General features: G+C 63.3%; 44 protein-coding genes, 1 tRNA gene and 2 pseudogenes (1 of these 47 running past the window's edge). 21 read left to right on the forward strand and 26 right to left on the reverse strand.

The window, feature by feature from the left end; all coding sequences use genetic code 11:
* Positions 1-154: 154 nt before the first annotated feature.
* Positions 155-1,054, reverse strand: coding sequence for a LysR family transcriptional regulator (locus ACSH0F_RS12225; RefSeq protein ID WP_435203199.1), 900 nt, complete (start codon positions 1,052-1,054; stop codon positions 155-157).
* Positions 1,055-1,146: 92 nt separating this feature from the next.
* Here ACSH0F_RS12225 and ACSH0F_RS12230 point away from each other — a divergent pair.
* Both ACSH0F_RS12230 and ACSH0F_RS12235 read left to right on the forward strand, forming a co-directional pair.
* Positions 1,147-1,242: pseudogene (locus tag ACSH0F_RS12230) on the forward strand (VOC family protein); the annotation flags it as partial.
* A gap of 131 nt (positions 1,243-1,373) precedes the next feature.
* Complete coding sequence (locus ACSH0F_RS12235; protein ID WP_435203733.1) at positions 1,374-1,643, forward strand: VOC family protein; 270 nt, start codon at positions 1,374-1,376, stop codon at positions 1,641-1,643.
* Positions 1,644-1,763: 120 nt separating this feature from the next.
* Here ACSH0F_RS12235 and ACSH0F_RS12240 read toward each other — a convergent pair whose 3' ends face one another.
* Entirely contained in the window at positions 1,764-2,444 is a 681-nt protein-coding gene (locus tag ACSH0F_RS12240; RefSeq protein WP_435203201.1) for a type 1 glutamine amidotransferase domain-containing protein, read from the reverse strand.
* A 250-nt stretch (positions 2,445-2,694) separates the two neighbouring features.
* Between ACSH0F_RS12240 and ACSH0F_RS12245 the strand changes: the two genes are divergently transcribed.
* The 4 genes from ACSH0F_RS12245 to ACSH0F_RS12260 are packed head-to-tail and all read left to right on the forward strand — an operon-like array spanning position 2,695 to position 7,488.
* Positions 2,695-3,324, forward strand: a complete 630-nt coding sequence (locus ACSH0F_RS12245; protein ID WP_435203203.1) for a TetR/AcrR family transcriptional regulator — start codon at positions 2,695-2,697, stop codon at positions 3,322-3,324.
* Positions 3,321-5,006 carry an MFS transporter gene (locus tag ACSH0F_RS12250; protein WP_435203205.1) on the forward strand — a complete coding sequence of 562 codons (1,686 nt, stop codon included), beginning with the start codon at positions 3,321-3,323 and terminating at the stop codon, positions 5,004-5,006. The genes ACSH0F_RS12245 and ACSH0F_RS12250 overlap by 4 nt, the downstream gene beginning before the upstream one ends.
* Entirely contained in the window at positions 5,003-6,118 is a 1,116-nt protein-coding gene (locus tag ACSH0F_RS12255) for an HlyD family secretion protein (RefSeq protein WP_435203207.1), read from the forward strand. The genes ACSH0F_RS12250 and ACSH0F_RS12255 overlap by 4 nt, the downstream gene beginning before the upstream one ends.
* Before the next feature lie 5 nt (positions 6,119-6,123).
* Entirely contained in the window at positions 6,124-7,488 is a 1,365-nt protein-coding gene (locus ACSH0F_RS12260; RefSeq protein WP_435203734.1) for an efflux transporter outer membrane subunit, read from the forward strand.
* Positions 7,489-7,733: 245 nt separating this feature from the next.
* Here the strand turns inward: ACSH0F_RS12260 and ACSH0F_RS12265 are convergent, their stop codons facing one another.
* Positions 7,734-8,570 carry a LytTR family DNA-binding domain-containing protein gene (locus tag ACSH0F_RS12265; protein WP_435203209.1) on the reverse strand — a complete coding sequence of 279 codons (837 nt, stop codon included), beginning with the start codon at positions 8,568-8,570 and terminating at the stop codon, positions 7,734-7,736.
* Positions 8,571-8,685: 115 nt separating this feature from the next.
* Between ACSH0F_RS12265 and ACSH0F_RS12270 the strand changes: the two genes are divergently transcribed.
* Entirely contained in the window at positions 8,686-9,876 is a 1,191-nt protein-coding gene (locus ACSH0F_RS12270) for an acyltransferase family protein (protein WP_435203211.1), read from the forward strand.
* 250 nt (positions 9,877-10,126) lie between these two features.
* On the opposite strand, the gene tcmP is transcribed toward ACSH0F_RS12270, so the two are convergent.
* From tcmP to ACSH0F_RS12285, 3 genes and pseudogenes are all read right to left on the reverse strand, one after another.
* Positions 10,127-11,281 (reverse strand): three-Cys-motif partner protein TcmP, encoded by a 1,155-nt coding sequence (gene tcmP / locus ACSH0F_RS12275; RefSeq protein ID WP_435203213.1) that lies wholly within the window; start codon positions 11,279-11,281, stop codon positions 10,127-10,129.
* Positions 11,282-11,355: 74 nt separating this feature from the next.
* A pseudogene (locus tag ACSH0F_RS12280) lies at positions 11,356-12,116 on the reverse strand (DUF5131 family protein).
* Positions 12,117-12,323: 207 nt separating this feature from the next.
* Positions 12,324-12,400: transfer RNA gene (locus ACSH0F_RS12285), tRNA-Arg, on the reverse strand.
* 61 nt (positions 12,401-12,461) lie between these two features.
* On the opposite strand from ACSH0F_RS12285, the gene ACSH0F_RS12290 reads away from it, so the two are divergent.
* Complete coding sequence (locus ACSH0F_RS12290) at positions 12,462-13,199, forward strand: queuosine precursor transporter (RefSeq protein WP_435203215.1); 738 nt, start codon at positions 12,462-12,464, stop codon at positions 13,197-13,199.
* Positions 13,200-13,270: 71 nt separating this feature from the next.
* On the opposite strand, the gene ACSH0F_RS12295 is transcribed toward ACSH0F_RS12290, so the two are convergent.
* The 10 genes from ACSH0F_RS12295 to ACSH0F_RS12340 form a co-directional block, all read right to left on the reverse strand.
* Entirely contained in the window at positions 13,271-16,198 is a 2,928-nt protein-coding gene (locus ACSH0F_RS12295) for a TonB-dependent receptor (RefSeq protein WP_435203217.1), read from the reverse strand.
* 188 nt (positions 16,199-16,386) lie between these two features.
* On the reverse strand, positions 16,387-17,412 hold the full coding sequence (gene virB11, locus ACSH0F_RS12300) for a P-type DNA transfer ATPase VirB11 (RefSeq protein ID WP_435203219.1): 1,026 nt from the start codon (positions 17,410-17,412) through the stop codon (positions 16,387-16,389).
* A gap of 13 nt (positions 17,413-17,425) precedes the next feature.
* Positions 17,426-18,556: a TrbI/VirB10 family protein gene (locus ACSH0F_RS12305; RefSeq protein WP_435203221.1), complete on the reverse strand. Its 1,131-nt coding sequence runs from the start codon at positions 18,554-18,556 to the stop codon at positions 17,426-17,428.
* Positions 18,556-19,329: a TrbG/VirB9 family P-type conjugative transfer protein gene (locus tag ACSH0F_RS12310; RefSeq protein WP_435203223.1), complete on the reverse strand. Its 774-nt coding sequence runs from the start codon at positions 19,327-19,329 to the stop codon at positions 18,556-18,558. Before ACSH0F_RS12310 ends, ACSH0F_RS12305 begins: the two co-directional genes overlap by 1 nt.
* Positions 19,329-20,498, reverse strand: a complete 1,170-nt coding sequence (locus ACSH0F_RS12315; RefSeq protein WP_435203225.1) for a type IV secretion system protein — start codon at positions 20,496-20,498, stop codon at positions 19,329-19,331. The genes ACSH0F_RS12310 and ACSH0F_RS12315 overlap by 1 nt, the downstream gene beginning before the upstream one ends.
* Positions 20,495-22,933 carry a VirB4 family type IV secretion/conjugal transfer ATPase gene (locus ACSH0F_RS12320; RefSeq protein ID WP_435203227.1) on the reverse strand — a complete coding sequence of 813 codons (2,439 nt, stop codon included), beginning with the start codon at positions 22,931-22,933 and terminating at the stop codon, positions 20,495-20,497. Before ACSH0F_RS12320 ends, ACSH0F_RS12315 begins: the two co-directional genes overlap by 4 nt.
* On the reverse strand, positions 22,923-23,207 hold the full coding sequence (locus tag ACSH0F_RS12325) for a type IV secretion system protein VirB3 (RefSeq protein WP_278328005.1): 285 nt from the start codon (positions 23,205-23,207) through the stop codon (positions 22,923-22,925). The genes ACSH0F_RS12320 and ACSH0F_RS12325 overlap by 11 nt, the downstream gene beginning before the upstream one ends.
* 2 nt (positions 23,208-23,209) lie before the next feature.
* A complete protein-coding gene (locus ACSH0F_RS12330; RefSeq protein WP_278328004.1) occupies positions 23,210-23,509 on the reverse strand; it encodes a TrbC/VirB2 family protein in 300 nt (99 codons plus the stop codon).
* Positions 23,510-23,515: 6 nt separating this feature from the next.
* Positions 23,516-24,145: a lytic transglycosylase domain-containing protein gene (locus tag ACSH0F_RS12335; RefSeq protein ID WP_435203230.1), complete on the reverse strand. Its 630-nt coding sequence runs from the start codon at positions 24,143-24,145 to the stop codon at positions 23,516-23,518.
* A gap of 164 nt (positions 24,146-24,309) precedes the next feature.
* Complete coding sequence (locus tag ACSH0F_RS12340; protein ID WP_435203232.1) at positions 24,310-24,693, reverse strand: hypothetical protein; 384 nt, start codon at positions 24,691-24,693, stop codon at positions 24,310-24,312.
* Between the two features lie 243 nt (positions 24,694-24,936).
* On the opposite strand from ACSH0F_RS12340, the gene ACSH0F_RS12345 reads away from it, so the two are divergent.
* Together ACSH0F_RS12345 and ACSH0F_RS12350 are read left to right on the forward strand one after the other, a co-directional pair.
* The gene (locus ACSH0F_RS12345; protein ID WP_435203234.1) at positions 24,937-26,508 is read left to right on the forward strand and encodes a hypothetical protein; all 1,572 of its coding nucleotides are present in this window, start codon (positions 24,937-24,939) and stop codon (positions 26,506-26,508) included.
* A 115-nt stretch (positions 26,509-26,623) separates the two neighbouring features.
* Positions 26,624-29,362, forward strand: a complete 2,739-nt coding sequence (locus ACSH0F_RS12350) for a TonB-dependent receptor domain-containing protein (RefSeq protein WP_435203236.1) — start codon at positions 26,624-26,626, stop codon at positions 29,360-29,362.
* Between the two features lie 217 nt (positions 29,363-29,579).
* Here the strand turns inward: ACSH0F_RS12350 and ACSH0F_RS12355 are convergent, their stop codons facing one another.
* The 8 genes from ACSH0F_RS12355 to ACSH0F_RS12390 all read right to left on the reverse strand — a co-directional run bounded on the left by ACSH0F_RS12355 (position 29,580) and on the right by ACSH0F_RS12390 (position 37,100).
* Entirely contained in the window at positions 29,580-29,864 is a 285-nt protein-coding gene (locus ACSH0F_RS12355; protein WP_435203238.1) for a GIY-YIG nuclease family protein, read from the reverse strand.
* A gap of 139 nt (positions 29,865-30,003) precedes the next feature.
* The gene (locus ACSH0F_RS12360; protein ID WP_435203240.1) at positions 30,004-30,678 is read right to left on the reverse strand and encodes a response regulator transcription factor; all 675 of its coding nucleotides are present in this window, start codon (positions 30,676-30,678) and stop codon (positions 30,004-30,006) included.
* Positions 30,679-30,782: 104 nt separating this feature from the next.
* On the reverse strand, positions 30,783-31,805 hold the full coding sequence (locus tag ACSH0F_RS12365) for an aldo/keto reductase (protein ID WP_435203242.1): 1,023 nt from the start codon (positions 31,803-31,805) through the stop codon (positions 30,783-30,785).
* 226 nt (positions 31,806-32,031) lie between these two features.
* A complete protein-coding gene (locus ACSH0F_RS12370; RefSeq protein ID WP_435203244.1) occupies positions 32,032-32,769 on the reverse strand; it encodes an SDR family NAD(P)-dependent oxidoreductase in 738 nt (245 codons plus the stop codon).
* A gap of 10 nt (positions 32,770-32,779) precedes the next feature.
* On the reverse strand, positions 32,780-33,922 hold the full coding sequence (locus ACSH0F_RS12375; RefSeq protein WP_435203246.1) for an acyl-CoA dehydrogenase family protein: 1,143 nt from the start codon (positions 33,920-33,922) through the stop codon (positions 32,780-32,782).
* A 3-nt stretch (positions 33,923-33,925) separates the two neighbouring features.
* Positions 33,926-34,903, reverse strand: coding sequence for an NAD(P)H-dependent flavin oxidoreductase (locus tag ACSH0F_RS12380; protein WP_435203248.1), 978 nt, complete (start codon positions 34,901-34,903; stop codon positions 33,926-33,928).
* 58 nt (positions 34,904-34,961) lie between these two features.
* Positions 34,962-35,552, reverse strand: a complete 591-nt coding sequence (locus ACSH0F_RS12385) for a flavin reductase family protein (RefSeq protein WP_435203250.1) — start codon at positions 35,550-35,552, stop codon at positions 34,962-34,964.
* 39 nt (positions 35,553-35,591) lie between these two features.
* Positions 35,592-37,100, reverse strand: a complete 1,509-nt coding sequence (locus tag ACSH0F_RS12390) for a tryptophan halogenase family protein (RefSeq protein WP_435203252.1) — start codon at positions 37,098-37,100, stop codon at positions 35,592-35,594.
* 155 nt (positions 37,101-37,255) lie between these two features.
* On the opposite strand from ACSH0F_RS12390, the gene ACSH0F_RS12395 reads away from it, so the two are divergent.
* From ACSH0F_RS12395 to ACSH0F_RS12430, 8 genes are all read left to right on the forward strand, one after another.
* On the forward strand, positions 37,256-40,462 hold the full coding sequence (locus tag ACSH0F_RS12395; protein WP_435203254.1) for a TonB-dependent receptor: 3,207 nt from the start codon (positions 37,256-37,258) through the stop codon (positions 40,460-40,462).
* A gap of 146 nt (positions 40,463-40,608) precedes the next feature.
* Positions 40,609-41,670 carry a LacI family DNA-binding transcriptional regulator gene (locus ACSH0F_RS12400; RefSeq protein WP_435203256.1) on the forward strand — a complete coding sequence of 354 codons (1,062 nt, stop codon included), beginning with the start codon at positions 40,609-40,611 and terminating at the stop codon, positions 41,668-41,670.
* On the forward strand, positions 41,657-42,853 hold the full coding sequence (locus ACSH0F_RS12405; protein ID WP_435203258.1) for an MFS transporter: 1,197 nt from the start codon (positions 41,657-41,659) through the stop codon (positions 42,851-42,853). The genes ACSH0F_RS12400 and ACSH0F_RS12405 overlap by 14 nt, the downstream gene beginning before the upstream one ends.
* Before the next feature lie 81 nt (positions 42,854-42,934).
* The gene (locus tag ACSH0F_RS12410; RefSeq protein ID WP_435203260.1) at positions 42,935-45,304 is read left to right on the forward strand and encodes a glycoside hydrolase family 3 N-terminal domain-containing protein; all 2,370 of its coding nucleotides are present in this window, start codon (positions 42,935-42,937) and stop codon (positions 45,302-45,304) included.
* A 124-nt stretch (positions 45,305-45,428) separates the two neighbouring features.
* A complete protein-coding gene (locus tag ACSH0F_RS12415; protein WP_435203262.1) occupies positions 45,429-46,721 on the forward strand; it encodes a sugar MFS transporter in 1,293 nt (430 codons plus the stop codon).
* Between the two features lie 88 nt (positions 46,722-46,809).
* The gene (locus ACSH0F_RS12420) at positions 46,810-47,544 is read left to right on the forward strand and encodes a 3'(2'),5'-bisphosphate nucleotidase CysQ (protein ID WP_435203264.1); all 735 of its coding nucleotides are present in this window, start codon (positions 46,810-46,812) and stop codon (positions 47,542-47,544) included.
* A gap of 91 nt (positions 47,545-47,635) precedes the next feature.
* Entirely contained in the window at positions 47,636-48,847 is a 1,212-nt protein-coding gene (locus ACSH0F_RS12425) for an acyl-CoA dehydrogenase family protein (protein ID WP_435203266.1), read from the forward strand.
* Between the two features lie 19 nt (positions 48,848-48,866).
* Positions 48,867-49,937 carry an acyl-CoA dehydrogenase family protein gene (locus ACSH0F_RS12430; RefSeq protein ID WP_435203268.1) on the forward strand — a complete coding sequence of 357 codons (1,071 nt, stop codon included), beginning with the start codon at positions 48,867-48,869 and terminating at the stop codon, positions 49,935-49,937.
* Positions 49,938-49,956: 19 nt separating this feature from the next.
* On the opposite strand, the gene ACSH0F_RS12435 is transcribed toward ACSH0F_RS12430, so the two are convergent.
* Both ACSH0F_RS12435 and ACSH0F_RS12440 read right to left on the reverse strand, forming a co-directional pair.
* Positions 49,957-51,183 (reverse strand): TetR/AcrR family transcriptional regulator, encoded by a 1,227-nt coding sequence (locus ACSH0F_RS12435; protein WP_435203271.1) that lies wholly within the window; start codon positions 51,181-51,183, stop codon positions 49,957-49,959.
* The gene (locus ACSH0F_RS12440; protein WP_435203273.1) at positions 51,180-52,916 is read right to left on the reverse strand and encodes a class I adenylate-forming enzyme family protein; all 1,737 of its coding nucleotides are present in this window, start codon (positions 52,914-52,916) and stop codon (positions 51,180-51,182) included. Before ACSH0F_RS12440 ends, ACSH0F_RS12435 begins: the two co-directional genes overlap by 4 nt.
* Positions 52,917-53,093: 177 nt before the next feature.
* On the opposite strand from ACSH0F_RS12440, the gene ACSH0F_RS12445 reads away from it, so the two are divergent.
* The 3 genes from ACSH0F_RS12445 to ACSH0F_RS12455 form a co-directional block, all read left to right on the forward strand.
* Entirely contained in the window at positions 53,094-54,329 is a 1,236-nt protein-coding gene (locus tag ACSH0F_RS12445) for a serine hydrolase domain-containing protein (protein WP_435203275.1), read from the forward strand.
* Between the two features lie 10 nt (positions 54,330-54,339).
* Complete coding sequence (locus tag ACSH0F_RS12450) at positions 54,340-56,376, forward strand: 3-hydroxyacyl-CoA dehydrogenase NAD-binding domain-containing protein (protein WP_435203277.1); 2,037 nt, start codon at positions 54,340-54,342, stop codon at positions 56,374-56,376.
* Between the two features lie 160 nt (positions 56,377-56,536).
* A protein-coding gene (locus tag ACSH0F_RS12455) for a TonB-dependent receptor (RefSeq protein WP_435203279.1) crosses the window boundary here: on the forward strand, positions 56,537-57,671 show its 5' end (the start). 1,622 nt of this gene lie beyond the right edge of the window; the window shows 1,135 of its 2,757 coding nt (coding positions 1-1,135); the start codon lies at positions 56,537-56,539; its stop codon lies beyond the right edge, outside the window.

Below are 57,671 nucleotides of genomic sequence, written 5' to 3' on the forward strand. Positions count from 1 at the left end.
CGGGTGCTTCAAGTCGATTACGCCGCTGAAGAGCTTCCCTTTGGCCTTGAATGGCTTGGCGTGTAGCGTCCGTTTCCGCCCATCTGACGACGCTTTCACCGAGCTATCGCTGCGCCAAGAGCGGACTGTCAGTCAACGACCCGATAGCAGTCGTTCAGAAAGTTAGTTTGCCGACCTCTTCTCTGATCAAACGAGCTAGCTTTTCAACCCGCGGTGAGCGGGTCTTCCGCTTCAGCATAATGAGGTGAAGTTGGAGGACGCTGGATTGCGGGAGTGACGCGACCCACATTTTTTCGCGCTGCGGGGAAGCCAGGACTCCGCTGCGCGGCAGGATCGAATAGGCCAACCCTTGCGCAACCGGCGCAGGAATCTGGCCGATCTGGTTGACGAAGCTGCGGACGCGCAGGCTTTCTGTGCCGCGGTATTCGCTGGCGAAATTAGCTCCGAGAACCGCATCGGCATAAAGTGCTCCATCAGGATGCTGGACCAGGCCCAGCGCTTGCAAGTCCTCGAACTCGAGCGGGCGTCCTTCCCATTCAAGCGGCAAAATCAGGTCTAGCGGCTCAGGACCCAAATGCTCGCTCGCCAGACGCGGGTGGCGCGGCACATCCCCTACAATCCCGACATCATAGGTCCCTGCGAGGACACCGGACACGATGCTTTCTTCGGGCGCCGCGATGAGGCGCGCGGAGATTTCCGGGGCCTCGCCCATCCAGGCAATCAAGCTGGGATAGAGCAGCATCGCGAAACTGCCCGAAGAGGCAGTGCTGACCACACCGCGATCCTCAACCTCGTCCTCCAGGCTATCGAGAAACTCCCGCTCCTCGCGCCAACGGGCACGCGCCATCGAAAGGGTTTTCTCGCCGGCATCGGTTAGGACAAAACCCGGCGTATCCCGCTCTATCAGCGATTTGCCAAGCTGCTGTTCCAACTTGGCGATGTGCTGGGACATCCCGGGCTGAGTCATGTTGAGCCGCTCGGCTGCGCGCGTGAAGTTGCCCTCCTCACAAAGGGTGGTGAAGGATCTTAGCCAACGCGGATTGAGCTCTGCCATAACAAAGTGTTATCCTAGTCATGTCAGATGATAATTTCAAATTTTTGCCGGAAGGTCGACATCGCAGGCTTCAGGCAGCGAAAGGATGAACCATGAACGTATCGCCCAAGACATTCTCGCATATCGGTCTCTCGGTCCCCGACCTCGAGGCCGCAGTCAAATTCTACACCGAAGTCCTCGGCCTTTACACCATCATGGAACCAACCGAGGTGTTCGAAGACGAAAGCCCGATCGGCATCATGTGCACCGACGTATTCGGTCCGAACTGGGAGTCGCTTAAGATCGCCCACCTCGCACCGCTGACCGCGTTGGCATCGAGATTTTCGAATTTCCCGAGAACTACGCCCCTGAGGATAATCACGACCACAAGCGTCATGGGACCTTTCACTTCTGCGTGCAGGACCCTGACGTCGAAGGGCTGGTCGAGAAGATCGTGGCGGCTGGTGGCAAGCAGCGCATGCCGATCCGCGAATACTACCCCGCCGAAAAACCCTATCGCATGTGCTACTTCGAAGACCCGTTCGGCATCGTCTTCGGGGTCTACATCCACAGCTACGAGCTGACCTACTCAGAAGGCGCCTACTCGTAATCTCGGGCCTTGAGCGGGAGGTGTCGTACCTCTCGCTCAAGCTGCCATTCCGTTTAAGGGTGTTCCGTAGTGCGACAGAAGTAGACAGGCACGTCACGCACGCACCTGCACAATTCACTCCTAAGCGGCGAGCGTTTCGAGCAGCTTTTCGGCAGCCGGCTCGCTCGACGGCGGGTTCTGGCCGGTGATCAGCAGGCCATCCTGCACGACATAGGGTTCAAATACGCCATCCTTGGAAAAATCGCCGCCCTGCTCCTTCAGCACGTCTTCAAGCAAGAAGGGTACGACGTCGGTCAGGCCGACCGCTTCTTCTTCCTCATTGGTGAAGCCGGTAACCTTACGGCCCTTCACGATCGGATGTCCTTCAGGAGACGTCACGTTCTTGAGCACGGCCGGGGCATGGCAAACGAGCGCCACGGGCTTGCCCGCCGAGAGTGCGCCTTCGATGGTCGCCTTGGAATCCGCGCTTTCAGCCAGGTCCCACAGGGGCCCGTGGCCGCCGGGATAGAACACTCCGTCGAACTGCGAAACGTCGAGTTCGGCAAGCTTGCTGGTGGAGGCGAGGCGAGCCTGCGCTTCCTCGTCGTCCTTGAACCGCTTGGTCGCATCTGTCTGCGCATCGGGCTCGTCGGACTTGGGATCTAGCGGGGGCTGCCCACCGGCCGGGCTCGCCAGCGTGATATCGTGGCCGGCATCCTTGAGCACGTAATAGGGCGCCGCAAACTCCTCGAGCCAGAAGCCGGTCTTCTTGCCGGTGTCGCCCAGTTCGCCGTGGCTGGTGAGAACCATGAGGATTTTCATGTGCGCAGTCCTTTTATGGAGAGAGAATTGCCCGTCGCAGCAACGCAGGGCTTCGTTATGGGAACACGCCAGCAGCAGTTCGGTTTCGGATTGCAATTTTTCCGCTCCGAAGGAACCGTTCGCGGGGCGGGGTTTATCCGTCGATGACGGGTCGCTCCGTGCGGTTGGCGGCTAGCCCAAGTCACTTTATTCAACAGCCATTGGATAACCAATCGCAGGGCCTTATGTTGCAGTGCACAAGGAGCGGTGAGTGGCTGAGCGACGCGGGCGAGGACGCCCGAAAGATACCGATACCGACACCAGTGCGGCGATTTCGCGCGCCGCGCTGCAGCGCTTTGCCGCGCAGGGTTTCGAGGCCACTTCGCTGCGCGAGATCGCCGGCGATGCCGGGGTCGACGTCGCGCTGATTTCCTATCGCTTCGGCGGCAAGCTGGGCTTGTGGAAGGATATCGTCTCGCAGGCCGGTGCAGACCTGCGCGAGGCGCTCGAACGGGCTCCCGGCGATAGCGAAGAGGCAAGCGCGCAGCACCGGCTCGACCATTCGGCCCGCGCCTTCCTCGCCTACCTGCTCGATCGCCCCGAGGTTCCCCGCCTGCTGCTGCGCGATATCGCCATCGATAGCGACCGCTCGCAATGGCTGCTCGAAACGCTCTCGCTGCCGCTGCACCGGCATTTCATCGATCTGGCGCAAGCGGCTGCGAAGGAGCGCGGTGACGCCCCGGCTCACCTCGAGTTCCGGACGGCGAATTTCATCTATTCCGCCGCCAGCACCGTCGCCCGGCGCGAACGCCTCGGGAAGCTCGTCGGCGGCATGGAAGACGATGCGCAATTTGCAGCCGCGCTCGAAGAAGTACTCGTCGAAGGAGCGATGATGCCGTGACCGACCACAATATCCTCATCGACACGGTCGACGGCTACCGGTTCAAGCCGCACGAGATGCCGATCCTCCCCGGCTCTCCGGCTAATCCCGACCACCCTCCGGCGCGCCGCGCGGCCTATCTCGCCATAGGTATCTTCATGGCGCTGGTGGGTGGCGCGCAAAACGGATTCCTGCTCGCCAATGCCCCGGCCCTCCAGGCCGAATTCGCGCTGACGCCGGTCGAGACAGGCTGGCTGACGGTGGCCTTCTATTCGACCTACGCCACCATGAGCATGCTGTTGTTCCGCGTGCGGCAGGAATTCGGCATCCAGCCCTTCGTGCGCTGGGCCATGGCGGGACTGGTCGCGGCCAATTTCGTGCAGATGATCGGCCCTGGCTACTATCCCGAACTCGCGGCGCGCGCGGTTGCGGGCATTGCCGCCAGCGGCCTCTCCGCGCTGGCGATCTATTACCTCATGCAGGGGCTGCCCGCGGCCATGCGTGTTGGCGGACTGGTCATTTCGCTCGGCCTCACGCAGGTCGCCGTCCCGCTGACCCGTGCTCTGTCGCCGGCGCTGCTGGTCGATGGCGACATCAGCCATATCTTCCAGTTCCAGTTCGCGCTGTCGCTGCTGGGCCTGGGGATGGTCTACTGGCTGCGCCTGCCGCCGGGTATCCGCAAGCAGACCTTCGAGAAGCTCGACATCCCGAGCATCGCCCTGTTCATTGTCGGGGTCGCCGCGCTGTGCGCTTTCCTCATCCAGGGGCGCATCCAGTGGTGGGACACACCGTGGCTCGGCTACGCGCTGGCCGCCAGCATTCTCGCGCTGGGCGGGTGCTTCCTGATCGAAGCGAACCGCAAGAGCCCCATGCTCGACCTCAGCTGGTTGTCGAGCCGCTCGATCCTCGCGCTCGCGCTGATCGGGGCGACGGTGCGCATCCTCGTTGCCGAACAGGGGTTCGGGGCGAGCGGGATGTTCACCGCGCTGGGCTACGGCAACGAGCAGCTGACCGGCTATTTCTGGGTGCTTGCCGGGGCGACATTCGGCGGCATGGCGCTGTCGGTGGTGCGGCTCGATCCCAAGGACCTGACCCGGCCCGTCCTCTTCGCGATCCTCGTCATCTGCATCGCCGCCTTTGCCGATACGCGCACCGGGGTGATGACAAGGCCGCAGGACCTCTTCTTGACGCAGGCCGCCATCGCCTTCGCGGCAGTCTTCGCCATGGGACCGATCATGATGGAGGGCATGCTGCGCGCGCTTGCGGTGGGCCAGAGCTATGTCATCAGTTTCATCGCGATATTCTCGCTCTCGCAGTCGATCGGCGGCTTGGCGGGTATATCGCTGCTTTCCGCCTTCCATACCGTGCGCCTGAAGACGCATCTCGTCGATGCCGGCAGTACGCTTACCCTCGCCAACCAGCAGCTGGGCCAGGCTCTCGGCTATGCCGCACAGCGCGCCGCTCCGCTCCAGGGCGATCCCGCCCTCCAGCAGCAGGCAGCCGCCGTGAGCATCTCGCAGGAAGTCGGCCGAGAGGCCGCCGTACTCGCCTTCAACGACGTGTTCTTCCTCATCGGCACGCTGTCGGCGGTGACTTTCGCCGTCGTCTTCGTGCCGTGGCTCATCAACAAGATCCGCGGGCGTAACCCGCTCGCCAAGGAACTGGCTTTCATGGAGGCCATGCTCGCAAGGACCAGACAATGACCGATCCGAACCCTTCCGAACCCGAACCCGAAACCATGACCGAAGACGCGCCCGCGCCCGAGCAGGAGGCTGGGTGGTCGCCCAATCCCTCACGCCGCCGGATCGTGGTGGCGGCCGGGGCGATCCTTCTCGGTGTGCTCGTGGCGCTGTTCGCCTGGGGCCTGCCACCTTTCGCAGGCGGCGACGAGACGACGAACAACGCCTATGTCCGCGGACGCACAACGGTCGTCAGCCCGCAGGTCGCCGGCTACCTCGTCGAAGTACCGGTGGCAGACTTCCAGCGCGTGGAGAAAGGCGAATTGCTCGCCCGGATCGACGATGCGCCTTTCCAGCAGAAGCTACAGCAGGGCGCCGCCAACGCGGCAGCGCAGCAAGCGACGCTGGCCAATAGCGCGCAGAGCCTGCGCTCGGCTCGGGCGCAGCTCGAATTGCAGGACGCCGCTGTCGCTGCTGCCCGCGCAGGGCTGCAGCAGGCGCAGGCAGATATGAACCGTATCGCAGAACTGGTGGGCGAAGGTTCGGTTTCGCTACGTGAACGCGACCAGGCGCGCGCGGCACTGCAGCAGGCGCAGGCTGGCGTGAGGCAGGCGCAGGCGCAGCGGGCCATTGCGGCTGAGAACGTGCGTTCGGTTACCGTGGGGCGCGGGGCGCTCGAAGCGCAGGTGGCCGGGGCGGAGGCCTCCAAAGGGCTTGCCGAATTCGAGCTTTCGCGCACCGAAATCCGCGCGCCGCGTGCCGGTCGCCTGAGCGAGGTCAGCGCGCGCGTTGGCCAGTTGGTCACTGCCGGAACCCAGCTCATGTACATCGTGCCCGACGATCTGTGGGTTGTGGCGAATTTCAAGGAAACGCAGACCGCGAACATGGCTGTTGGCCAGCGCGCCACGCTCGAAATCGACGCGCTAGGCGGTCTGGAACTCACCGGCCGCGTGCAGAGCATTGCGCCGGCGGCGAGCAGCGAATTCAGCCTTGTGAAGCCCGATACCGGTGCAGGCAATTTCGTCAAAGTGCCGCAGCGTATCGCCGTGCGCATCGTGCTCGACAAGGGGCAGGACGCCGCACAGCGGCTCGGCCCGGGCATGTCGGTCGTCGCCACTGTACATACGGAAGAATGATCATGATGAGCAGACCACTGGCCGTTCTGGCTACTAGCGCCCTTGCTCTCCCCGCCTGTGCTCCTGCTTTGCAGGAGGCTCCGCTTGGCGCCGCGGTTGCTCCACCGACCGAATGGCGAACCAGACTTGATGTGACCGCTCCGGTCGAAAGGGACTGGTGGGACGCCTTCGGCGACCCGCAGCTTTCGCGGCTTGTCGAACAGGCCCGCCTCAACAATCCTGATGTGCAGATTGCCGCCGCCCGGGTCGAAGAGGCGCGCGCGGCCGAGCTGGCATCGCGCGGTTTCCTTCTTCCCGCACTCGGCGCGGGCGTCGAGGGCGGCGTCAGGCGCGAGGTTTCGCCTTTTGGCCAGGCACAGACCACCGTTGCCGCACAGCCTGCATTCCGTGTTTCCTACGAACTTGATCTCTTCGGCAAGAATGCCGCCCGCGTCGATGCGGCCGAGGCCGGCGTCGTCGCAAGTACTGCAGGCGCCGAAGCGGTGCGGCTATCGGTAAGCGCGGCAACCGCCAGCGGCTACATCACCCTGCTTGCGCTAGACAAGCGGCTCTCCGTGCTCGAGGAAACGCTGGCTGCACGGCAGGAGGCGGTGAAGTTCGCCCGCGACCGGGCCGAAGTCGGCTACACCTCCCAGCTACCCCTCAGGCAGGCCGAGGCCGAGTATCAGGCCACCGCACAGCTCGTCCCGCAACTCAAAGCGCAGATCGCGCGGCAAGAAAACGCTCTCTCGGTACTGACCGGCGAGTTGCCGGGCACCATCGAGCGGGGCGGGACGCTGGCGGACCTGCGCCAGCCATCCGCACCTGCGACCCTCCCATCAGAGCTGCTGCGCCGCCGTCCGGATGTCGCTGCAGCGGAGTACCGCATTGCGGCGGCAGATGCGCAAATGCGCGTGGCCCGCGCCGATTTCATGCCCTCCATCGACCTCGGGGCAGCGGCTGGTGTGGTGCTTTCCGACCTGCTTACCGATCCCGTCAGCGTCTGGTCGCTAGGCGGCAGCATCCTAGCCCCCATCTTCCAAGGCGGGAAGCTGCAGGCACAGCTTGACAGTGCGACAGCGCAGCGAGACCAGGCCGCTTGGGCATACCGCTCGGCCGTCCTCAACGCCTTTCGAGAAGTAGAGGATCGGATGACGGTGCTGGCCAATCTGAAGGAGCAGGAAGCCGCGCTCAAAGCCCAACAGGTCGCCGTGGCCGATGCTCTGCGCCATGCACGAAACCGCTATCGCGCCGGCTACACACCCTACATCGAGCAGGTCGATGCACAGCGTGCCTTGCTAGGCGTTGAGCTGTCGCTGGTGCAAGTGAGGGCCGATGAACTGACCGCGCTGGTCGGGCTCTATCAGGCGGTGGGCGGGGCACCAGAATAATAGACCAAGACTTGCTGGTTCTTGGCAGAGAACGGCTGCTTTCCACCCATCTGACGACGCTTTCATCAAGCCAGTGATGTGCCAGGAGCGGACGGACGGCTAACGACCCGATAGCGGACGGGGGCTTGTTGCTGATCCCCGCCCACTTTCATGCAGCCAGTTTGCGAGATCCTTCGCAATCTCATCATGGCCCACAGAGGCCAGCGCGCGAACTGGGCATTCGGGCTGGTAAATTCTTGCGCAATTCAGGCGAGGTTCGGACGGAATCGTCGACTGCCGGAAATGACCGCCCCTGAGCGCAAGGTGAGGTCGAAGTCTCCACTCTGACGCGTCTCGGTCACTTCGATCGCTGCTCGCCGCACCAGCCGTGATCGATGAATGCGAACGAAGCCGTGTGGAACGAGCTCCTTCTCCAAGTCAGCCATTGTCCGCCTTGCCAGTTCGCTGCCGAATGCGCCGTGCAATTCGACGTAGTTACCAGCTGCGCCTACCCAGTCGATCTCCTCGGGACGTAGCATCACGATCCGGCTTCCATCCCGCACTTCAATCAGCGCCAGGTCGTCCGGCCTCGGCGGAGATGACGATTGTGGCGACTCCATTAGCTTACGCGCCAAAAGGAACACAGTAAGGATGGAGACATAGGTAATCACGTCTTTGCGCGCCTCAAACAGAAGTCGATCTGTCCAAGGTTCGCCTGGGGCATAATCCTGTCCGGCGAGCGCGAAGACGGCGGTTCGCAGCGCCGCCATGAAGACTGTGTGCAATAGCGAAACTGTGACGCATCCCCCTGCATGGCCGAGAAGCGCAAACCAGAGCGGACGGCGCGCGAAGTAAACTCCGAGCGCGAGAATCACCGGCAATAGCGCAAGCCAAGCGGCATAGCTCGTCCCCTCCAGAACCCATGCCTGCCAAGAAGCAATGGGCCGGCCGAGCGCCTGGCGTTGGTCGATCAGGCTGGCCGCGTTGACTGCCATGTAGAGAAGACCGAATCCGCCAAAAACAAGCATCGCGATAACACGCGGATTCCGCAGCAGACCCGCGCCGCGCCGAGCACCGCTCGTCCCTTGATCGCCGCCGCTCATCACAACCTGTCCCGCTTTCCGTCCCGCCTGTTCCTCCGTCCGTCACTCATGTCGCGACGGCCGATCTCTGGATGAACCAATGTCCGATTCAGGTTAAATGCGATGGAGGGAAAACATGCAAGCCAACATGGCAGTGAACTGTCGCCAATACGGCCTCGACTGGCTGAGAATCGGCGCGTTTGCCTTGCTGATCGTCTACCACGTAGGGATGTTCTTCGTGCCATGGGGATGGCACGTCAAAGCCGCCGAGCCCGTGGAATGGGCCGTGTGGCCGATGATGGCCATCAATCCTTGGCGATTGTTGCTGCTGTTCGTCATCTCGGGCGTTGTCTCCCGTGCGCTGATGACGAAGCTCGTCACTCCCGGAGGCTTCGCAAAGAGTCGCTCCATTCGGCTGGCAGTTCCACTGCTGGCTGGGATGGTGCTCTTCGTCGCGCCACAGCCATGGTTCGAACTGCGCGACCAAGGAGTATATGGGGCCGGTTTCCCGCAATTCTGGTTGAACGACTATTTCGAGTTCGGCGGCAGTCGCGGAACACCGCTGCCGACTTGGAACCACTTATGGTTCGTTGCTTATCTGTGGATCTATTCGCTGCTGTTCGCGGTCCTTGCGATGCTGCCTTCCGCGCTACGGATGCATTTGCAGGTAGCTTTTGATTCGCTGTTTTCCGGCTGGCGCCTGGTGATCCTGCCAGTCGCGTGGCTGGCCCTTTCGCGGCTCATCTTGCACCCGGCATTCGGCGAGACCCACGCATTGATCGACGATCCTTACGCCCATGCGACCTATGGCTTTGCCTTCTTCTTTGGGGTGGCATTGGCCCGGTCAACGACGGCTTGGAACGCCATCCTCACCCACTGGCGGCGTTTTCTTAGTCTCGCAGTCCTCGCCTGCATGGTGTTTTTTGCGGTGAACACGGTAGGCGCAGACATGGCTGGAGAACAGCCCGCCCGCGCGATTGCACGGTCCGTGCTGGCATGGAGTGTAATTCTCGGCCTGCTAGGTCTCGCCCAGACACGCCTTCACCGCGGTGGTCCGATGCGGCGCTACCTCACCGAGGCAATCTTCCCCTATTACATCGCGCACCAGACGATCATCGTCGCGGCTGGGTTCTGGCTCAAAGAAGCAGGGGCGCAGAATGGCATAGCTTTCAGTGCCATCCTGCTGACGACGTTGATCGGATGTGCGCTTACCTACGAGATAGCGCGGCGTGTTGATTGGCTCCGGCCTCTGCTCGGATTGAAGCCCGCAATCGCGCCGGCGTCTTCATCAGCCTGGATTGCCAGAATGCATCGTCAGCGGTCTTGAACCGTTCCCCTCAAACCGGCGTCTCTCGTGTCAATTTGGCTGTGTAATTCGAAGTCATGGATGGCAACTTTCCACCCCATAATCGGACATTCGCGGAGCGCATTATCGGAGCAAAGCTGCCGGTCCGCCTTCAGGCATCCGCAGGGAAAGCCTGAACGTCCGGAATGGGGGGCTTAGCGGACCGACCGTAACGGGGCCGGGAGAGGACAGCCAGCTATTCGACTGGCGACACCAAAAATCACTGCCAAGTTCACGCGGGCGACTCGCTCTGGCCTGCGAAGCGTATGAGATCACCATCTCTGGCCGAACGCCGTTTTGGCCCCCAACCCTCAATTTTTATCCGACCCTGTTTCTGCCATTGCGCCATTGTTTGAGCTAGCTCAGTGCGCCGGATCAGCCAAAGCTCAAGGACTTGTGGCCATAGCTTCTCCCATAATATGCCTGTTGAGCCTGCATCCTTGATGACCTCGTAGGCCACGTGTTCGGCAGACTTTCTCTCGCGCTCAATCAGTTGGCCACCACGTTCAAAGGGATCGGCTTCACCCGGTTTATCAAACAAGCCTGCTTGTCCCGTCCTCGCGATCTTGATGTCGGACCGCATTGCAGACTGCCGAGAGAGCGCTTGAGATTGTGCGTCCCGGAAGACGCTAATTCCAGCTGGGTGCCTAGAGAGATAGATCAGCTTATAGAGGCTGCGATCGGCTTCGCTTTCATCAACTGTGTTCCATGGGGCATAACGGTACTGCCCCATCGCCGTGAGCGCATTTGTCGCAAGGCGCGTTATGAACCTTTCTCGATCTTCGCCCTTTAATACACTCAGCTCGGCCTTCCAATTAGTGTCATCATTCAGCTCGGACAGCCATGCCTCTAGCTTTGTTAGCCAATCCGTATGCGCAAACCGGTTGGCAAACTCGAACATGAAGTTGATCAATACTTCTGTCTTGTCTGGGGCAACCAAGCACTGAAACTTGCGCATGTCGGGAAGTCCCTTGGGATCAATGACGACAAATCGAAAGCAGTCACGTGGCAGGGAGTTTGCGATCTTGTGTGCGAAATGCTCAGCGGTGCCCGCGTGGACATGAATCTCGTCAATTCCGGAGAACTTGCTGACCGCTGCTTTGAGCTCTTCGTGGGCGTCCTTCTCAACAAGGTGCGCAACCATCCTAACATCGCGCCCCAACCGCTCTTGAACTTTCTTGGCTTCCGCCATCTGCGAAAGCGCTATTCCAAACGAAGTATCTGAATAATCCTGACACCTGGATTTCCAAGGACCAGCAAACAGATCGACATAAACAAAGGTTTTGAACTGGCTGACCTTCGGCAGCATGTCGCGAACATACCGCTCAAGAAATGTATGTTTTACGTAGGCCGGCTCTCTGCCCTCATACAAATTTTGATCGACCATCGGACACCAGTGAACAGGTTGCTAGAAATACTTATTCACTTTGCTGTCGGTGGCGGGTCAAGAGGTGCCCGCGATCAATCCGCAATCAAATAGTCGGGCATCTCATCATAAGTGCGCCCGTTCAGTATGCGACCAGTGCTCTTCTTATTCACTCCGCCCCACTGCTTGAAAAAAAAGGCAGTCCCCGTCTCAAGGCACTGATCGAGAATGTTCTCGACCCACTCGGTGTCCATTGGACGGGAGCGCGGACCGCTTTCCCCACCAACTATCGCCCAATGTATGCCGGCCATGTCGACGCGTCCAACATCGCCGATAAGAGGTTCGAAGGAGATGAAACGCACACTCGCGGGGACGTCGCGCAGGTAGTTCATGCGCTCAATGACGCGGCGATCCTCGACGCTCGTACCCAGCCAGACATTGGCAAGCGGGTCCGGCGAGATATCTTGCAATAGCTCGGCCATCCGGTGAGGTCGCTTGGTCAAAATCTGATAGTGGTGTTGGGGCGTCCGGCCCATAACTTCCCAAATGCGTCGCACGAAGTCGCTGGGCACATCAGGGTGGAACAGATCTGAATGGAATTGACGAACACTCGGCGAGGCTTCTTCCACGTCAATGGTATCTCAACCGAATCCTCGTGGCAGCGAACTCTGTCAGTCCAGACAGCGCCGCGCTTTGAGCGTTTCGTGAGCCCTTCGTACTTGTCGTGGCCCATCGCTTGCAGACGGGTAGCCATGCGCATCGCGTAGCAGTTTTTGCACCCAGCACTCTCGATCGAACACCCGACAACCGGATTCCAAGTCAGGTCGGTCCACTCAATGGAAGATTGTTGTGCCATTAACTGTCCTCTGTTCCGTTTAGCACACCAAGATTCTGATGTGAATCCATCGATTTCAGAGAGCGAATGACCGCTTTCGGCCGCAGCCAACCTTTATACGAATGACCGAGATGGGGGCGCATTCCGGACGGAAACGAAACGTGACGGTCACGTTTCGCTTACCTGGCGGTCACGGTCAGCTTGTCCGAGGGCTTCCTGCAGATGAATTGGCGCGCCCGGCAGGACTCGAACCTGCTGCCTCAAGATTAGAAGTCTCGCGCTCTATCCAGATGAGCTACGGGCGCGCGCCGTGCCTGCCATAACGCCGCTTTTCCGCAGCGCCAATCGGCACTAGGCAGCTTTGCCATGGAAAATCACGCATCGCCCGCGCCATTCGGCCAGCAGCCGCGCTTCCGCTATTACGATATGGTGATGGCGGCCTTCGTCACGATCCTGTTGCTGTCGAACCTCATCGGGGCATCCAAGCCAAGCTATGTCGTCCTGCCGGTGATCGGCGAGTGGTCGTTCGGCGCAGGCGTGTTGTTCTTCCCGGTAAGCTACATCATCGGCGACATCCTGACCGAAGTCTATGGCTACGCCCGCGCGCGGCGAGTGATCTGGACCGGTTTCGTAGCGCTGCTGTTCATGGCCTTCATGGCATGGGTCGTGGTGCAATTACCTGCGGCGGAAGGCTGGCCGGGACAGGCGGCCTATGAATTCGTTTTCGGCAATAGCTGGCGCATCGTGCTCGCCTCCATTGTCGCCTTCTGGGTCGGCGAGTTCGCCAACAGCCTCGTCATGGCCAAGATGAAAATCTGGACAGAAGGCCGCGCATTGTGGACGCGCACCATCGGATCGACCGTGGTGGGTCAGGGCCTAGATAGCCTGATCTTCTATCCGCTGGCCTTCTATGGGCTTGCTGGGTGGCCGGTGGAACTGCTGTGGCAGGTCGCCTTGTCGCAGTGGCTGATCAAGACGCTGTGGGAGGCGCTGCTGACGCCCTTCACCTATGTAGCGATCAATTGGTTGAAACGCGCCGAAGGGGTCGAGATTTTCGATACCGACACCGACTTCTCCCCCTTCGCTACATCGAAGAGATATTAGGGCAACGCCGGTCCATGAAAAAGGGGCGACCCGCAAGCCGCCCCTCCTCCCCCTTTTATCAGGTCGTAGGCTTAGAACTTCGCGCCCACCGCGATGCCGTAGCGCCGCGGGTCGAGCGTGAAGATATTCGTGAAGTTCCCCGAGCTCGCGTCGGTGACATAAAGTCCGGTCACCGAGTCGCTGTCGAAGATGTTCTGCACAAAACCCCGCACGAACCAGCGATCGTTCGCGCCGTTCAGCTGGATCTGGGCATTGGCCTGTACGAAGGGCTCGATGCGATTGACCGCGCCATTGAAGACGTTGCCGTACTGTGTGCCGGTAAACGCCAGGTCGAAGCGGGGTACGAGCGACATACCGTTGCCGAACTCAGCGGTGTACTGAACACCGACCGATGCCTTGAACTCCGGAGCCTGCGGCAGCTTGTTGCCGCGCAGGTTCTTCTCGACCCCTGGGCTCAACACCTCAATGCCCCCGAACAGGTCCCCGATCGCTGCCGCTTGTTCAGCGAGTACCGAGCAGATGCCGAAAGCGCCGGTCGAAGCGATACCGCTGTCGGCAGGGAAAGGAGAAGGGCCCCGCAACTGCAACCCCGGGGACGAATTCACCGCCGTGACAAAGGCATTCGCGCCCGCGCCGGTCACTGCGCACAGCGCGCCGTTGGAGATATCCTTGATGATGACGGCGTCGGGATCGCCGCCGCCGGGATCGCGCGGATCGCTGAAGAACTGGTCGCCGGCCACCTCTGCATTCAGGTAGCTCAGATTCATGTTGACAAGCCAGTTGTAGCTGGGCCGCAGGATCGTTTCGAGCTCGACACCCCAGATGTTGGCATCGATCGTGTCGTTGACTGACGTCCGGGCTACGATGCGGCTGAGCTGCAGATCCTTGTACTTGTAATAGAAGCCCGTCAGATTCACCTGCGCCGCGCCGTCGAGGAACACGTTCTTCGAACCGATTTCGAATGCATCGATGCTTTCGGAATCGAAGCTCTCCGGCACTGCGAAGATCGGCGAGAGCGGCGGGTTGATGCCGCCCGATTTATAGCCGCGCGAGTAGGAGAAATAGAGGCTGTTGTCCGGCGTGATCTCGTAATCGAGCACCGCGCGTCCCGTGATGGCGTCGAACGACACGTCGCGTTCCTGCAGCAGCTGGTTGCCCGGGACGCTGGCATCGGCATCGAACGTGCCGACGAACGGCGAATCGAATGGATCACCGCCCCCAAACGGATTCAGGAAGTTGGCCAGCGTGGTGCGGGCAGCGACCGATTTCGTATCGTCATTGTAGCGCAGGCCGCCGGTGAAGGTGAGCTTGTCCGTGATGTCGAAATAGACTTCGGCGAAGATACCGAAGCTCTCCAGTTTGAAATCGGCGGTATTGTTCCGATACATCGACGTCGCGAGATAGGATGGCGGAAGTCCGTTGGCGAAGGCGGAGAACGTCCCGAGGATGGCGGTCGCGTAATCGAGGCCGAACGAGTTCACGTAATAGCTGTTCTCGCTGACTTCCGTTTCGGCATAGATACCACCGACGAGGAAGTTGAACGGCCCGTCGAAGTCGCTGGAGAGAATGGCCTCGGCCGACCAGGATGTTTGATCCTGGTTGGACCTGTCGAACGACAACGGCACATCGCTGCAGATTGCATTGCCTTCGAAGACGCCGCGGTTTCCGTCGTCATTGTCCGAAGTGCAGAGCTGGCCGTTGGGACCATTGGGAATGAGCGCATTGGCGATGGGAGCGAAATAGGCGTTCGATCCCGGGATGAAGGCGGGCGCCGGAAGCCCGGTCGGGATCCCGTTGGCAGCCAGAAACGCCAGGGTGTTGAGGCCTGTGGCATATCCCGTGCGGTCCAGAATGCCGAGGTTGTAATCCTGCCGGGAATCGACCGTCGTTTCCTGATAAATGCCGGTCAGCGACAGGTTCATCGCGCCGATGTTCTGATCGACATGTGCCTGCAACTGAAGTTCGTCGGCGAAGTATTCAGGCGCGAATGCCGTGTTTACCGTGCGGACATCGTTGGGCTCGTCGAAGTTCGCGTAACCATCGGGTCCGTAAACGCTACCCAGGGCCAGACCTTCCGGGATGCCCTGGATCCGGAACAGTTCGACCGAAGTGAGCACGGTAGCAAGTGTCGAGTTCGCATTGGTGCTGTCGAAATCCCGGCGGTTGTTGAGGCAGCCGAGCACGCCGGTCGGATCGCGCTGGCAAGTCTGCTTCTGGATGCGCAAACGATCGTCGTTCTCACGGAAATAAAAGCCCATGAGATCGATCGTCGTGCTTTCGGTCGGTTCGAACCGTAGCGATCCGCGCACCGCGTACATGTCGCGGCCGTCGATGTCCGAGTTGTCGAAGAGGTTGTCGGTAAATCCGTCTCGGTTCAGATAGTAACCGGCCACCCGAACGCCCAGCGTATCGCCAAGGGGCACGTTCACCATGCCCTTCGCCTTGATGCTGTTGTAATTGCCGTATTCGAACTCGGCAGCGCCACGGAACACACCCATCTCAGGCTTGGCCGTGACGACGTTGACCACGCCGGAGGTGGCGTTACGCCCGAACAGCGTGCCTTGCGGACCACGCAGCACTTCAACGCGCTCGAGATCGAAATATTCGGCCTCGAACAGGCGCGTGCCGAACAGGGGCGATCCGTTGACGTGAATTGCCGTCGCGCTGTCGCAGGTGACGCCGACGCACAGGTCGCCGATGCCGCGGATGGTGAAACTCGAGGCGGTGAAGTTCGATTTGGTGAAGGAAACGTTCGGTAGGGTCAGCTGAAGGTCACTGGCGTTCTCGATCTGCTGCGCTTCAAGCGCTTCGGCATCGAATGCGCTGACTGCGATCGGCACTTCCTGCAGGCTTTGCGCCTGGCGTTGTGCGGTCACGACGATGACGTTCTGCCCGAAATTGGGATTTTCCAGATCGTCGTCGGTCGCTTCCTGAGCAAATGCCGGGAATGAAATCGCGCTCGCGCAGATACCCGCGAGCAGGGTAGCCCGTACCTTCATAAACCCTCTCCTCTCCATGAACCGTCTTTGCGGTTTCGGTTGCAACGCTAACACACATTCGTATGCGCGCAAGGTCCCACGCAGGATTGTTGCGCGTAAGCCCGCGGATTTTTGCCGAGTGTTGTTCTAGCATCGCAGATGGGACGCATCTTGACGCTACGGCATCCGATGGTCTGCAGATACGCAGTCTAAATCAGCGTGTGGCTTTCCGCGATCTGCGTGATGCCGCGCTTGCCCGTTTCGTCGCGCCCCAACTGCACGATCACGTCGATAACGCTGGCTGCATAAGCGATGGTATCGCTGCGAGTGAGGCCGATTCCCGTCTGCATGACCATGAGCGACAATTGCTCCAGCGCACCGCGCAGGCTGTTGGCGTGAACAGTCGAGAAACTGCCCGGATGGCCGGTGTTGATGGCGCGCAGGAAGCTCACGCTTTCCGCTCCGCGCAGTTCGCCCAGCACGATACGGTCTGGCCGGAGGCGCAGTGCGGCTTGCAGCAATTCGTTGGCCGTAACCTTGGCCTCGCCCAATTCGCCTTTTACCGCGACCAGGCCGACGCCGTTTTCGCCCGGCAGTTTCAGCTCGGGTGTGTCCTCCACCAGCACGACGCGTTCCTGCTTCGGAATTTCGCCCAGCATGGCGTTGAGGAAGGTGGTCTTGCCCGTGCTGGTGCCGCCGGAGACGAGGATCGTGCGTCGCTGCGCGATGGCTTCGCGCAGGAACGCCACCGGCTCCGCCTGCAGATCGGGCATGGCACCGCGCGTCGGCGGCGAAAGCGGCCCGGTGTCGTAGGCGTCCAGCGGCAGGTCGAGCCGGCGGTGGCGACGGATTGCCAGCGCCCAATGCTTGCGGGCAGCGGGTGGACCGCAGAACTGGATGCGCGCTCCGTCGGGGAGCGTCGCGCCAAGCAGCGGATGTTCGCGGTTGATCCCCTGATGGCTGACCCGCGCGACCTGTTCGGCAAGCCGCTGGATCAGCCGGTCGTCGATCTCGGGGCGCTCGACCTTTTGCATGCCACCGAGCGCGGCATCTTCGACCCAGACTTCGCCCGGACGATTGACGAGGATCTCGGTGACCGTGTCTCGTTCCAACCACTCGCGAAACGGTGCGAGATAGGCGTCGAGATAGACGCTGCGTTCGCCGTGCAGATCGACCGGCGGCGCCTCTTCCTCGGGCGCTCCGTCGGCGACGAAGGGATGGATGTCGGCGCTCACGCTGCCCCTGCCCTCAGTTGACCGAGGAGAAATCGAGATCGCGGCTGGTGAAGATGCGGATCGGAGCGCCGATACCAACGCGCACGGTCGGACCGCGCTGGCCGTCCTGCTGTGCGGCTGTGGCTGCGGCCGACTGGCTCGCCCCGCCGATCAGCACGCCGCCCGCCCCGCCGGTCGCCACTGTGCCGAGGCCTCCGACGACGCTCAGCAACATGGCCGAACCGAAGCGCTTGAAGAAGCCGTTACCGGACACCTTGCCCTGCAGGCCGGTCGTGCCGTCGAAGCCGATGGCCGGCGAGGCCAGATTGACCGAGGCACCGTCGGGCCGGATCAAGCGCGTCCAGATCACATAGGCACGCTTCTGGCCGTTCTGCAGGCCCGACTGGTACTGGCCGATCAGGCGCGAGGAACGCGGAACGAGCACGCGTGTCCCGTCGAAGCTGCGCACATCCTGGCTGACGACGGCGCGCACGAAGCCGGGCACATTGGTGTCGATCGCGGTTTCGAGCACGGCGGGGATCAGCGTGCCCTGCGTGACCGTGGTCGAAGGGTTGGTCATCGCGCTGGCCCGGGCCGGAGCGCCGCCGACGCCGCCGATCCGGCTGGCGAAGTCTGAGGCCGAATTACCGGTCGCGGCCTCCCCTGCCCCGCCTTCTGCCGGAGCGGTCGGATCGAGCACCGCTACACCCGCAGGCGCTGCGCCCGCGTCGAAGACAACCGTCGGGCTGGCGAAACGGTTGGTCGCGGTCGCCGGATCGGGCGCGACGGAATAGACCGGCTGCGGAGCCGGTGCGGATTGCACCTGCGCGACGGGCGCGGCCACCGGCGTTACAGGAGTGACGGCTTCGGGCGGCACCGCAGGCACGACTTCGACCGGAGCCTGCTGGCCGCCGACGCCTTCGGGTTCGGCGACGCGGGTGGCGTTCATGCTCCACAGCGTCACGATGCCGAGGCCCGCCACGATCGCGATACCAGCGACCATGCCGAGAATGTCGGATTTGCCGGCAGGGAGAGCGACTGCCGGGTGGGCATTGCGCTGGGCGAGGTCGATAATCTCGGCGTCGATCTCGTCGCGGGGATCGGTATCGTTGGCGATCGTTTCGCTGCCGACGGTCTTTTCGGGCAGGCGCATGGCGAGACGCATCAGCTATCTCCCTTCTGGGCAAGCGCGGCGCTGCCGCGTGCGGAAACCGGTTGGACCGGGCGTTCGGGCGCGGTGTTGATGAGCTCGGCGCGCTCTTCGCCGGAGCGCAGGATGAGCGTACGCGGCACACCGTCGACGACGATCGTGTCGCCACGCACGGTGAAGTTGATCGGCCCTTCGACGCCCTTGGCATTTTCGACAAGGATCGCCGGAACCTGCTTGCCCTGCGGCCAGGTCAGGAAGGTCACGCTGCCATCGTCGAACGTATTCTCCGGCAGCAGCTCGGGATCGCCCGACGCGCTCCAGGCAAAGTTGAGGTCTGCCGGATCGACCACTGCGAAAGGATCGCTGGCCGCCTGCTGCTCGGCCGAATTAGCCTGCGCGAGCTGCGTTTCTTCTTCCGGCTCCTCCGGATAGTCGAAGCGCAGCACGTAAATCGGCTTCGCATTGGGGCTGGCGACGAGATCGAACAGATAGGTGCGCTTGCTGGTGATCACCGTGAGATTGGTCGAGGCACGCGGCGCGAGCGGTTTGACGAACAGGATGTCGGCCCGCTTGTTGGGCGTGACCTGCCACGCTTGCGAATCCCCGATGGCGACATTCTCGATCGTCTCATCGTCGCCGAAGATGATGGAGGCCTGCACGGTGACCTTGCCGTCCAAGCGAACGACTTTCGCCTCGTCGTAGAAGATTTCGACCAAGCGCGAGTCCTTCGCGGCAGCGGGCGCGGCCAGCATGGCCAGGGCGAGCGCGGGAATGAGCGCGCGATTCATCAGCGTTTCTCCACGGAACGGTCGAGGGCCTTGGGCGGGGCGGGCTTGAAACGGCTGCCGATCCCCATCGCCCGGCTCGGCCCGGAATTGAGCGGTGCGACCTCACCATTGCCTGAAGCGGTCGCGAACACCTTGGTAGTGCGGGTGGTCGATTGGCCGCCTGCGTCATTGGCCGCAACCGCCGTCGGTATGGCCGAAACATCGATGCGGCGCGCCTGCGAGCTGGCGGAATTCGCCGCCTGCGCCTGTGCGAGAGCGGGCGCGGGTGCAGCCTGCGGGGCTGCGACGGGAGCGGAAGAGCCCTTGTCCTGGCTGTCGGGCGTCATGCCGAACACGGTCCATCCGGCAACCATCGCGCCGGCGACTTTCAGCACCAACACCATCAGTGCGACATGCACCGCGCCGATCATGAAGAACGCCATCGCCGCCTGCGGATCGATGCTGCCGGGCCTCGCCACCAGCGCGCCGAGCACCGGTACGGCGAGTTCGAGCATGATGCTTCCGCCGAGCACGGCGAACAGCGGCGTAAGCGCGCACAGCGTGAGACCCTTGATCCAGCCCGTGAACAGCCCGCGCGTTCCGTTGAACAGTGCCATGACTACGAAAATCGGGCCGAGCGCGACCAGCACGCCGAGCGCGATCTTGGTCGTCACCAGCAATCCGACGGTGCCGAGCATGAACAGCATCGCGCCGAGCCACATCATGCCTTCGGGCGAAAAGGCCGAGAAGTCCTCGCCCCCCCCGGCGCTTGCCTCCTGGATGGCCATGAACACTACATCGATCTTCTGCGCGAAGACCTGCGTCGCGCTGCCCTGCGCGCCGGTGAGGATACCGGCGAGATAGTCGGGCGTACCGATGGCGAGGTTCCAGACGACGCTCTGGTAAGCGACCCAGCTGGTGGCGAAGGTCAGCACCAGGCCGAGCGTCATCATCCGCGGCACCAGGCTGCGCACGCCGATATTGGTGCGCCCGGTCAGCAGCGCAAAACCGAAGATCGCGATGAACAGGGTGAGGACGATCGTCAGCGTCGTCGTCAGCGCCCCGCCCGATGCGAACAGCCGACCGAAGGCTGCTGCCGCGGTTTCGCCCGCGACACAGTCCACGCCCTTCAGCGCGGCGGCGACGCCGTTGCCGACCTGCTCGGCGGCCTGTTGGCAATTCGCGCTCATTCCGCAGCCATGTCGAGATTGAGATCGCCGTGCTCGACGATGTCGTTCGCGCCGCCGGGCCATTTCGTACCGGTAAGCGCGGGGAACCAGTCGGCCGGAGCATCGCCCATCGCTTCGCGCAGCACGTCCAGACGACGGACCGAACTTTCGCGGCCCGAGAGCAGCGTCAGAACTTCGGGCGCGCCCGAGAGGTCGAGGCGAACCACGACGCTAGCATCGGGCTGGCGCACGAGGAAACAGCGGCTATGCGCGGGAAGCGTGCGGATCAGAGCCAGTTCGTGTTCCGTCAGGCCGAAACCATCGCAATAATCCTCGGGCCGCGCGCGGCTGTTGGGCATGAACACCATGGTCGCGGTCTGCTCGACCAATGCGGTCGAAATGCGGCTTTCCAGCGCGTCGCGCGCGCTCTGGGTGGCGAAACCAACCAGGGCGTTGCGCTTACGCAACGTTTTCAGCCAGTCGCGGATACGCGCGGCGAAGACCTCGTCGTCGAGCGCCTTCCAGCCTTCGTCGATGAGGATCATGGTCGGCTTGCCGTCCAGCCGTTCCTCGATCCGGTGGAAGAGATACATCATGGTCGGCGTGCGCAGCTTCGGGTTCTCGAGCAGCGCGGTCATGTCGAAGCCGAGCACGCGGCTCGTCAGGTCAAGCTTGTCTTCCGCGTTGTCGAACATCCATGCGTTCTCGCCCGAACCGATCCACGCGCTCAGCCGATCGGCCAGATCGCCCGGTTGCGGACGGCGGCTGCCGGACAGCAGTTCCTTGAAGTGGCGTAGACGGCGCAGCGAAGCGTCGTTAGCGTAGGCGGCGTCCACCGCGCCAGCGATGGTCTGCTCTTCTTCCGACCCTTCGGCCTTGAGCAGCACGCCCAGCCAGTCGCGCAGGAAGGCCTTGTTGCCCGGCGTGTCGGGCAGCGCGAGCGGGTTGAAGCCGGTCGGCTCGCCTGCGCGGATGCTGTCGTAGCGCCCGCCGATGCCGCGTACGAACAGCTCCGCGCCGCGGTCCTTGTCGAACAGGATGGTGCGCGGGCTGAACTTCTGCGCCTGCGCGGCCAGGAAGTTCATCACCACAGTCTTGCCTGAGCCGCTCGGCCCGATGACCGAGAAATTGCCGAGATCGCCGTGGTGGAAGTTGAAAAAGAACGGTGTCGCGCTGGTCGTCTCCAGCAGCGTGACCGCTTCGCCCCAGTGATTGCCGTCGGCCTGGCCCAGCGCGAAACCGTGGAGCGAACCGAAGCTTGCCATATTGGCGCTCGAGATCAGCGCACGGCGGACGAGATAGCTTTCGTTGCCGGGGAACTGGCCCCAGAAGGCGGGTTCGAGATTGGTATCTTCGCGCACGGCGATCGCACCGGTATCGGCAAGCGCGGCGGCGCAGGCGGCCATGGCGTCGTCCAGCCGGCCGAGATTGCGCTCCTTGACCATCACGGTCAGGTGGTGGTCGCCGAACCCGACCGCGCCATTGCCCAGCGCATCGCGCGCGGCGAGCATGTCGGCGCGTTCGGCGGCGGCTTCCTCGTCGGCGCTCTTCAGACGGCGGATCGCCAGATCCATCCGCTCGCGCGCAGTCTGGCGCTCGGTCGGCGCATAGCTTTCGCTCACCACCATCTCGAACGGCAGGCGCAGCAGGCTGTCGAGCAGGCCGGGGCTGGTCGCTTCGGGATAGTCCTTCAGGCCGAGCATCGCGGCGAAATCGGGCGAGCCCGACCCGCGCATTTCCATCGCATCGAGACCGAAGCTGACCCGGCGATAGGGCAGCATGTTGCCGATATCGACATCGTCCGCTGGTTTCCTGACCGGACGCATCTCGCCATTGTAGAGTGCCGACAACAGCTCGAGGATTTCGGAGTTGGTATTGCCCAACGGGCCGACGTAATCGGTCAGCGGCGCCGCGCCGTAGGCTTGCAATGCCGCGACCAGACCCTGCGAGGCGGCGCGCAAACTGCGCAGATCCTTGGGATCGGCTTCCAACTGCTCGCGCCCGGTGCGCTTGAATTTCTTGCCGACCCGCTCGACCAGACCGGCCTTTCCGCGGGCCGGGCGGCGGATCAGCGTGATAAACTGGTCGTTCACGAACAGCTGGCCCGAGCCGAGCCGCTCGCGCCAGCGCTCGTCGATATGGCGGCTGATCGGATCGGGGAACTGGGCCTCCAGATCGACCGATACGCGGCGCCGGATGACGTGATGGTAGAGCACGAAGCGTGCATCCAGCGTGGAGCGAAGCACCACTTCGCGGGTGGCGGCGTGTGCGTTGAGCGCTTCGCTATCCTCGGTCTCGAACAGCAGACCGGGCACCTGGATCGCGGTCATCAGCGATCCATCGCGCAGCAGCAGCGTGCTTTCGTCGATCAGCCTAAGATAGGGCAGGCGATCGCCGGCGCGCGCTTCTTTCGCGCCCCAGGCAGCAGCGCCCTTCCACTTGTCCTTACGCGGCATAGGAGTTGCACCCCCAGTGCTTGTAATTCTTCACCCGCGGGCATTTGGAGACCTTGGTGATCCACAGGTCGAAGATGCGCGGTTCGCGCAGGCAGGCGAAATAGCCGATGCCGTGCATCACTGCGAAGACGACCAGCGCAAGCCAGCTGCCGGTGATCAGGAACGCCTCGGTCGTCACCATCCCGTTGATGATGAAATAGTTATACGTCACGCCCGCAAACATTTGCGGCCGGGTGAGCGCACGGTGGACGGGATGGCGGACGAGGTTGGTCATGGCTAGGCCGCCACGCCCTGAATGCCGGCCACGATCGAGGCCGCGCCGAACAGGATGAACACGCCGATGATCACAGTCGCGCCAAAGCGCCAGTTGAGGCGTCCGGTCAGCATCATGAAGCCGACTGCGGCAACCGCCATCACGGCGACGGCAGTCGCGACATTGCCGAGCAAAGTGCCCTGCAGCCAGCCGAGCGCAGCGACGATCGGGCCAGACCCGGCAGGATCGGCCGCCTGCGCGAAAGCGGCACTGGGGGTTGCAAGCAGGGCCAGTGCGGCCGGAATCGAGAACCTGGACTTCAAGTGAATTTACTCCCGTGAATGGCTGGCGAGACGACCCATGATCGCTGCCACGTAAAGCTGCGTTTCGCGGATGCGCGGGATCCCGCGGGCGCGCTCCACCCGCCCGGGCCCTGCATTATAGGCCGCGAGCGCTTTTTCGATATCGCCATCGAACCGGTCGAGCTGTTCGCGCAAGTATCGCGCCCCGCCTTCCAGATTGGCGAAGGGATCGTTCGGATCGACACCCAGATCGCGAGCCGTCCCCGGCATCAGCTGGGCGAGACCACGTGCGCCGACCGGCGACACTGCGTTCGCGCGCCAGCGGCTCTCCTGCCACACCATCGCCTCGATGAGTGCCGGGCTAAGATCGTAGCGTGCCGCCAGTTCGGCGACCTTCGCCTGATAGGTCACCGGCACCAGCGCAACGGGCGCATTCGGATCGGCAACGGCGATGTCGGGAACGTAAACGTCGGCCGGCACCTCGCCCATGGGCTCGAAATCGGCATGCGGAATGGAAGCAGCAGCAGGCGCGGTGCTCCCGCCAGCTACCCAGCGTGCTCCGTCCGCATCGATCTCCATGACATCCGCCTTCGCAGGGAAGGCAACCAGCGCCGCACAGGTCAGACCCATACCGAGCGCCAGGCGTGCTAGAATCATTGCACCCTCCGTCCGGTCCCACTGGCCACTCTACATGACAAGCGGGTGACAGGAAGCTCAATGTGGATGGTTTCCGTCGCAAACCGGCAACAGTAGGGCACAAAAAAGCCCGCCCTCCTCTCGGAGCGCGGGCTTGAAGACCGCCATCGGCGGCAAAAAGCGCGTTAACGCATCGACATCGCATAGTAGCGAGCAAAATCGCCACGGTCTAGTGCCGCAAGGGCCCGTCGGGCAAGCCTGCGCGAATCTACCCATTGGCCGTCCGCGGTTTCGAGTTCGACGCTCCAGTCGGCCTCGGCCGCAGCTTCGAAATCGGCACGGGCGTCATCGAACTGGTCGATCCGCGCCAATGCGACACCGTGATTGATCAGACGCGCCGGATCGTCCGCTTCCAGCTCGGCGCAGGCTTCGATCGCTTCGACAGCGGCACGGTCGCGGCCAGCAACCAGCTCTTCGTAACCGACGTCGAAACTGGTCTCGGGCGCTTCGACGACAGCAGGCGCACCTTGCGCCAGCAGGGCCAGAACGAATGAGGTGGCAAGGGCCATGGCATTTCTCCCAATGTGTTGTTGAGACCGAAATACCGCCCGAAGCTCACGGCTGCAACAAAACTGCAACATTGTCACATTTCTGAAATGCAGCGCATCGGCCAATGACCTGTTGATACTGCAACACAACGGTCACGAACTGACACAAACTGTCACGAACCCCTCCTAGCTGGCGAGTCGCGATCAACGAATTCGCACTCGATATTCTTCCGATTCATCCGGTTTTTGAGGGGACCGTTACCCGTGACAAATCTTCATCGCTCGCTCGTACTCGGCTGTAGCGCAGTGGCCCTTGCCAACTGCGGCGCCGACGAGATCGTCTCGCCCGGTACGGGCGGCAACATCACCATCAACAATCCGTCCGCGCCGGCACCTTCGCCGACCCCGACGCCGACTCCGACATCTTCGCTTGTCGAGGCTGCCGCAGGCTGCCCGACCATCTCCGATCCCACCGGCCTGACCGACAGCGGCACGATCTCCGGCCCGACCGGCGAGTATCGCGTCTGCACCATGCCGGCGCGCTTCACTGCCAGCTCGACCCTGCCTTATGTCGAAGGGCTGCTCTATCGCATGGATGGTCGGGTAGACGTTGGCGAGGACGGCGGACCGACCGATACCGGTGCCGATACCGATGTCCAGCTGACCATCGAGCCGGGCGTCATCGTCTACGCATCGGGATCGAGCTTCCTGAACGTGAACCGCGGCAATACCATTCAGGCCAACGGCACGGCCGAACGCCCGATCATTTTCACCAGCCGGGACAATGTGCAGGGCCTCAACACCGACAACTCGTCGGGCCAGTGGGGCGGCATCGTCCTGTCGGGTCGCGCACCGGTCACCGACTGCATCGCGCCGGGCGCAACCCCCGGTACCGCTGCCTGCGAGCGCCAGGTCGAAGGCGCGGCGCAACCCGCCCTGTTCGGTGGCGCTCAGCCGGCCGACAGCTCGGGCAGCATGAAGTTCGTCCAGATCCGCTATTCCGGCTTCGTCCTGTCGGGCGACAACGAACTTCAGTCGCTCACCACCGGCGGCGTCGGTCGCAATACGGTGCTCGAGAACATCATGAGCTTCAACAGCTCGGATGACGGCGTCGAATTCTTCGGCGGCAACGTCAATACGAAGCGCCTGATCGTGGTCGGCGCGGAAGACGACAGCATCGATACCGACACCGGCGTGAAGGCCAACATGCAGTTCGTCATCGCCATCCAGCGCGCCGGTGCCGGGGACACGATCATCGAAGCCGATTCCACCAATGGCCTCGAAGAACAGACGCCGCGTCAGAACACGCAGATCTCGAACGCCACCTTCATCCACAATGGCGGGGATCAGGACCAAGCGATCCGCATCCGCGGCTTCGCCGACTATGCGATCGTGAACTCGATCCTGGTCGACCGGACCGGCGGCACCCCCTGCCTGCGCATCGACGATACCGAAACGCTCAGCCGCACCAGCGGCGCGGACGAGGCGGGCCCGGTCCGCTTCGAAAGCTTCGTGCTCGATTGCGCCGTGGACTTCCGCGACAGCTCCGGCGGCGTAACGGCCACGGACATCCAGAACCGCTTCGAAGCCGGTTCGAACAACAATGCGAACTTCACCAACACGCTGACGATGAGCTTTCTCAACGGCTCGAACGAAAGCGGCGTGCCGGTGTTCGATCCGACCGCGTTGTCTAGCTTCTTCACCGTCCCCGACGAAATCGGCGCGGTCTACGCATCGAACGCGGACTGGGTGAACGGCTGGACGTGCAACTCGGCCACGGTGACGTTCGACAGCGACGTGTCGGCCTGCACCAGCCTGCCGGTCTACGACTCGTAAGCATATTCGCTCGCGGGGGCGCGCAAAACCGCGTCCCCGCGAGCCTTTTCCATTTCCGGACGCCTCGCGGCTCCGTCACGAAATCTCAGGCCTGATCATGAGGGGGTCTCGAACCATGTCGACCGGCAAGCAGCTCGCTTCGCTGCTCCTGCTCACCACCGCGCTGTGCGTACCCGGCGCAGCTTTCGCGCAAAGCACCGGCGCAGAAGGCGTCCTCGCGGAAGAGGATCCCGCAACGGACGCGCTGCAGGCGGAGCAGGTGGAGGGTGTCGACGACACCCCGCAAGAAGAGCAATACGAAGAGCCCGAAGTCTCCGTCCCCGGCGGCGCCATCGTCGTTACCGGACGTCGGCGCGAGGACATCGGCCGCGCTTCGTCGCAGGTCGTCTCCGTCCTCGACACCGCCAGCATCGCGCGGACCGGCGAAGGCGATATCGCCGGCGCGCTGACTCGGGTCACCGGACTATCGACGGTCGGCAACGGTCTCGTCTTCGTGCGCGGCCTTGGCGATCGCTATTCGCTCGCGCTGCTGAACGGGCTGCCCCTGCCCTCCCCGCAGCCGCTGAGCCGCGTGGTCCCGCTCGACATCTTCCCGACCAGCGTGGTCGCCTCCAGCCTCGTGCAGAAGACCTACTCGGCCAACTATCCCGGCGAGTTCGGCGGCGGCGTGATTAATTTGACCACCCGCGCCATCCCGCAGGAAAGCTTCGTCAAGATCAGTGGCGGCATCAGCGGCGACACCGAAACCACCGGCGGCGTGGGCTACACCTATTTCGGCTCCAGCTACGACTGGTTCGGCTTCGACGACGGGCGGCGCACCATCCGCCCGCAGCTGCAGAGCTATCTCGACAGCGGACGCCCGATCAACGATCCCGAAGTCGACCAGGAAGCGATCTTGCTCGAACTCGGCGATCCCAATCTCATCCTGCTCCAGAGCAACAGCGGTCTGCCGGTCAATTTCTCGACCGGGGTCACTGCCGGGACCAGCTTCGACGTGTTCGGCGATGGCCAGTTCGGCGTGATCGCCACCGCCTCGATCAGCAACAAGTGGCGCAACCGCTTCATCACCCAGCAGACTGCGCTGGGCGAGGATCTCGATCTCGACAGCGACGGCCGCGAGTTCGTCACCGACAATCGCGTGCTGGTGAACGGCCTGCTCGGTTTCGGCCTCGAGGTCGGCGAGCACCGCTTCCGCTTCACCAACCTCTTCATCCGCGATTCGCTCAAGCGCGCTTCGCTGTCGGAAACCTTCGACTTCCAGAGCGACGATACCGACCAGGTGCAGAACACCTCGTGGTTCGAGCGCCAGCTGTTCGACACGCAGTTCACCGGCGAGCTCGACTTCGGCGACCTCAATGTCGATCTGCGCGCAGGCTATGCCCAAACGCAGCGTGAAGCGCCCTACGAGTGGACCTTCACCTATACGCGCACCGACAATCCGAACGATCCGCTCGGCGGCTTCTTCCTCAACACGCTCGACGGCCAGCGCGGCAGCGCGATCGTCGCCTTCTCGGACCTGACCGAGGACCTCTATTACGGCGGTCTCGACATCAGCTATCAGGTGACCGACTGGCTCGGCGTGACAATCGGCGGGGCCTATACCGACACCCAGCGCCTGTCCTCGCGCCGCGAGTTCGACCTGCGCGCGCAGGGTGACTTCCCTGACGTGTTCGGCGCCTTCCGCCCCGATGCATTGCTGGGCGACTCGCTGATCGAATTCGGTTTCGACCGCGAGGCGCAACAGGCAGCCGGCATCGGACCTTTCGGCTTCACCATCTTCGACACCACCGGCTCCGATCCGGCGTTCGAAGCGGGGCTGGAGATCAAGGCAGGCTACATCCAGAGCCGTATCCAGCCGGTCGAAGCGATCTCGCTCGATGCCGGCGTGCGCTACGAAGACGCGGTGCAGGAGGTCATCCCGCTCGGCCTCGACGGAACGCCCAGCGGCTCGGCCAATGCCTCGCTGCTGAACAACGACTATGTCCTCCCGGCCGGCACGCTGACCTGGGAGATCAACGATAATCTGCAGGCGCGTTTCAACGCGTCGAAGACCATCGCCCGTCCGCAGTTCCGCGAGCTGATCTTCCAGACCTATTTCGATCCGGAAACCAACCGCCAGTTCAACGGCAACCCGCAGCTGGTCGACAGCGAGCTGACCAATTACGAAGCGCGCCTCGAATATTACTGGGGCTCGCAAAGCCGCGTCAGCCTGGCGGGCTTCTACAAGGATATCGAACGCCCGATCGAGGTGTTCTCCAGCTTCTCCGACAACGAGCGGGTCAGCGGCTTCGCGAATGCGCCCGCCGCCACGCTCTACGGCGCGGAGTTCGAACTGCAGTGGAACAAGGACCTCTACACGCTCGGCGGCGAATGGTGGGAAAGCAAGCGCCTGGTGGCGGTCGCCAACTACACCTACACCCAGTCCGAGCTGCAGGTGACCGACGACGATATCGCGCAGGTCTTCCCCTCCGCACCGCAACCGGCGACCAACTTCTTCCGCGACGGCGTGCCGCTGACCGGGCAGAGCGACCATCTGGTCAACCTGCAACTCGGCCTCGAGGACCTCGACCGGCTGAGCCAGGCGACGATCCTGCTGAGCTATGCCAGCGAGCGCGTCACCAGCCGCGGGACCAGCAATCTGCCCGACATCATCGAAGACCCGGGCCTGCGCCTCGACTTCGTGGTTCGCCAGGGTTTCGAACTCGGCGGCGCCGACATGGAACTGAAGCTCGAAGCGCGGAACCTCACGGGCCGCGACTACGAGGAATTCCAGACCAACGGCGACACCCGCATAGACATCAACAGCTACGATGTCGGCACCAGTTTCAGCGTCTCACTCTCCGCTGAATTCTAAGGCTTACCTGAGCCTTCTTCCTGAAAGGGCCGTCCGCGGGGGCGGCCCTTTTTATTGAGCGAGACGAGTTTGGCGCGATCTGCGTTCTGCGCCTCAAGGCGCAGTCTCCCTCCACGCTCAATAAATGGTCTGCCAACCTGATCTAGAAATTAGCCGACCAACCCCGCTCAGCCTGAGCTTGTCGAAGGCCACACGCTCTCGTCTGCTGCACGTGCCACTACCTTTGCCTGTTCCGGGCAAGCGTTGAAATCCTTTGCCAGTCACCGGCAATAAGCGCTTGCTTCTTTGCTCTGCTCCGGCCCTTGATCTGTCGCTCCGCATCAAAGGCTTCGTCGCGCGTGGGGAAGTCCTGCGACCATTCGAGCGACACAGGTAGCCGGCCAGCCGTGTATCCGCCCAGCGCCCCGGATCGATGCTGCGCCAGGCGGTATTCCAAGTCTTCAGTATGACCGACGTAATAGCTGTTGTCATTGCAGCGCAGCAGATAGGTGAAGAATGCCACGACCTGTCTCTGGCGTTGGCGCGTGGCCTTCGACAAGCTCAGGCTGAGCGGTGTTAAGATGGGCTGAAGCGGGGCCAGTGCTCGCGTCCCCCTTTGGTCGCTGAGGCCAATCTGCGTTTGTCTGACGTCTCGACCGCCCTCACCGCGAATCGTAAACATACCCGAGCGACCGGACCGTCCGCACCCGCTCCCCCGCCCCGGCGGCGCGGAGGGCCTTTCGGAGGCGGCCGATCCAGACGTCGACGGTGCGCTCGTCGATCGGCGGTTCCTGCTTGCCGAGCGCTTCGATCAGGTCGGCGCGGGTGAGCACGCGGTCGGGGTTCTGGGCGAAGAAGCGCAGCAGGCGGAACTCGTTGGGTCGCAGATCGAGCGGCTCGCCTGCCCAGCGGGCTTGCAGCGCGGCGGCATCGATGGTCAGCTCGCCCAGTTCCAGCCGCTCGGCAATGCCCGGCTGGCCGCAGCCTGCCTGCAACGCCATCACCCGGTCGAGCACCTGCGTGCGGTCGAGCGGGCCGACCATGTAATCATCCGCCCCGGCCTTCAACGCGCGGCGCTTGTCCAGCGCGTCGTCCTCTTCCAGAACGATGGTGATGTGCGCATCTTCTGTGCGCGGATCGGCGCGGAGGCGCCGGCACATCTCGAGGCCGGACAGATCGTCCATCACCCAGTCGACGAAGGCGCAAACCGGACCCTCCACCACTCGGTGCGGGCCGTCGGGATAGAGGCGGTCGAAGGCATAGCGGGTCTCGCCATGCATGAAGTCTTCGAGAGTTTCGCCCAACCGGCCGGTCAGGAAGATATTGATAGCTTGCACGCGGTTTTCGTCCCACCCTGTCGGGCAAGCGATGGCGCGGGCATGTGACGCGATTGTGACCGTCGGCGCGGCAATTGTAACACTTTGCGCGCAGGCGGTTTTCGTCAGCCGTCCTTCAGCGTCAGCGACCAGTTTCGCGGCGCGGTGGACGCTACGCCGACGGGCATTTTCGGCACATAGGGATCCTCCAGCCGCGCGACCTCGTCCTCGCTCAGGTCGAGCGTCATCGCCTCGACAGCGGCGGAGATATGCCCGTCCTTCGTCGCACCGATGATCGGGGCCGTGATCCCCTTCGCAAAGTGCCACGCCAGCGCCACCGTTGCGCGCGACACACCGCGCTGTTCGGCAATCTCGCCGACCGCCTCGACGATCTTGCGATCAGCCTCGGGCGTCTGCGTATAGAGCATCTTGCCGAAACCGTCCGTCTCGCTGCGCACCGTGCTTTCGTCCCAGGCACGCGCGAGCTTGCCACGCGCCAGCGGGCTCCACGGGATCAGGCTCACGCCCTGGTCGCGGCATAGCGGGATCATCTCGCGCTCTTCCTCGCGGTAGAGCAGGTTCACATGGTTCTGCATCGAGATGAAGCGGGTCCAGCCATTGGCGCGCGCCATCTCCTGTGCCTTGGCGAATTGCCATGCGGCCATCGAGGACGCGCCGATATAGCGCGCCTTGCCCGCCTTCACGATGTCGTGCAGCGCCTCCATCGTTTCCTCGATCGGCGTATGATCGTCCCAGCGGTGGATCTGGAAGAGGTCGACATAGTCCATGTTTAGCCGCACCAGGCTGTCGTCGATCGCCTGCATCAGGCTCTTGCGCGAGAGACCGCCCGCATTGGGCGCCTGTCGCCACGGCAGGAACGCCTTGGTCGCCAGCACGATCTCGTCGCGCTTGGCAAATTCGGGGATCAGCTTGCCGACCACTTCCTCCGACGCGCCCATCGAATACATGTTCGCCGTGTCGAAGAAATTGATCCCCGCCTCCACCGCCTCGCGGATGAAGGGGCGGCTTTCGTCCTCGGACAGCACCCAGTCGCCGTGCCAGCCCCGGCTGGTGTCGCCATAGCTCATGCAGCCGAGGCACAGGCGCGAGACCTTGAGGCCGCTCGGGCCGAGATTGACGTATTCCATGGATCGATCCTTCTTCAGCTGCGGCTGCTTCCTGCCCGGCCGGGCGACAAAGGCGACAGTGTGTCGCTTGTCTCTCAATCATCTAAACATCTAATTTCACGGCATTATCCCGAAAACTCGCCGGGCGACACTCTGCGATATAGCCCCCCCCCCCGGAAACCGCCATCGGGGCAGGAAGGCATCCGTCGCAGATCGGGGCCGAGTAGGAAAGACCGGCGGCCCGCACTCAGGCCAGTGTCATGCCGCCATCGACGCGGATGGTCTGGCCGACGACGTAATCGGCCAATGGCGAGGCCAGGAACATCGCCGCCCCCGCCATGTCCGCCGGCGTACCCATGCGGCCCGCAGGAATGCGCGCGATGGCCCCGGCGGTGCGCTGCTCATTGTCGGTCGTCACCTTGGTGAGCTTGGTCGGGACCAGACCCGGCGCGATGCCGTTCACGCGGATGCCCTCGCCCGCCCAGGCCTGCGCGAGGCTGCCGACGAGGCTCACCGCGCCGGCCTTGCTCGCGGCATAGGCCGGATTACCGATCATCGCGTGAAAGGCGCCGACCGAACTGACCACGATCAGCGAGCCGCCGCCATCGGCGAGTTTCTCCCGCACCGCGCGAGCACAGTCCATCAGCGAGTCGAGATTGACCGCCATCACCGCGTCCCAGCCTTCGCGCTCGAACTCCTCGCGACGATAGCGCACTACGCCTTGGCACAGCACGACGACATCGAGCCGCTCGGGCAGGTCGAACGCCGCCACTGCCTCGCGATCCGACACATCGAGCGAGCCGAAGTGCAGGCCGGTCAGGTCGCTCCCCTCGTCGGCGGAGTAGTCGTCCGCAGAACCGCGCGTCCCGGTAACGTGCACCGAAGCGCCGCGCTCGCGGAAGCCGTGCGCGATGCCGTTGCCGATCCCGCTCGTACCCCCGATCACGAGAACGGTCTGGCCGGAATAATCGAGCGGGTCGGTCATGCGGGCCTCCTCAGATCGAGCGCGAGATCACTTCCTTCATGATCTCGTTCGTGCCGCCGAAAATGCGGGTGACGCGCGCGTCGCGCCACAGGCGGGCGATGGCGTATTCGTTCATGTAGCCCGCCCCGCCGTGCAACTGGAGTGCAGCGTCGCAGACCTCCCATTGCAGATCCGTATGCCACAGCTTGGCCGCGCTGGCCTCGTCGGTGGTGAGCTCGCCCGCAAGGTGCTTCTTGATCGCCCAGTCGAGATGCGCCCAGCCGACCTGCAGCTTGGCTTTCAGATCGGCCAGCGTGAACTTGGTGTTCTGGAATTCGAACACCGTCTTTCCGAAAGCCTTGCGATCCTTGGTGAACTTCACCGCCTCGTCGAACGCACGCTGCGCCCCGGCCTGCGCGCCCACCGCGATGCCGACGCGTTCCTGCGGCAGCTCTTCCATCAAGTGGATGAAGCCGCGCCCTTCGCCGCCGAGCAGGTTCTCGGCCGGAACGCGGCAATCGTGGAAGAACAGCTCCGATGTGTCGGCCGAATGCTGGCCGATCTTGTCGAGATTGCGCCCGCGCTCGAAGCCAGGCGTATCGGCATCGACCAGCACCAGGCTGGTGCCCTTCGCACCCTGGCTCGGGTCGGTCTTGGCGACCACGATCACGCAATCGGCATTCTGACCATTGGTGATGTAGGTCTTGGAGCCGTTGACGATCAGGTGATCGTCATCGCGCGCGGCGGTGGTGCGGATGCCCTGCAGGTCGCTGCCCGCGCCCGGTTCGGTCATGGCGATGGCGGTGATTATGTCGCCCGTCACCATGCCCGGCAGGTATTTCTGGCGCTGTTCCTCGGTGCCGAGACGCTCGAAATAGTTGGCCGTGATGTCGTTCTGCAGCGTGAACCCCGCGGAGGAGCCGAGATAGCTCAGTTCCTCGGTGATCACGCAGTTGAAGCCGAAATCGAGACCGAGGCCGCCGTTCTCTTCCTTGACCGTGGGGCACAGCATGCCGGCATCGCCCAGCGCCTTCCAAGCCTCGCGCCCGACGATGCCTTCTTCCTCGTGGCGGTCGAGATGCGGGGTCATGTGCTCGGCGAAGACCTTGCGCACAGTGTCGCGGAAGGCTTCGTGATCCTCGTTATAGGCAGTGCGATAGCTGGTATCGAGCATGGTTCAGGCTCCCTGAAAACGTGCGAGGCGCTGGGTGATGATCTCATCCGCTTCGGCCATGATGCGGTCGATCAGTTCCTTGCAGGTCGGAATGTCGTCGATCAGCCCGGCGACCATGCCGCAGGACCAGGCGCCTGCATCCATGTCGCCTTCGGTCATAATCCGCGGATAGACGCCCGCGACCTGTTCGATGATGTCCTCGAACTTGAGGTCCGCGCCCTTCTCCTTCTCGATCTGGAGCAGTTCCTCGACCGCGTCATTGGTCATCACGCGCTCGGTATTGCGCAGCGGGCGCATGACGAGCCGGGTGTCGAGCTCGCTCGCCGCGACGATCGCCTTCTTCACGTTCTCGTGCACCGGCGCTTCCTTGGTGGCGATGAAGCGCGTTCCCATGTTCATGCCTTCCGCGCCCATGGCGAGGCTGGCGACGAGGCTGCGCCCATCGGCCATACCGCCGCTGGCGACGAAGGGGATTTCCAGCTCGTCCGCCGCGCGGGGCAGCAGGATCATGTTCGGGATATCGTCCTCGCCCGGGTGCCCGCCGCATTCGAAGCCGTCGACCGACACCGCGTCGCACCCGATCGCCTGCGCCTTGAGGCTGTGGCGCACGCTGGTGCATTTGTGGATCACCTTGACCCCGGCGTCCTTGAAGAAGGGCAGTACCTGCGCGGGATTGTTGCCTGCAGTCTCCACCGCCTTCACTCCGCCGTCGATGATCGCCTTGACGAGACCCGGATAGTCGGGCGCGTTGACTGTCGGCAGGAAGGTCAGGTTCACGCCGAAGGGCTTGTCGGTCATGTCTTTGCACTTCGCGATCTCGTCGGCGAGCTTCTCGGGCGTGCCGAGCGTCAGGCCCGTGATGATGCCGAGCCCGCCCGCATTGGACACCGCCGCCGCCATCTCCGCAAAGCCGACATAGTGCATGCCGCCCTGGATGATTGGATGCTCGATGCCGAAAAGTTCGGTAATGCGGGTTTTCATGAAGCTGCCTCTCTCACAGTTGCTTTTCGCAACCGGTATCGGGCAGGCGAGCGAGAGTCTAGCTCTTCGCTAGGCTCTGCAATGCAGTCAGCAGTTCGGCCCCGTTCGCCGTAAGGGAAAGCTCCTCGCCCACCCGTTCGGCCAGCCCCTCGCGCTCGAGGTTCTCCCCCGACAGGCGGCGCTGCACGCGGCCGTAGCTGCCGCCATGATAGATCAGCGGTTCCGCATCGCGCCGGTCGAAATCGACCACTTCGCCAAGAAAGATGGCGTGGTCGCCGCCCTCGTATTCGAAGCGCGCGCGGCAGCCGAAGCGGGCCGCGCAACCCTCGATCAGCGGAGCGCCTTCAGGGCCGTCGGTGGCAGTTAGCCCGGCAAACTTGTCTTCGCCCGGCCGCGCGAAGCGGTCGGACATGTCCTGCTGGTCTGCCGCCAGCACATGCACCGCCCAGTTCTCCGCATCGCGAAAGACCGGCAGCGTGCGCGATTGCAGGGAGAGGCTCCACAAGACCATCGGCGGATCAAGGCTGACCGAGTTGAAGCTGTTCGCAGTGAGGCCGAACGGCCGCCCTTCCTCGTCGCGCGCGGTGACGATCGTGACGCCGGTCACGAAGGTCCCCAGAGCGTCGCGGAAGGCGTGGGCGTCGAACATCGCCGTCCAGCTAGGGCCGCAAGACCGGAAGGGCAAGGCTCAGGCGGGCGCGGGGCAATAGCGGGCGAGATAATCGCCATGCGCAGGGAGGCGCTCGACCAGCCAGCGGATCGACTGTTCGATCCCGTCTACCTCGCCGCCCATCACGTCCGGACCGACGCTGTCGGCCATGGCATTGCGGCTGCCGGGCATGACCCCCTGCCCCATCATCACCGCCGCCCAGCTGGTTTCGGTGAACAGTTCGTCGTCCTCGCGGAAGATCTGCCCGTTGGACCGGAACAGCTCGACCTTCTCCGTCAGCGTGTCAGGCACGTCCATCGTGCGGCAGTAGTTCCAGAACTCGGAATCGTCGCGCTCGGTGGCGTTGTAATGCAGGATCAGGAAGTCGCGGATACGCTCGAACTCTTTGCCGGTCAGGCGATTGAAGGCATCTCGCTGCGTATCGGTGATCCCGTCGAACGACAGGATCGCGATGAGCTTGGTAATGGCGGTGTTGATCAGGTGGATGCTGGTCGATTCCAGCGGCTCCATGAACCCGCCCGACAAGCCGACCGCTACGACGTTGCGATTCCAGAACTTCTTGCGCCGCCCAGTGGTGAAGCGCAGGAAATTGGGGTCCGCCGTGGGCTTGCCGGCGAGGTTGTTCACGAGGATATCGTGCGCCTCGTCGTCGGACATGTAGCGGCTGCAATAGACATGGCCGTTGCCGTTGCGATGCTGCAGCGGGACCTGCCATTGCCAGCCCGCTGCGTGGGCCGTCGCGCGGGTGAATGGTGGCGGCCCGCTGCCATCGTCGCGATTGCACGGCAAAGCCACCGCGCGGTCGCAGGGGAGCCAGTGGGTCCAGTCCTCATAGCCGGTTTCCAGCGCCTGTTCGATCAGCAGCCCGCGAAAGCCGGAGCAGTCGATGAACAGGTCGCCTTCGATCCGCTCGCCGCTCTGCAGCGTGATCGCCGCGACATCGCCGCTCTCGCTGTCGAGCGCGACATCATCAACACGCCCTTCCTGCCGCACCACGCCGCGCGTTTCGGCATAGCGGCGCAGGAATTGCGCATAGCGTCCGGCATCGATGTGATAGGCATAGTTCATCGGCGGCAGGTCCTGCCCACGCTGGTAGTCTTCCTGCCTCGCGAACTTGCCGAAATGCGCCGCCATGGTCTCGAGGTTGAAGACCTGGATCGGGCGCTTGTCTCCTCCAGCCTTCAGCCGGTGCCAGACATGGTGGAAAGCAACGCCATCGATCTCGTAACCATAGTTGCCAAAGGGGTGCAGGTAGCTATCGCCCCGACGGCCCCAGTTGGTGAACTGGATGCCCAGCTTGAAGGTCGCCTGGCAGGCCGCCATCATCTCGCGCTCGTCGATCTGCAGCGCCTGGTTGAAACCGACGAAGGGCGGGATGGTCGCCTCGCCCACCCCCACCGTGCCAATCGCTTCCGATTCGACCAGCGTAATGCGCAGCTCGCGCGCGGCCTTCAGGCGCGAAAGCGCTGCTGCCGCCATCCACCCGGCAGTGCCGCCGCCGACGATTACGATATGTTCGATTGCCATGTCCCGTCCCATGCCAGTTTGCGCAAGCTGTTGCTAGTATGCCACGCATTCGTTGTGAACGTTCATACATCGGGTTGTGAACGCTCACAACCGGCGGTATGTGACGATGCGAAGACACTTCAAGGTGTCTCCGGTCTTGGGACTAGGGAGGAAACATGTCTCTGAAATCCAATCGAATTGCGCCGGTCGCGCGCCGAATCGCCGCGCTCACCACCGCATCCGGCCTCGCACTGGTCGCCACGCAACCGGCCTTCGCTCAGGATGCGCAGGACGACGACAACGAACCCGTCGTCGAAGACAGCGAGAACACGATCATCGTCAGCGGCTTCCGCCGCTCGCTGGAAACGGCCCAGGATTTCAAGCGCGAAGCCGACACTGTCGTCGACGCCATCGACGCCGAAGATATCGGCGCGCTGGCCGACCGGTCGGTCGCCGAAGCGCTGCAGCGCGTCCCCGGCGTCAACATCAGCCGCTTCGAAGGCGCCGACGATCCGGACCGCTTCTCGGTCGAAGGCACCGGCGTTATCATCCGCGGCCTCCCCTATGTCCGGTCCGAGCTGAACGGGCGCGACATCTTCTCGGCCAATGGCGGCCGGACCCTTTCCTTCAACGACGTCTCACCCGAATTGCTCGGCCGTGTCGAAGTGTTCAAGAACGTCACCGCCGACATGATCGAAGGCGGCATCTCGGGCACGGTCAACCTCGTCACCCGCAAGCCGCTCGACAATCCGGGCTTCAACCTGGCGGGCACGATCGAAGCCAATATCGGCGATCTGGCCGAAGAATGGTCGCCCGGCTTCTCGATCCTCGGATCGAACACCTTCGACCTGCCCGGTGGCAGCGTGATCGGCATCCAGCTTGCCTATGCTCAGCAGGAGCTGGTCACCCGCACCGACGCCTCGCAGATCACCGACCCGTGCTACCGTCCGCGCGATCTGACGACCGGCGGCTGTTTCCGCGTCGCCCCGACGACCGACGCAGGTTTCGGCGAACAGGAATTCGACGCGACCAACTTCCCGCCCGACGACAGCGTGATCGTACCCCAGGGCGGCGGCGTGCGCACCACCGACCTGGAGCGTGACCGCCGTGCCTTTTCCGGTGTGTTGCAATGGGAGAGCGCCACTGGCGACGCCGTCATCACGGCAGAATACCTGCGCGCCGAAACCGATACGTCGCTCGACGAATTTTCCGGCCTAGCGCTGGTCAACAACCCGGCCTTTTTCCCCTTCTATGTCGACGGAACGACGCCGGTTATTGAAGGCAACCGCGTCGTTTCCGGCACACTGACCCAGGTTTCGGACTTCGGCGTCCAGGCGCTGCCGACCGAATTTCTGCGTTTCCAGCAGCGCGGCGAGGCGATGACCGAAGATTTCTCGCTTGATCTCGAATTCCAGCCGACCGATCGCCTGCGCCTCAACGCGGAAGTGCAATACATCAATTCGACGCGGGAAGCGGCCGGGTTCATCGCGGCGACGCAGACCTATTCGAACATCTTCTTCGACTTCCGCGAGGAAACCCCGGAAATCCGGTTCCTGCAGCCCGGCACCGGCGACTCTCCGGCATCCTATTTCACCGATCCGAGCCGCACGTTCTACTGGTTCAATCTCGACAATCAGGAAGACAATGAGGGCGAGCTCTACAGCACCCGCATCGATGCCGAATACGACATCAGCGATACCGGCTTCTTCCGCAGCGCCCGCTTCGGCGCTCGCTGGGCCGATCGCAGCCGCGTCACCCGCAATTCCAACTACACCAACTGGAGCAATCTGGGCGCGGTGTGGGCTGGCCGTAACGGCAACTGGAACTGCGACGATTACCAGGCCTTCGGTTGCGGCGGCGCCTATATCGCCGACTTCCCCGAACTGGCAGAAGTTCGCACGCCATTCGGCGAAGACTTCCAGCGCGGCAACGCGCCGGTGCCCTTCGGCGACGGATCGGCCTTCTACTTCGGTCCGGACAATCTGGTCGACGCCTATCTCAACGGCGATCTGACCGGTCCGCTGGCGGAGGTGCGCGCCTTCACGCTGACGCCCGAAGGCCGCGGCCTGATTTTCGAGCGTACCAATCCTGACGGCACGCCCTGCGATCCATTCTGCCAGGGCGATATCTCGGACGTCGAGGAATCGACCACCGCCGGCTATGTCCGCGTCGATTTCGGCACCGACTTCGGCAACGGCATGAGCCTGACCGGCAACATCGGCCTGCGTTATGTCGACACGGAAATCCGCGTGGGCGGACGCATCCAGTTCCCGACTGCCTTCGGACTGGGTTTCGCCGATCCGAACACTGAGGTCACTCCTGCTGTGCTGCGAGCACGCTGTGCCGAGCTTGGCGGCGGTGGACCGGGCGATCCTCCCGGTAGCGTTCCGGGCCTCGAATACTGCCAGCTGTCGGATGCGCGACTGGCCGAATTCGCTTCGCGCTACACAGGCGAGATCCTGCAGGACAACGACAACATCGGCTTCGATCACTGGTTGCCGAGTTTCAACGCCAAGCTGGATTTCGGCAACGGCATGATCCTGCGTGGTGCGGTGTCGCGGAATATCGAACGGCCCGATCTGGCAGCGTTCCAGACCGGCGGCACGATCGGCCGTAATACCGGCGCCCTGGCGAACGACGGGCTACTCGATACCGGCCGCCTGTTCGCCATCACCTCGGGCAACCGCTTCCTGCGGCCGACCACGGCGTGGAATTACGACATTTCCGCCGAGTGGTATTTCGACGACGTGGGCTCCATTACTGCAGCCTTCTTCCTCAAGGACCTGCAGGGCGTATTCAACAACGGCGCGGAAAACCGCACTTATACCAGCCCCAGCGGCGTCGATATCGATCTCGTCTACAACTCGACCTTCAATATCGACGATGGCGTGATCAAGGGTGTCGAGCTGGCCTATCAGCAGGTCTACGACTTCCTGCCGGGTCCGCTCTCCGGCCTCGGTACGCAGCTGACCTATACCTATGTCGATCCGGGCGATCTCAACAATGTGTTGAACGGCGCGAACCCGATTGCTGCCAGCCTGCCGCTCGTCGGCGTGTCGGAGCACACAGTGAATGCCACGGTGTTCTATGAAAAGGGGCCGATCTCGGCACGTGCAGCCTACAACTGGCGCTCCGAATACCTGCAGACGCCGCGCGACGTGATCTTCCCGTTCTCGCCCATCTACGGTGAGGCGACGGGACAGCTGGATGCCTCGATTTTCTACGCGGTCACCGACAATGTGAAGATCGGCGTGCAGGGCGTGAACCTGCTCGATGAGGTCACCAAGACTAGCTACGTGATCGATTTCGATGGCACGCGGGTCATCCGCTCCGCCTTCCGCAACGATCGCCGCTTCACCTTCCTGGCGCGCTTCGATTTCTAAGCTACACCAGTGAATTGAACGAAGGCGATGGGCCCGGTCGGAAGATCGGGCCCATCTGCAATCGGGTGAGCGTTTGACCAGGCGTCGTTGCAAGCCTGCGGCAACGCGGTACAAGCGGCTCGCAAACGCAGCATAGGGGGTTATCGATGGCAAGGCGGCGACAATCCGTCACCATCAAGCACGTGGCAGCCGATGCAGGAGTTTCCCTGCAGACGGTAAGCCGCGTCATCAATAACGAGCCCAATGTCCGCCCGGAAATGAAGAAGCGGGTTCAGGACAGCATCGACAAGCTCGGCTATGTCCCCTCGATCGCAGCACAGCGCATGAGCGGGTCGCGGTCCTACCTGATCCTGGCGATTAACGACCGGGAGCGCACAATTGCCGACTGGCAGGCCAGGCTCGGCACCGACTGGGTCGACCAGATGCTGCTCGGCGGCATGCTCGCCAGCGGGGAGCGCGGCTATCGCATGCTGGTGGAACTGGTCGACACGCATAACGACCATGTCGAACGGGAGCTGTCGGCAGCCATTGCCGCCTTGCAGCCCGACGGCGTGATTCTGACGCCACCCCACTCCGAAAACACGCTGATCACCGGCTTGCTGGCAAAACGGAACATACCTTTCGCCCGTATCGGTTCGAAAGCGACCGGGCCGGGGATAGCCATGACGATGGGTGACGAGCATCTCGCCGCGATCGCCACCGATCACCTGATCGAGCTCGGGCATCAGCGGATCGGCTTCATTGCCGGACCTGACGATTACAGCCTCGCCGACTGGCGTATCGACGGCTGGCGCGGCGCGATGGCGCGTGCGGGCTTCGACGCAAACGGCCTGTGCGAGCGTGGCGACTTCGGCTTCGAGAGCGGGCTGGCTGCCGCTCGCGCATTGCTCGACCTGTCCGACCCGCCGACCGCTATCATCGCCAGCAGCGACCAGATGGCGGTCGCCACGCTCGAAGTCGCGCGGGCGGACGGCCTTTCCGTGCCGGACGACTTGTCGCTGATCAGTTTCGACAATACCCCGATCGTGCGCTTTACCGAACCGCCGATGACCGCGCTGGACCAGCCGATCGCGGCGACGACCGCCAAGGCCGTGGAACTCCTGATCGACGGTGAACCGCGAACCGGAGACGAGGAGCCGATCGTTATCGAAGGCAGCCTCGTGGTGCGCGGATCGACTGGCCGGGTGCCCCAGCGTGCTGTCAACTGACGCGGACCAGCCTGCCGCACTGCAGTCGGCTCGCTTCCTCTGGCTCTACGCGCTGGCAGCCGCCGGTGGTGCCGTCGCCTATGTGCCTTTCCTGACCATCTTGCTGCCTGAGCGGATCGCAGTGTTCGCGGGACAGGAGAAGGTTGAGACGCTGGCCTATGGTGCCTTCGCCGGAGCCATAGCAGCTAGCCTCGCCAATATCGGGTTCGGCTGGGCAAGCGATCGCACCGCCTCGCGACGGCCATGGATCTACACCGGGCTCGTATTGTCGAGCGTGCTGCTTGTCGCGATGCGCGAAATCGACAGCCTCCCGACGCTGCTCATCATGCTCGTTTGCTGGCAGGTCGCGCTCAACATGATGCTCGGCCCGCTTTCCGCTTGGGCGGGTGATCATGTGCCCGACGCGCAGAAGGGTTTTCTCGGCGGTCTGCTGGCCTTCGCCCCGGCGCTCGGAGCCTTGTCGGCGGCAATCGTCACTATTCCCGGCCTTGCCGAGGCAGACATGCGGCTCATCATCGTCGCGCTGCTGGTCGCCACCATGGTCCTGCCGGTCATGCTGTTCGGCAAGCCACGCCCCATGCCGCACTTGATGGCAACGGACGCTTCACCCGAGCCCCGCCCCGCCACCGGGCGCATCACGATAGCCCGCATGTGGCTGGCGCGGCTGCTGGTCCAGATTGCCGAGGCCGCGCTGTTCGCTTTCCTGCTGTTCTGGTTCCGCAGCATCGACGAGGCCGTGACCGACAACGACACAGCGCTCGTCTTCGCAATTGTCCTGGGGCTTTCCGTTCCTCTGGCGTTACTCGCAGGGCGCTGGTCGGATAGCGGCAACCGGCCGTTCCGCCCCCTCACCCTGGGCGCAGGCCTTGGCGCCGTCGGCCTTGTCGCAATGGCAGCAGCGGACGATCTTTCGACCGGGATCGCAGGCTATATCCTTTTCGGCCTTGCGACGAGCGTGTTCCTCGCCCTGCATTCCGCCCAGACCCTGCGCGTGCTGCCAAAGCCGAAAACGCGGGGCCGCGATCTCGGCCTGTTCAATCTCACTAACACCGTGCCCTCTCTGATCATGCCGTGGCTCACGCTTGCCTTGGTCCCGGTATTGGGGTTCTCGGCGTTGTTCCTGCTCCTTGCGGTGCTGTGCGCGGTGGCCTGTGTCATTCTGTGGACGATCCAGCGCCGCTAGCCGCTTGACCTGCCAGCGGGTCCGTGGCACCTCTCTTGGGAACGTTCTCAATAGGGATCCGAGGACGTGGGGAGATAGCGAATGAAGCGTTGGGTCTGGGCCGGAGCGGCAGCATGTGCTCTGGCAGGTTGCACACAGGTTTCCGAGGTCGAGCGGCCCGTCGTTGCCGCCGCGCCAGCGAGCGAGGACGCGGCGATCGCCGACATCGTGTCGCGCATGAGCCTGGAGCGCAAGGTCGCCCAGCTGATCCAGCCGCAGATCAACTCCTTCACTGCTCAGGACATGGAGCGCTATCGCTTCGGCAGCTATCTCAATGGCGGTAACGGCGGCCCCTATGGCGACGAATTCGCCCCGCCTGCCGAATGGCTGCGCCTCGCCGACGAAATGTACGATGCATCGACCCGGCCCCTGCCCGATGGCGAGCCGGTGATCCCGACCATGTGGGGCACGGACGCAGTCCACGGCCACACCAACGTAATCGGCGCAACGATCTTCCCGCACAATATCGGCCTTGGCGCGACACGCGATGCCGACCTGCTGCGCCGCATCGGTCGCGCAACCGCGCGCGAGATCGAGGCGACCGGGATCGACTGGAACTTCTCGCCCACCGTGGCGGTCGCGCGCGACGATCGCTGGGGGCGGACCTATGAAAGCTATTCCGAAGACCCACAGATCGTCGCTCCCTTAGGGGCCGCACTGGTCGAAGGTCTGCAGGGCGCCAAAGGGGCCGAGGATTTTCTCGGCGACGGACGCGTTATCGCAACTGCCAAGCACTTCTTCGGCGACGGCGGCACCACGCAGGGTATCGATACCGGCGACGTCAACGGCGAGATCGAGGCGCTGAAAGCAATTCACGCCGTGCCTTATCCCCCCGCCATCGATGCCGGGGTGCAGGTCGTGATGGCCAGCTTCAATTCGATCAACGGCGTGAAGATGCACGGCAACGAGGCGCTGCTGACCGGTGTCCTGCGCGACGAAATGGGCTTCGACGGCCTGGTCGTCGGCGACTGGAACGGTCACGGCCAGGTCAAGGGCTGCACCGTCACCGACTGCGCGCAATCGCTCAAAGCAGGCCTCGACATCTACATGGTCCCCGACGACTGGAAGGGACTGATGGACACGCTGGTCGCGCAAGTGAACGACGGCACGATCCCGATGGCGACGCTCGACCGTGCGGTGACCCGAATTCTGCGCGTGAAGATGCGCGCCGGGTTGCTGGACGCCGATGTTGCCAAGCCTTCGGAGCGCGGACTGGGCCGCGACCTGTCGGTCATTGGCTCTGCCGAACACCGCGCCATCGCGCGCGAGGCGGTGGCGAAGTCTCAGGTCATCCTGAAGAACAGCGGCGTGCTGCCGCTGAAGCCGGGTGCCGACATCCTGATCGCAGGCGAAGCGGCAGACCAGGTTTGGCGCGCTGCAGGTGGCTGGACGCTGACCTGGCAGGGCGGCCCGGACCTGACGGACGAGTATTTCCCCGGTGCAACCTCGATCCGCGACGGCATCGAGCAGGCTGCGCGGGAGAGCGGTGGTTCTGCGACCTATTCGGCGGACGGCAGTTACTCCGCCAAGCCCGACGCGGCGATCGTGGTCTTCGGCGAGGAAGCCTACGCCGAGTTCTACGGCGACCGGAAAACGCTGGTGTTCCGCGACGAGGAAGGGCTGGAGCTGCTGCGCAAGTTCGACGCCGCAGGCGTCCCGACCGTCGCGGTGTTCCTTTCCGGCCGCCCCATGTGGATGAACCGTGAAATCAACGCTGCCGACGCCTTCGTGGCGAGCTGGCTGCCAGGCGGCGAAGGTGCCGGTGTGGCAGATGTGCTGTTCGGCAAGCGCGAGGCGACCGGGCGTTTGTCCTTCAGCTGGCCCACCGACTGCAGCGGCAAGCCGGTCAACGGCGCCCAAGGTGCGTTGTTCGAAGTCGGCTATGGACTCAGCCTCACGCAGCAGCTCGCTCCGCAGTACCTATCGGAGGAATGCGCCTATCTAGAGGAAGCACCGTCGGCCGACTGGTTTGCCAACGGTCGCCTGGCCGGAGAGGTGACTGCCACGTCCGGCGGGACCGCTCTGGTCGGCCTGCGCGGAAATGCCGGTGGCATCGCAGCGCGCGGCTTCGACCGCCTGCGACAGGAAGACGCTCGCGAGATCGAATTCGCACCCGGCGCTTCGCTGCAGCTTAGCGGCCCGGCATCGGATGGTGCCGCATACCGCATCGCCTATTCGCTGCCCGGCGCACCGACTGCGCCGGTTACGGTCAGGATCGGTGACACCGTGCTGGACGTGACGGACGAATTCCGCGTCGGCGGCGGCAAGGGCTGGCGCGAAATGGTATTGACGCAAAGCTGTATCGCCGACCTCGCGGACACGGTCACGATTACGTCCGAAGGACCGCTGACGATGCAGATCGCCGGTATCGCGCGGCAGGATGTTCCCGCAGGGACCGATTGCTCGTTCTAGGTCTGGTCGGGGTTCGCATTCGTGAATTCGTATTTGCTCTGGAATGCTAGAGGATAATGGCGCAGGCATCGCGTAGGGATGACACGCCGCCCGGCAGGGCGCGTGCTTGGGAGGAACTGAAATCATGGCATTAGCACCCGACGTCGCGTCGAGCACCGATCCGCATCCGGTCGAGGATGAGGGTACCGGCATCAATGCGCCCGGCCTGCAGTATTTTGTCTTCGGCCTGTTCTTCATCTTCGGCGGCATCACCTCGCTCAACGATGTGATAATCCCGAAGCTGAAAGAGCTGTTCACGCTCAACTACACGCAGGCGATGCTGGTGCAGTTCTGTTTCTTTACCGCCTATCTGGTGATCGGCATCCCGGGCGCGAAGCTGGTCAAGCGCATCGGCTACATGCGAGGCGCGGTGGCGGGGCTCGTTACCATGATGTTCGGCTGCCTGATGTTCATTCCGGCCAGCCAGACGGCAACCTATTGGGTGTTCCTGCTGGCGCTGTTCGTGCTCGCGAGCGGGGTGGTGATCGTGCAGGTCGTGGCCAATCCGCTCATCTCGTTGCTCGGCCCGCAGAAGACGGCGCATAGCCGCCTGACCTTCGCGCAGGCTTTCAACAGCCTCGGGACCACGATTTTCCCGATTGTCGGCGCGGCCATCATCCTGGGCAGCCTGGCCAATGTCACCGCCGACCAGCTGTCCGGCGCTGAACTGCAGGCCTATCGCCAGGCGGAGAGCGAGGCGATCTGGCAGGGCTATTTGGGCGTTGCCATCCTGATCGCACTGGTAGCAGCGGCGGTCTGGATGTTCCGCAATCGCCTCGAAGGCGAGAAGCACGAAGCATCCTCCGGCCTCGCCGGCCTCGACCTGCTGAAGCGCAGCCGGTTCGGCTATGGGGCGCTCTGCATCTTCCTGTACGTCGGTGCGGAAGTCTCGATCGGCTCGATCATCATCAACTATCTCGCGCAAGACCGTGTGCTCGGCCAGCCGGAGAGCGTGATCGGCTGGATGATCGGCCTCTATTGGGGCGGCGCGATGGTGGGCCGGTTTATCGGTTCTTATTTCCTGCGGGTCTTCTCGCCGGGCAAGATCCTCGCCTTCAATGCGACGGGTTCGATCCTGTTGATCCTCATCAGCGCCATGACCACCGGCGAGGTCGCGGCTTACAGCCTACTCGCAGTCGGCCTGATGAACTCGATCATGTTCCCGACGATCTTCTCGCTCGCCTGCGAGAAGCTGGGTCCGCGCGCAGCCGACGGTTCGGGCATCATCAACGTGGCCATCTTTGGCGGGGCCGTCGTCCCGCTGCTCTACGGCGTGCTGGCGGATGTGAGCGGCAGCCTCGCCTTCGCCATGATCCTGCCGATCGCCTGCTACGCGATCATTGCGGGTTTCGGCATTTTCGCACGCCGGCCTGCCTGATCTCGCACCTGCACAAATTCGGGGGTTCGCAAGGCAGGCTCGCTCTGCCATGCGGCCCCCGAAATCTTTTGGCCGATAGGACCGCCCAATGACCGATGCCGAACTCGCCGCCCACCTCGCCCATGTCGCAGGCAAAATCCTGATCGAAGTGCGCGAAAGCGGGATGTTCGAGGGCAAGAGCCTCGGCAAGGCAGGCGACGAAACGGCCAACCAGTTCCTCTGCCATGCCTTGCGCCAGCAACGCCCCGAAGACGGCCTGCTGTCGGAAGAGGAAAAAGACAACGCCGCACGCCTCGACAAGAAACGCGTCTGGATCGTCGACCCGGTCGACGGAACCCGCGAATATGGCGAAGCGCGGACCGACTGGGCCGTCCATGTCGCGCTCTGCATTGATGGCAGGCCGGAGATCGGCGCTGTCGCCCTGCCCGGCCTCGATTGCGTGCTCCGGACCGATGCGCCGATCGACGTGCCTGCGGCTGCGGAGAAGCCGCGCATGGTCGTGAGCCGCACGCGTCCTGCGGCAGAAGCGGTGAAGGTCTCCGAAGCCATCGGCGCAGAGCTCGTCGGCATGGGCTCGGCCGGCGCCAAGGCCATGGCCGTGGTGCGCGGCGAAGCGGAAATCTACCTGCACACCGGCGGCCAGTACGAATGGGACAGCGCAGCCCCTGCTGCCGTCGCCCTCGCCCACGGGCTCCACGCCAGCCGGATCGACGGCAGCCCGCTGACCTACAACCAAGCCGACACTTACATGCCCGACCTCCTCATCTGCCGCCCCGAATGGGCCGAGCGAGTCCTGTCTGAAGTCGCCGCGCTCGCATCCTAGGGACGCGCGGCAAGCGGCCTTGCTCTAGCGGATTTTCGCTTGCTTCCTATTTGCGGTATGGGAGTCGCCGCAGATAGAGAGGACAGCGCCCATGGCCACACAACTCGAGCCCGCAACCCAGACCGACGAGGACGCCTTCCGCGCGGAAGTGCAGCAGTTTCTGGCGGACAATTTTCCCGACGAACTGAAGGGCACGAACAATGCCCTGTCCGGCGTCGACGGCCCGACCAATGAAACCCCCGCCCAGAAGAAATGGCGCGAAGCCATGGGCGCGCGCGGTTGGGGCACGCCGACCTGGCCCAAGGAATATGGCGGCGGCGGCCTGAGTAAAGCACAGGCCAAGATCCTCGAGCAGGAAATGGGCAAGGCCGGGGCCTACAATCCCATCGGCGGCATGGGCGTGATGATGTTCGGCCCGACGCTGCTCGAATACGGCAGCGAAGAGCAGAAGAAAGAGCACATCCCGCCGATCACCCGCGGCGAGATCCGCTGGTGCCAGGGCTACAGCGAACCCAATGCCGGTTCCGACCTCGCCAATTTGCAGACCTTCGCCGAGGACAAGGGCGATCACTATCTCGTCAACGGACAGAAGACCTGGACCAGCGGCGGGCAGTGGGCGGACAAGTGCTTCGCCATCGTTCGCACGGACAAGAGCGACAAGCACAAGGGCATCAGCTTCATGCTGATCGACATGGATTCGCCCGGCGTCGAAGTCCGCCCGATCACCATGATCAGCGGCACGAGCCCGTTCTGCGAAACCTTCTTCACCGATGTGAAGGTGCCTAAGGACAACCTGGTCGGCGAAGAGGGCCAGGGCTGGACCATCGGCAAACGCCTGCTCCAGCACGAGCGCACCAATATCTCGGGCGGCGGCAGCCTTGCTCGCCTTATGGGTCAGAGCCTCGGCGAAATCGCCAAGAAGTACCAGCCCACCGGCGACGACGGCGAGCTGGCCGATGCCGTGCTACGCGACAAGATCGCCGATTTCGAGATCCGCTGGAACAGCTTCCTCCTTACCGCGCGCCGCGCCGTGGAGGAAAGCAAGGCGCAGGGCGGCGTGTCCGAAATCAGCTCGGTACTCAAGAAGCTCGGCACCAAGCTCAGTCAGGAACGCAGCGAGCTGTTGATCGAGATCCGCGGGCTTCAGGGCCTCGGCTGGGAAGGCGATGGCTTCCGCGACAGCGAGCTGGAAGCCGTGCGCGGCTGGCTCTTCGGCAAGGCCACGACGATCTATGGCGGCTCGACCGAGATCCAGAACAACATCATCGCCAAGCGCGTGCTCGGCATGCTCGACCATCAGTAAGGCGAGAGGGACAAAGACAATGGCAGTTCTCAACGAAGAACAGGAAATGCTGCGCGACATGGCGCGCGAATGGGCCGTCAACGAAAGCCCGGTCACCGAATTTCGCAAGGTCCGCGCCAGCGGCGAGCCGGAAGCTTTCAATCGCGATGCCTATGCGACCATGGCCGAAATGGGCTGGGCCGGGGTCATCATCCCTGAAGAGCACGGCGGGTCGGACTTCGGTTTTATGTCGGCAGGCCTCGTGGTCGAGGAACTCGGCAAGACGCTGACTGCCAGCCCGCTGGTGATGAACACAGTGGCCGCAAGCGCCATCGTGCTGGGTGGCAGCGATGAGCAGAAAGCGAAGTGGCTGCCGAAGCTGGCCAGCGGCGAGGCGATCGCGACGATCGCCGTCGACGAAGGCGCAACGCACGATCCCTCGAAGATCGAAACCAGCGTTTCGGAGGGCAAGCTCAGCGGCACCAAGGCTTTCGTCCATGAGGCACATGGCGCCGATCTGTTCGTGGTCGCTGCGAAGGACGGCCTCTACCTAGTGGAGAAGGGCGATGGCGTATCGCTCGCCACGCGCAAGCTGACCGACCAGCGCAGCCATGCCGATGTCACTTTCGACGGCGCGGCCGCGGACAAGCTGGCCAATGGCGGCGACAACCTGCTCGACGACGTACTCGACCGGGCGCGCGTACTGACGGCAGCCGAGATGCTCGGCATGGCGCAGCAGGTGTTCGACGATACGCTTGCCTATCTGAAGCAGCGTGTACAATTCAACCAGGTGCTCGCCAGCTTCCAGGCGCTGCAGCACCGCATGGCCGACCTCTTCGCCGATCTTGCGCAGATGCGTTCGGCTGTCGAAGCGGGCCTGCAAGCCGTCGATGGCGGCTTCGGTGTAGCGCGCGCGGCGACGATCGCCAAAGCGGAGGCCAACCGCGTCATGCACACCATGGCGAACGAGGGCATTCAGCTACACGGCGGTATCGGCATGACCGACGAATACGACGTGGGCTTTTATCTCAAGCGCGCCCGCGTGCTGGAGCAGAGCTTCGGTTCGTCGAGCTACCTCAAGGACCGCTTCGCGAAGCTGTCGAGCTACTGATGCATGAGGGCGGGCCTGCCTAGCGCGGGTCCGCCAGCATCCCTTCGGAAAGGATCGACAGATATGTGCGGATCGCCTCGTCGCGGTCTGCGAACCGCTCTGCCCAATGGCGCGCATCATAGGCCGAGTTAACCGTCGACATGATCACCTGACCCGCAATCAGCGGATCGACCGGACGCACAGAACCATCGGCGACGCCGTCCATCAGCATGCCGGAAAAGCGCCGCGCGAGCCGGTTCGAGCGGACGACCACATCGTCCTTGTGATCGGCCTCCAGCGCCTGCAGCGCCGTGGTCCGAAGCAAGGGGGTCGCGTCGAAGAACTGCACATCGATCAGTTCGCGCAGCACGCTGCAAATCCGCGTCCAGTAATCCGCGTCCAGCTCCAGCCCCGCGATCTGCGCGGCCGAAAGCCGGTCGTAGCTTTGCTGGAAACAGGCAAGCACAAGATCGTCCTTGGCCTGGTGATGGTGGTAGAAACTGCCCTTGGTGACATTGAGGCTCTCGGCGATCCGGTTGACCGATGCACCGCGATAGCCGAGCCGGTTTATCATCACGGTCGCCGCGCGCAGGAAGGCTTCGTTCTGGCTGCCCTCCTCATCCTCGCGGGTGCGCCAGTCACCCGATAGGTCCTGCGGTGCAAAGCGCCCGCGCTGCGACGGCAAGCCATTGGCGAGGACATCGAACAGCCGCGCTTCGATCCGGTCGAAATCGCGCACCGAATAACGCAGCGACCAGATCGGCCACCACATCATCGCCTCGAGCAGGATATGCGCCCGCGCAGAAAACAGCGCGCGCTGTTCATTGCTGTTCCATTCGCCGAAAAAGCGCCGCACGATGCCCACCACGCGCAGGTAATGCGCCATCAGCGTGTCGTAGGCTTCGGTATCCAGCGTGCGGATTTCGGATAGCGCCGTCGTCAGCCCGCGCTCTCCCGCGCGGATGCGCTTGCGCAAGGCGATCTGCCCGGCGATGAAATGCCTGAGGCGCGCCGCCGGATCGGGCTGATCCAGCGCTGCTTGCGCCATCTCCTCCATCAGCGTCAGCGTTTCGTCATAGACGGCGACGACGAGCTTTTCCTTGCGCGGGAAATAATAGGTCACGCTGGTTGCATTGAGCCCGATCGCGCGGGCAACTTCGGCCAGCGTTGTCGCCTGAACTCCGACCTCGTTGATCAGCACCGAAGCGGCGTGGATGATCGCCCCGCGCTTCTCGTCGAACTTGCGGGTGGAAGCGGGCGCGCTCACGCGAAGAATGTCCCGAGGTCGCGCTTCAGGATCTTGCCATTGGCATTGCGCGGCAGCGTGTCCTCGACGAAGGCGACGCGCACGGGTACCTTGAATTTGGCCAGCCGGGCCGCAACCCATTCGCGCAGTTCCTCCTCGCTTGCGGACATGCCGGGGGCGAGGTGGACTACGGCAGCGGGTTCTTCGCCCAGCGTCTTGTGCGGGATGCCGATCAGCGCAGCATCGGTCACCGCCGGGTGGTCGTAGAGCACGTTTTCGACTTCGGACGAGTAGATGTTCTCGCCCCCGCGGATGATCATGTCCTTGGCCCGGTCCACGATATAGCAGAAGCCGTCCTGGTCCAGTTTCGCAAGGTCGCCGGTGCGAACCCAGCCGTCGACGAAAGTCTCCGCGCTCGCCTCCGGCCGGTTCCAGTAGCCCTTCACCACCATCGGGCCGCGCGCCCACAGTTCGCCGACTTCACCGGCAGGCAATTCCCGCGAGCCGTCCTCGGCCATGATCTTGAGGTCGGCCACGGGCACCGGCGGGCCGCAGCTTTCCGGGCGATTGAGATAGTCTTCGGAATTGTTGCCGGTGACTGTCGCCATGGTCTCGGTCATGCCCCAGCCGTTGTGCGGCAGTGCGCCGAAGGTTTCATAGATCTTGCGGACGAGCTCGGGCGCGGCGGGCGCACCGCCGTAGGAAATCGTCTCGAGGCTGGAGAGATCGAAGTTTTCACGCTCGGGATGCTCGATCAACTGCCAGGCGATGGTCGGCACACCGCCCGCAGTGTTGACCCGCTCACGCTGGATGAGGCCGAAGGCTTCCACCGGGTCCCATTTATGCATGAACACAAGAGTATGTCCTGCCATCACCGCACCCATCATGCCTGCCGAACAGGCGGTTACGTGAAATAGCGGAATGACGACCAGACTAACCTTTTGCGCCGGTTCAGGCGGCTCGTCTCCGCGGCGCAGGGCCGCCATCGCAATGCTCCATCCGCCCGACAGGATATTGGTCGCGAGATTGCGATGCGTGCCCAGCGCGCCCTTGGGCTGGCCGGTGGTGCCGCTGGTGTAGAAGATCGTCGCCTCGTCGTCGGGCGCGACCTCAACCTGGGGAAGGTCCGCTGCGGGCAAATCGGCGAAAGCTCGCGGTGCGCCGATAATATCTTCCAGACGCTCGGCCCCGGAGGGGTCGGCATCGCAGCGCGACACGAACACCGTTGCGAGGTCGGGCATTTCGTCGCGGTGCTCCGCGATCCGCTCCCAGCGCTCGGCATCGCAGACCAGCAGCTTCGATTCCGAATTGGCGAGGCCGAAGGCGAGCTCCGGCCCGGTCCACCAGGCATTGAGCGGCACGCAGATCGCGCCGATGCAGGTCGCGGCGAAGAAGGCCACCGGCCATTCGGGCAGGTTGCGCATCGCCAGCGCGATCCGGTCGCCTTTCTCCACCCCGCGCTCGCGGAACTCCGCCGCCAGTCGCGCGACAGCCCGGAACCAGGCGTCGTAAGTGACCCGCTCGTCCTCGTAGATCGTGAACAAACGCTCGCCATGCGTGCGCCCGACCTCGGCAATCGCGCGCAAGTTCGACGGAGCATTCTTCCACACTCGCGTCTGCACGCCGCGTATATCGACCGTATCCATTTCGAAGCGCTGGCCCGGCGCGGTCAATCGCGCGGTGGCATCTTCCCGGCTCATGGCCGGCCAGCCCGCAGGCGTGGTCCAGCCGATCGCGGTCGCGAGATCGTTCATTGCATCCCTCTCGTACGCCGCGTCTGTCGCGCGACTCCCTCTCTAGGGCATCTTACTAAACCTGCCTCCCCTTCCGACGCAAGCGCGGTTCGAAGCTCAGGTATGAGGGTGGCAAGAGAGAACAGAATCGCTATGCGGGCAAAACGGAAGCATAGGTATGCAAGAGAGGAGAAGCGCATGTTCGATCTGGCCGAGGCCGGTTCGCTGGGATTCGATGCCGACAGGCTGGAGCGGATACCCGATTTCCTGAAGCAGACCTATATCGACAATGGGCGTCTGCCGAATGCCCAGCTGGTTGTCGCGCGTGGCGGCAAGCCGGTCCACTATACGCGGCTTGGCGCGATGGGCGAGGACGGGCGCGACCTGCCCGACGATGCGCTGTTCCGCATAGCCAGCATGACCAAGCCGGTGACCTCGATTGCCTTCATGCAGCTGGTCGAGCGATGTGAGGTCGCGCTGGAGGACCCGGTCACGAAGGTCTTCCCGGAATTCGCGGACCTCAAGGTCTACGCCGGGGGAGGCGGTTCGATACCCTTCGCGCCGGGCGCTCCGGCGCACCCGATGCGCTTCGTCGACCTGCTGACGCATATGTCGGGCTTCACCTACGGCCTGCAGAACCGCAACAATCTCGACGCCGCCTATCGCGAGCACAATTTCGACTTCGCCCGCGACCATCTCGACAGCGACGAATTCGTCGCCCGCCTCGCCAAGCTCCCGCTCGAATTCGCGCCGGGCCAAGGCTGGAACTACTCGGTGTCGACCGACGTGCTTGGCATCGCAGTTGAGCGGATCGGCGGGATGCGGCTGGGCGAGTATTTCGAAAAGCACATCTTCGCGCCTCTCGGCATGACCGACACGCGGTTCGGCGTGAAAGAAGACGACCTCTACCGGCTGGTCGATGCCTATGCCTATCGTCCCGGCCAGTCGCCGCGCATGATCAGCGCGGGCAAGACCAGCAAGCTCGCGCAGCCCGGCACATTCGACAGCGGCGGCGGCGGGCTCGTCGGCTCGATCGCGGATTATCACCGCTTCGCCACCATGTTGCTGAATGGCGGCGCGCTCGACGGGGCGCGGATCGTCAGCCCCAAGACGCTGCGGCTGATGCGCACCAATCACTTGCCGAACAATGCCGACCTCACCGAGATGTCGAGCAGCCTGTTCTCCGAAGCCAATAATGCCGGGACCGGCTTCGGCCTCGGCTTCGCCATGGTGATCGATCCGGCTAAGACGCTGATGCCCAGCAGCCTAGGCGAATTCTACTGGGGCGGCGCTTATTCGACTGCCTTCTTCGTCGATCCCGTAGAGCAGATCACGTGTGTCTTCATGACGCAGGTCTATCCCTCGTCCACCTACCCGATCCGCCGCCAGCTCAAGACGCTGATCTATTCCGCCCTCACCGAAACCTATGCTTGAGGAGACCCGAATGACCTCCCCCATCCGCACCGAACGCCATGACAACGTCCTCGTCGTCATCTCCGACAATCCGCCGGTCAATGCACTCGGCCAGGCCGTGCGTGCCGGCCTCAAGGACGCCATCGAGGAAGCCATGTCCGACGATGCGATCGAAGCGGTCGTCATCCGCTGCGACGGGCGCACCTTCTTTGCCGGGGCGGACATTACCGAATTCGGCAAGCCGCCGGTCGGCCCCAACCTTCCCGAAACGCTCGATGCAATGGAAGCGAGCGACAAGCCGGTGGTCGCCGCGATCCACGGGACGGCGCTGGGCGGCGGCTGCGAAGTCGCGCTTGCGTGCCACTACCGCGTCGCCGTGCCGAGCGCGAAGCTGGGCCTGCCCGAAGTGAAACTCGGCCTGATCCCGGGCGCAGCCGGTACGCAGCGCCTGCCGCGACTGGTCGGCGCCGAAGCCGCCTTGCCCCTCGTGGTCGGCGGCAATCCGATCTCGGCCAAGAAAGCGCAAGGCATTGGGCTGGTCGACGAGATCGTCGGCGAGGACAGTCTGGAAGCCGACGCCATTGCGTTCGCGAAATCGAAAATCGGCCAGCCGGTCCCCCGCGCCTTGGAGGGCACCGCGAATGAAGACGGCGTGCGCGATCCCGACCTGTTCGATCGCTTCCGCGCCAGCCAGGCGCGCAAGATCCGCGGCTTCGATGCCCCGAATGCCGCGATCGAGGCAGTCAAAGCGGCAGGCACCATGTCCTATGCCGAGGGCGTGAAGAAAGAGCGCGAGCTCTTCACCGAATTGATGTCGGGCACGCAGAGCGCGGCGATGCGGCATTATTTCTTCGCCGAACGCGCCGCCAACAAGATCGACGATGTGCCCAAGGACACGCCGCTGATCCCGGTAAAGAAGGTCGGGGTGATCGGGGCCGGCACAATGGGCGGCGGCATTTCGATGAACTTTCTCTCTGCCGGCATCCCGGTGACGATCCTCGAGATGAGCCAGGACGCACTCGATCGCGGCACCGGGACGATGCGCAAGAATTACGAGAACACCGCCAAGAAGGGCCGCATGACCGCCGATCAGGTCGAGCAGGCGATGGGCCTGCTGACCCCGACGCTTTCCTACGACGACCTCGCCGATTGCGACCTCGTGATCGAAGCGGTTTACGAGAGCATGGACGTCAAGAAGGAGGTGTTCGGCAAGCTCGACGAAGTGGTCAAGCAAGGTGCGATCCTCGCTTCCAATACCAGCTATCTCGATGTGAACGAGATCGCGGCAGCGACCCAGCGCCCTGGCTATGTGGTCGGGATGCACTTCTTCTCGCCAGCGAATATCATGAAGCTGCTGGAGGTCGTGCGCGGTGAAAAGACCCGCGACGATGTGCTGGCGACGGTGATGAAGCTGTCCAAGACGATCGGCAAGGTCGCAGCAGTATCGGGCGTATGTCCGGGCTTCATCGGCAACCGCATGCTGTCGAAACGGCAGGAACAGGCCAATGCGCTGATCATGGAGGGCGCGAACTATTGGGAGGTGGACGAGGTCCTGCTGGATTTCGGCTTCCCCATGGGTCCGTTCCAGATGGGCGATCTCGCCGGCATCGACATCGGCTGGCACCGCGACCCGAGCAAGGTTACGACCGTGCGCGAGGCCCTGTGTGCCGTCGGCCGCTTCGGGCAGAAGGCCGGCAAGGGTTTCTACGATTACGACGAGGCACGCCAACGGACCCCTTCCGACGAAGTGAAGCAGATCATCGCCGACTTCGCGGCAAAGGAAGGCAAGGAACAGCGCGAGATTTCGAAGGACGAAATTCGCGAACGCCTGCTCTACCCTATGGTCAACGAAGGGGCGAAAATCCTTGAGGAGGGCATGGCCCAGCGCGCCAGCGACATCGATGTCGTTTGGATCAACGGGTATGGTTGGCCGCTCTACACCGGCGGACCGATGTTCTGGGCGCAGACCATCGGCCTCCACACGGTCGTCGAGGGACTGGACAAGCACGGCTTGCCGGTCAGCAATTATATGTGCGAGCGCGCCGCCGGCTCCGGCAAATTTGACTAGCGACAAGGCAACTCTGCGACATTTTTGAAACGCTGGTACGTAAATCGGTCGATGGATAACGTCGTTCGTCCGACTTTCGTTGACATCACTGGCGAAGGACGCTTTTCACCCACGAGAGAGCGGCGCGCCCCCGAATGCGCCTTGAAGAGAGAGGAAACCTATGAAGAAGTTCGGTTTACGCCATCATTGTGCCTTCGGTGCGATTGCCGGAGCGCTCGTCTGCATGCCTGCCGCCGCGCTGGCGCAGGATGTTGCGACCACCAGCACCGATGATGCCGATCTCGTCGACAATGCAGATGTCGAGGATGGCAATGTCATCATCGTGACCGCGCAGGGCCGCCAGCAGGTCCTGTCCGACGTGCCGGTTGCCGTTTCCGCCGTGTCCGCCGAAACGCTGGAGAAGTCAGGCGTAGCCGACATTCGCGACCTCAACCAGGTTGCCCCCTCACTGCTGGTTTCTTCGACGGGTAACGAAGCGAACGGTTCGGCGCGTATCCGCGGTATCGGTACCGTCGGCGACAACCCCGGCCTCGAAAGCTCGGTCGCTGTCTTCGTCGACGGCGTCTATCGCTCGCGCTCGGGCAACGCCCTGTCCGAACTCGGCCCGCTCGACCGTGTGGAAATCCTGCGCGGCCCGCAGGGCACTCTCGGCGGCCGCAACTCCTCGGCCGGCCTGATCAATATCTACACCGCCCCGCCCGAGTTCACTTTCTCCGGCTATGGCGCTTTCACTTACGGCAATTACGATGCGATCAAGGTGGAAGCCGGCATCAATGCGCCGCTCAGCGACACGATCGCTGCCCGCATCGACGGCGTCTATTTCGAGCGTGATGGTTTCTACAACGATGTCGTCAACGACGTGCGCGTCAACGACCGCGACCGCTACCTCGTCCGCGCGCAGGCCCTGTTCGAGCCGCGCGACGGCCTGACTTTCCGCCTCGTCGGCGACTATTCGAAGAAGGACGAAGCGTGCTGCGCCGCCACCTTCGTGCAGCCGGAATTCGCTCCGTTGGCTCGCCTCGCAGACGATGTGCCAATCAGGGATGGCAATGCGCCATTCGATCGCCCGAACGGCACGCCGGGTCTCACCAGCAGCGCGAACCCGATCATCGGTGTGCTGCTCGGCCTGGGTCAGGATCCGCGCGCTCTTACGCAGTCGACCTTCGACCGCGACATCTATGTCACCCCCGGTCGCAGCTATGAAGGCGAGACCGAAGACTGGGGCATCTCCGGCGAACTCAACTGGGATTTCGGCAACGTCACCCTAACCTCGATCACCGGCTATCGCGAATATT

It is taken from the genome of Qipengyuania sp. 902, assembly GCF_051195295.1.
Lineage (GTDB): Bacteria > Pseudomonadota > Alphaproteobacteria > Sphingomonadales > Sphingomonadaceae > Qipengyuania.

Bases quoted from the DNA above. Each gene is read 5' to 3' on its own strand.
- ACSH0F_RS12395 (WP_435203254.1), top strand. From the start codon at position 37,256: ATGTCTCTGAAATCCAATCGAATTGCGCCGGTCGCGCGCCGAATCGCC.
- ACSH0F_RS12415 (WP_435203262.1), top strand. From the start codon at position 45,429: ATGGCATTAGCACCCGACGTCGCGTCGAGCACCGATCCGCATCCGGTC.
- ACSH0F_RS12290 (WP_435203215.1), top strand. From the start codon at position 12,462: ATGGAAAATCACGCATCGCCCGCGCCATTCGGCCAGCAGCCGCGCTTC.
- ACSH0F_RS12350 (WP_435203236.1), top strand. From the start codon at position 26,624: ATGTCGACCGGCAAGCAGCTCGCTTCGCTGCTCCTGCTCACCACCGCG.
- ACSH0F_RS12400 (WP_435203256.1), top strand. From the start codon at position 40,609: ATGGCAAGGCGGCGACAATCCGTCACCATCAAGCACGTGGCAGCCGAT.
- ACSH0F_RS12270 (WP_435203211.1), top strand. From the start codon at position 8,686: ATGCAAGCCAACATGGCAGTGAACTGTCGCCAATACGGCCTCGACTGG.
- ACSH0F_RS12390 (WP_435203252.1), bottom strand. From the start codon at position 37,100: ATGGCAATCGAACATATCGTAATCGTCGGCGGCGGCACTGCCGGGTGG.
- ACSH0F_RS12370 (WP_435203244.1), bottom strand. From the start codon at position 32,769: ATGACCGACCCGCTCGATTATTCCGGCCAGACCGTTCTCGTGATCGGG.
- ACSH0F_RS12425 (WP_435203266.1), top strand. From the start codon at position 47,636: ATGGCCACACAACTCGAGCCCGCAACCCAGACCGACGAGGACGCCTTC.
- ACSH0F_RS12255 (WP_435203207.1), top strand. From the start codon at position 5,003: ATGACCGATCCGAACCCTTCCGAACCCGAACCCGAAACCATGACCGAA.
- ACSH0F_RS12340 (WP_435203232.1), bottom strand. From the start codon at position 24,693: ATGGCCCTTGCCACCTCATTCGTTCTGGCCCTGCTGGCGCAAGGTGCG.
- ACSH0F_RS12305 (WP_435203221.1), bottom strand. From the start codon at position 18,556: ATGCGTCTCGCCATGCGCCTGCCCGAAAAGACCGTCGGCAGCGAAACG.
- ACSH0F_RS12420 (WP_435203264.1), top strand. From the start codon at position 46,810: ATGACCGATGCCGAACTCGCCGCCCACCTCGCCCATGTCGCAGGCAAA.
- ACSH0F_RS12260 (WP_435203734.1), top strand. From the start codon at position 6,124: ATGAGCAGACCACTGGCCGTTCTGGCTACTAGCGCCCTTGCTCTCCCC.
- ACSH0F_RS12310 (WP_435203223.1), bottom strand. From the start codon at position 19,329: ATGAATCGCGCGCTCATTCCCGCGCTCGCCCTGGCCATGCTGGCCGCG.
- ACSH0F_RS12410 (WP_435203260.1), top strand. From the start codon at position 42,935: ATGAAGCGTTGGGTCTGGGCCGGAGCGGCAGCATGTGCTCTGGCAGGT.
- ACSH0F_RS12380 (WP_435203248.1), bottom strand. From the start codon at position 34,903: ATGAAAACCCGCATTACCGAACTTTTCGGCATCGAGCATCCAATCATC.
- ACSH0F_RS12265 (WP_435203209.1), bottom strand. From the start codon at position 8,570: ATGAGCGGCGGCGATCAAGGGACGAGCGGTGCTCGGCGCGGCGCGGGT.
- ACSH0F_RS12320 (WP_435203227.1), bottom strand. From the start codon at position 22,933: ATGCCGCGTAAGGACAAGTGGAAGGGCGCTGCTGCCTGGGGCGCGAAA.
- ACSH0F_RS12240 (WP_435203201.1), bottom strand. From the start codon at position 2,444: ATGAAAATCCTCATGGTTCTCACCAGCCACGGCGAACTGGGCGACACC.
- ACSH0F_RS12365 (WP_435203242.1), bottom strand. From the start codon at position 31,805: ATGGAATACGTCAATCTCGGCCCGAGCGGCCTCAAGGTCTCGCGCCTG.
- ACSH0F_RS12440 (WP_435203273.1), bottom strand. From the start codon at position 52,916: ATGAACGATCTCGCGACCGCGATCGGCTGGACCACGCCTGCGGGCTGG.
- ACSH0F_RS12375 (WP_435203246.1), bottom strand. From the start codon at position 33,922: ATGCTCGATACCAGCTATCGCACTGCCTATAACGAGGATCACGAAGCC.
- ACSH0F_RS12450 (WP_435203277.1), top strand. From the start codon at position 54,340: ATGACCTCCCCCATCCGCACCGAACGCCATGACAACGTCCTCGTCGTC.
- ACSH0F_RS12430 (WP_435203268.1), top strand. From the start codon at position 48,867: ATGGCAGTTCTCAACGAAGAACAGGAAATGCTGCGCGACATGGCGCGC.
- ACSH0F_RS12445 (WP_435203275.1), top strand. From the start codon at position 53,094: ATGTTCGATCTGGCCGAGGCCGGTTCGCTGGGATTCGATGCCGACAGG.
- ACSH0F_RS12225 (WP_435203199.1), bottom strand. From the start codon at position 1,054: ATGGCAGAGCTCAATCCGCGTTGGCTAAGATCCTTCACCACCCTTTGT.
- tcmP (WP_435203213.1), bottom strand. From the start codon at position 11,281: ATGGTCGATCAAAATTTGTATGAGGGCAGAGAGCCGGCCTACGTAAAA.
- ACSH0F_RS12325 (WP_278328005.1), bottom strand. From the start codon at position 23,207: ATGACCAACCTCGTCCGCCATCCCGTCCACCGTGCGCTCACCCGGCCG.
- ACSH0F_RS12295 (WP_435203217.1), bottom strand. From the start codon at position 16,198: ATGAAGGTACGGGCTACCCTGCTCGCGGGTATCTGCGCGAGCGCGATT.
- ACSH0F_RS12335 (WP_435203230.1), bottom strand. From the start codon at position 24,145: ATGATTCTAGCACGCCTGGCGCTCGGTATGGGTCTGACCTGTGCGGCG.
- ACSH0F_RS12385 (WP_435203250.1), bottom strand. From the start codon at position 35,552: ATGTTCGACGCCCACGCCTTCCGCGACGCTCTGGGGACCTTCGTGACC.
- ACSH0F_RS12315 (WP_435203225.1), bottom strand. From the start codon at position 20,498: ATGAGCGCGAATTGCCAACAGGCCGCCGAGCAGGTCGGCAACGGCGTC.